This window comes from Nonomuraea sp. NPDC048892, from assembly GCF_040649735.1.
Classification (GTDB): domain Bacteria; phylum Actinomycetota; class Actinomycetes; order Streptosporangiales; family Streptosporangiaceae; genus Nonomuraea; species Nonomuraea maheshkhaliensis.
Genome location: NZ_JBEZFZ010000011.1, coordinates 113773 through 169983, shown reverse-complemented (window position 1 = coordinate 169983; position 56211 = coordinate 113773). Strand labels below are relative to the sequence as shown.

52 protein-coding genes (2 of these 52 cut by a window edge) are annotated in these 56211 nt (G+C 72.9%); 21 read left to right on the top strand and 31 right to left on the bottom strand.

Features of this window, described 5'->3' with window-relative positions; all coding sequences use genetic code 11:
• Positions 1-551, bottom strand: partial view of an ABC transporter substrate-binding protein gene (locus AB0C28_RS32170; protein WP_358079758.1) — the 5' portion only. It extends 469 nt beyond the left edge of the window; 551 of the gene's 1020 nt are visible here — the first part of the coding sequence; it begins with the start codon at positions 549-551; its stop codon lies off the left edge, out of view.
• 164 nt (positions 552-715) lie between these two features.
• On the opposite strand from AB0C28_RS32170, the gene AB0C28_RS32165 reads away from it, so the two are divergent.
• The 4 genes from AB0C28_RS32165 (at position 716) to AB0C28_RS32150 (ending at position 6225) form a co-directional block, all read left to right on the top strand.
• Positions 716-1474, top strand: coding sequence for an ABC transporter ATP-binding protein (locus AB0C28_RS32165; RefSeq protein WP_358079756.1), 759 nt, complete (start codon positions 716-718; stop codon positions 1472-1474).
• Between the two features lie 52 nt (positions 1475-1526).
• Positions 1527-4577 carry a hypothetical protein gene (locus tag AB0C28_RS32160; RefSeq protein ID WP_358079754.1) on the top strand — a complete coding sequence of 1017 codons (3051 nt, stop codon included), beginning with the start codon at positions 1527-1529 and terminating at the stop codon, positions 4575-4577.
• Between the two features lie 85 nt (positions 4578-4662).
• Positions 4663-5676: an aminotransferase class V-fold PLP-dependent enzyme gene (locus AB0C28_RS32155; RefSeq protein WP_358079752.1), complete on the top strand. Its 1014-nt coding sequence runs from the start codon at positions 4663-4665 to the stop codon at positions 5674-5676.
• 330 nt (positions 5677-6006) lie between these two features.
• Positions 6007-6225 carry a hypothetical protein gene (locus tag AB0C28_RS32150; RefSeq protein WP_357859875.1) on the top strand — a complete coding sequence of 73 codons (219 nt, stop codon included), beginning with the start codon at positions 6007-6009 and terminating at the stop codon, positions 6223-6225.
• Positions 6226-6376: 151 nt separating this feature from the next.
• Here the strand turns inward: AB0C28_RS32150 and AB0C28_RS32145 are convergent, their stop codons facing one another.
• The 4 genes from AB0C28_RS32145 to AB0C28_RS32130 all read right to left on the bottom strand — a co-directional run bounded on the left by AB0C28_RS32145 (position 6377) and on the right by AB0C28_RS32130 (position 9775).
• Positions 6377-7279, bottom strand: coding sequence for a hypothetical protein (locus AB0C28_RS32145; RefSeq protein WP_358079750.1), 903 nt, complete (start codon positions 7277-7279; stop codon positions 6377-6379).
• 120 nt (positions 7280-7399) lie between these two features.
• Positions 7400-7984, bottom strand: coding sequence for a TetR family transcriptional regulator (locus tag AB0C28_RS32140; protein ID WP_357859881.1), 585 nt, complete (start codon positions 7982-7984; stop codon positions 7400-7402).
• 43 nt (positions 7985-8027) lie between these two features.
• The gene (locus AB0C28_RS32135) at positions 8028-8933 is read right to left on the bottom strand and encodes a haloalkane dehalogenase (RefSeq protein ID WP_358079748.1); all 906 of its coding nucleotides are present in this window, start codon (positions 8931-8933) and stop codon (positions 8028-8030) included.
• A gap of 23 nt (positions 8934-8956) precedes the next feature.
• Positions 8957-9775 (bottom strand): NAD(P)H-binding protein, encoded by an 819-nt coding sequence (locus AB0C28_RS32130; RefSeq protein WP_357859887.1) that lies wholly within the window; start codon positions 9773-9775, stop codon positions 8957-8959.
• A gap of 84 nt (positions 9776-9859) precedes the next feature.
• Between AB0C28_RS32130 and AB0C28_RS32125 the strand changes: the two genes are divergently transcribed.
• Complete coding sequence (locus AB0C28_RS32125; RefSeq protein ID WP_357859890.1) at positions 9860-10426, top strand: TetR/AcrR family transcriptional regulator; 567 nt, start codon at positions 9860-9862, stop codon at positions 10424-10426.
• Positions 10427-10496: 70 nt separating this feature from the next.
• Here the strand turns inward: AB0C28_RS32125 and AB0C28_RS32120 are convergent, their stop codons facing one another.
• Positions 10497-11810 carry an FAD-binding oxidoreductase gene (locus tag AB0C28_RS32120; protein ID WP_358079746.1) on the bottom strand — a complete coding sequence of 438 codons (1314 nt, stop codon included), beginning with the start codon at positions 11808-11810 and terminating at the stop codon, positions 10497-10499.
• Between the two features lie 143 nt (positions 11811-11953).
• On the opposite strand from AB0C28_RS32120, the gene AB0C28_RS32115 reads away from it, so the two are divergent.
• Positions 11954-12709 carry a class I SAM-dependent methyltransferase gene (locus AB0C28_RS32115; protein ID WP_358079744.1) on the top strand — a complete coding sequence of 252 codons (756 nt, stop codon included), beginning with the start codon at positions 11954-11956 and terminating at the stop codon, positions 12707-12709.
• Between the two features lie 205 nt (positions 12710-12914).
• Positions 12915-13727, top strand: coding sequence for an aminoglycoside 3'-phosphotransferase (locus AB0C28_RS32110; RefSeq protein WP_357859899.1), 813 nt, complete (start codon positions 12915-12917; stop codon positions 13725-13727).
• On the opposite strand, the gene AB0C28_RS32105 is transcribed toward AB0C28_RS32110, so the two are convergent.
• From AB0C28_RS32105 to AB0C28_RS32095, 3 genes are all read right to left on the bottom strand, one after another.
• Positions 13700-15880 (bottom strand): LLM class flavin-dependent oxidoreductase, encoded by a 2181-nt coding sequence (locus AB0C28_RS32105; protein WP_358079742.1) that lies wholly within the window; start codon positions 15878-15880, stop codon positions 13700-13702. The two genes, AB0C28_RS32110 and AB0C28_RS32105, sit on opposite strands and share 28 nt — an antisense overlap.
• Positions 15877-16803, bottom strand: coding sequence for an LLM class flavin-dependent oxidoreductase (locus AB0C28_RS32100; RefSeq protein WP_357859905.1), 927 nt, complete (start codon positions 16801-16803; stop codon positions 15877-15879). The genes AB0C28_RS32105 and AB0C28_RS32100 overlap by 4 nt, the downstream gene beginning before the upstream one ends.
• Positions 16804-16945: 142 nt before the next feature.
• Positions 16946-17437 (bottom strand): MarR family winged helix-turn-helix transcriptional regulator, encoded by a 492-nt coding sequence (locus AB0C28_RS32095; RefSeq protein ID WP_346112990.1) that lies wholly within the window; start codon positions 17435-17437, stop codon positions 16946-16948.
• A gap of 108 nt (positions 17438-17545) precedes the next feature.
• Between AB0C28_RS32095 and AB0C28_RS32090 the strand changes: the two genes are divergently transcribed.
• Positions 17546-18205 (top strand): hypothetical protein, encoded by a 660-nt coding sequence (locus tag AB0C28_RS32090; protein ID WP_357859908.1) that lies wholly within the window; start codon positions 17546-17548, stop codon positions 18203-18205.
• 48 nt (positions 18206-18253) lie between these two features.
• Here the strand turns inward: AB0C28_RS32090 and AB0C28_RS32085 are convergent, their stop codons facing one another.
• Complete coding sequence (locus AB0C28_RS32085; RefSeq protein ID WP_358079740.1) at positions 18254-18841, bottom strand: TetR family transcriptional regulator; 588 nt, start codon at positions 18839-18841, stop codon at positions 18254-18256.
• A gap of 76 nt (positions 18842-18917) precedes the next feature.
• On the opposite strand from AB0C28_RS32085, the gene AB0C28_RS32080 reads away from it, so the two are divergent.
• Positions 18918-19703 carry an SDR family oxidoreductase gene (locus AB0C28_RS32080; protein ID WP_358079902.1) on the top strand — a complete coding sequence of 262 codons (786 nt, stop codon included), beginning with the start codon at positions 18918-18920 and terminating at the stop codon, positions 19701-19703.
• Positions 19704-19708: 5 nt separating this feature from the next.
• On the opposite strand, the gene AB0C28_RS32075 is transcribed toward AB0C28_RS32080, so the two are convergent.
• Together AB0C28_RS32075 and AB0C28_RS32070 are read right to left on the bottom strand one after the other, a co-directional pair.
• On the bottom strand, positions 19709-22516 hold the full coding sequence (locus AB0C28_RS32075; protein WP_358079738.1) for a WD40 repeat domain-containing protein: 2808 nt from the start codon (positions 22514-22516) through the stop codon (positions 19709-19711).
• Between the two features lie 106 nt (positions 22517-22622).
• On the bottom strand, positions 22623-24257 hold the full coding sequence (locus AB0C28_RS32070; RefSeq protein ID WP_358079736.1) for an alpha-L-arabinofuranosidase C-terminal domain-containing protein: 1635 nt from the start codon (positions 24255-24257) through the stop codon (positions 22623-22625).
• A gap of 297 nt (positions 24258-24554) precedes the next feature.
• On the opposite strand from AB0C28_RS32070, the gene AB0C28_RS32065 reads away from it, so the two are divergent.
• Both AB0C28_RS32065 and AB0C28_RS32060 read left to right on the top strand, forming a co-directional pair.
• Positions 24555-25544 (top strand): endonuclease/exonuclease/phosphatase family protein, encoded by a 990-nt coding sequence (locus AB0C28_RS32065; RefSeq protein WP_358079734.1) that lies wholly within the window; start codon positions 24555-24557, stop codon positions 25542-25544.
• Between the two features lie 173 nt (positions 25545-25717).
• A complete protein-coding gene (locus tag AB0C28_RS32060) occupies positions 25718-27718 on the top strand; it encodes an MMPL family transporter (RefSeq protein ID WP_358079732.1) in 2001 nt (666 codons plus the stop codon).
• Here AB0C28_RS32060 and AB0C28_RS32055 read toward each other — a convergent pair.
• On the bottom strand, positions 27687-29165 hold the full coding sequence (locus AB0C28_RS32055; protein WP_358079730.1) for a wax ester/triacylglycerol synthase domain-containing protein: 1479 nt from the start codon (positions 29163-29165) through the stop codon (positions 27687-27689). The genes AB0C28_RS32060 and AB0C28_RS32055 overlap by 32 nt on opposite strands.
• A 184-nt stretch (positions 29166-29349) precedes the next feature.
• On the opposite strand from AB0C28_RS32055, the gene AB0C28_RS32050 reads away from it, so the two are divergent.
• Entirely contained in the window at positions 29350-30195 is an 846-nt protein-coding gene (locus AB0C28_RS32050) for a phosphatase PAP2 family protein (protein ID WP_357859047.1), read from the top strand.
• A gap of 5 nt (positions 30196-30200) precedes the next feature.
• Here AB0C28_RS32050 and AB0C28_RS32045 read toward each other — a convergent pair whose 3' ends face one another.
• Positions 30201-30587, bottom strand: coding sequence for a RidA family protein (locus tag AB0C28_RS32045; RefSeq protein WP_357859044.1), 387 nt, complete (start codon positions 30585-30587; stop codon positions 30201-30203).
• Positions 30588-30660: 73 nt separating this feature from the next.
• On the opposite strand from AB0C28_RS32045, the gene AB0C28_RS32040 reads away from it, so the two are divergent.
• Positions 30661-31560 carry a LysR family transcriptional regulator gene (locus AB0C28_RS32040; protein ID WP_358079728.1) on the top strand — a complete coding sequence of 300 codons (900 nt, stop codon included), beginning with the start codon at positions 30661-30663 and terminating at the stop codon, positions 31558-31560.
• A gap of 85 nt (positions 31561-31645) precedes the next feature.
• On the opposite strand, the gene AB0C28_RS32035 is transcribed toward AB0C28_RS32040, so the two are convergent.
• From AB0C28_RS32035 to AB0C28_RS32010, 6 genes are all read right to left on the bottom strand, one after another.
• Positions 31646-32032, bottom strand: coding sequence for a hypothetical protein (locus AB0C28_RS32035; protein ID WP_358079726.1), 387 nt, complete (start codon positions 32030-32032; stop codon positions 31646-31648).
• A 6-nt stretch (positions 32033-32038) separates the two neighbouring features.
• Positions 32039-32374 carry a hypothetical protein gene (locus AB0C28_RS32030; RefSeq protein ID WP_358079724.1) on the bottom strand — a complete coding sequence of 112 codons (336 nt, stop codon included), beginning with the start codon at positions 32372-32374 and terminating at the stop codon, positions 32039-32041.
• Between the two features lie 108 nt (positions 32375-32482).
• Complete coding sequence (locus tag AB0C28_RS32025) at positions 32483-33334, bottom strand: GNAT family N-acetyltransferase (RefSeq protein ID WP_358079722.1); 852 nt, start codon at positions 33332-33334, stop codon at positions 32483-32485.
• 82 nt (positions 33335-33416) lie between these two features.
• Entirely contained in the window at positions 33417-34529 is a 1113-nt protein-coding gene (locus tag AB0C28_RS32020; protein ID WP_358079720.1) for a hypothetical protein, read from the bottom strand.
• Between the two features lie 25 nt (positions 34530-34554).
• Positions 34555-35889 (bottom strand): beta-ketoacyl-[acyl-carrier-protein] synthase family protein, encoded by a 1335-nt coding sequence (locus AB0C28_RS32015; RefSeq protein WP_358079718.1) that lies wholly within the window; start codon positions 35887-35889, stop codon positions 34555-34557.
• On the bottom strand, positions 35889-36137 hold the full coding sequence (locus AB0C28_RS32010) for a phosphopantetheine-binding protein (RefSeq protein ID WP_346112972.1): 249 nt from the start codon (positions 36135-36137) through the stop codon (positions 35889-35891). The genes AB0C28_RS32015 and AB0C28_RS32010 overlap by 1 nt, the downstream gene beginning before the upstream one ends.
• Before the next feature lie 280 nt (positions 36138-36417).
• Here AB0C28_RS32010 and AB0C28_RS32005 point away from each other — a divergent pair, with 280 nt between their 5' ends.
• Positions 36418-37608, top strand: coding sequence for a pyridoxal phosphate-dependent aminotransferase family protein (locus tag AB0C28_RS32005; protein WP_357859024.1), 1191 nt, complete (start codon positions 36418-36420; stop codon positions 37606-37608).
• A gap of 41 nt (positions 37609-37649) precedes the next feature.
• On the opposite strand, the gene AB0C28_RS32000 is transcribed toward AB0C28_RS32005, so the two are convergent.
• A complete protein-coding gene (locus AB0C28_RS32000; RefSeq protein WP_358079716.1) occupies positions 37650-37805 on the bottom strand; it encodes a hypothetical protein in 156 nt (51 codons plus the stop codon).
• A gap of 65 nt (positions 37806-37870) precedes the next feature.
• On the opposite strand from AB0C28_RS32000, the gene AB0C28_RS31995 reads away from it, so the two are divergent.
• A complete protein-coding gene (locus tag AB0C28_RS31995) occupies positions 37871-38884 on the top strand; it encodes a nitronate monooxygenase (RefSeq protein WP_358079714.1) in 1014 nt (337 codons plus the stop codon).
• Here AB0C28_RS31995 and AB0C28_RS31990 read toward each other — a convergent pair.
• Together AB0C28_RS31990 and AB0C28_RS31985 are read right to left on the bottom strand one after the other, a co-directional pair.
• Positions 38859-39191, bottom strand: coding sequence for a hypothetical protein (locus tag AB0C28_RS31990; RefSeq protein WP_358079712.1), 333 nt, complete (start codon positions 39189-39191; stop codon positions 38859-38861). The genes AB0C28_RS31995 and AB0C28_RS31990 overlap by 26 nt on opposite strands.
• A complete protein-coding gene (locus AB0C28_RS31985; RefSeq protein WP_358079710.1) occupies positions 39170-39403 on the bottom strand; it encodes a DUF1275 family protein in 234 nt (77 codons plus the stop codon). The genes AB0C28_RS31990 and AB0C28_RS31985 overlap by 22 nt, the downstream gene beginning before the upstream one ends.
• 203 nt (positions 39404-39606) lie before the next feature.
• Between AB0C28_RS31985 and AB0C28_RS31980 the strand changes: the two genes are divergently transcribed.
• Positions 39607-40518, top strand: coding sequence for an aldo/keto reductase (locus AB0C28_RS31980; protein ID WP_358079708.1), 912 nt, complete (start codon positions 39607-39609; stop codon positions 40516-40518).
• Between the two features lie 106 nt (positions 40519-40624).
• Here AB0C28_RS31980 and AB0C28_RS31975 read toward each other — a convergent pair whose 3' ends face one another.
• The 4 genes from AB0C28_RS31975 to AB0C28_RS31960 form a co-directional block, all read right to left on the bottom strand.
• A complete protein-coding gene (locus AB0C28_RS31975; protein WP_358079706.1) occupies positions 40625-42676 on the bottom strand; it encodes a hypothetical protein in 2052 nt (683 codons plus the stop codon).
• A complete protein-coding gene (locus AB0C28_RS31970; protein WP_357859003.1) occupies positions 42673-43962 on the bottom strand; it encodes an extracellular solute-binding protein in 1290 nt (429 codons plus the stop codon). Before AB0C28_RS31970 ends, AB0C28_RS31975 begins: the two co-directional genes overlap by 4 nt.
• A 65-nt stretch (positions 43963-44027) precedes the next feature.
• Positions 44028-44879, bottom strand: a complete 852-nt coding sequence (locus tag AB0C28_RS31965; RefSeq protein WP_358079704.1) for a carbohydrate ABC transporter permease — start codon at positions 44877-44879, stop codon at positions 44028-44030.
• Positions 44869-45687 (bottom strand): sugar ABC transporter permease, encoded by an 819-nt coding sequence (locus tag AB0C28_RS31960; protein WP_357859076.1) that lies wholly within the window; start codon positions 45685-45687, stop codon positions 44869-44871. Before AB0C28_RS31960 ends, AB0C28_RS31965 begins: the two co-directional genes overlap by 11 nt.
• Positions 45688-46144: 457 nt before the next feature.
• Here AB0C28_RS31960 and AB0C28_RS31955 point away from each other — a divergent pair, with 457 nt between their 5' ends.
• Entirely contained in the window at positions 46145-47239 is a 1095-nt protein-coding gene (locus AB0C28_RS31955) for a LacI family DNA-binding transcriptional regulator (protein WP_357858999.1), read from the top strand.
• A gap of 138 nt (positions 47240-47377) precedes the next feature.
• Complete coding sequence (locus AB0C28_RS31950) at positions 47378-48343, top strand: NlpC/P60 family protein (protein WP_357858996.1); 966 nt, start codon at positions 47378-47380, stop codon at positions 48341-48343.
• 44 nt (positions 48344-48387) lie between these two features.
• Here the strand turns inward: AB0C28_RS31950 and AB0C28_RS31945 are convergent, their stop codons facing one another.
• Together AB0C28_RS31945 and AB0C28_RS31940 are read right to left on the bottom strand one after the other, a co-directional pair.
• Positions 48388-49443 carry a ferritin-like protein gene (locus AB0C28_RS31945; RefSeq protein ID WP_358079702.1) on the bottom strand — a complete coding sequence of 352 codons (1056 nt, stop codon included), beginning with the start codon at positions 49441-49443 and terminating at the stop codon, positions 48388-48390.
• Between the two features lie 3 nt (positions 49444-49446).
• Positions 49447-51252, bottom strand: coding sequence for a hypothetical protein (locus AB0C28_RS31940; protein ID WP_358079700.1), 1806 nt, complete (start codon positions 51250-51252; stop codon positions 49447-49449).
• 354 nt (positions 51253-51606) lie between these two features.
• Here AB0C28_RS31940 and AB0C28_RS31935 point away from each other — a divergent pair, with 354 nt between their 5' ends.
• The 3 genes from AB0C28_RS31935 (at position 51607) to AB0C28_RS31925 (ending at position 54601) form a co-directional block, all read left to right on the top strand.
• Entirely contained in the window at positions 51607-52440 is an 834-nt protein-coding gene (locus tag AB0C28_RS31935) for an N-acetylmuramoyl-L-alanine amidase (RefSeq protein ID WP_357858989.1), read from the top strand.
• A 74-nt stretch (positions 52441-52514) separates the two neighbouring features.
• A complete protein-coding gene (locus AB0C28_RS31930) occupies positions 52515-53813 on the top strand; it encodes an alpha-glucosidase/alpha-galactosidase (protein ID WP_357858986.1) in 1299 nt (432 codons plus the stop codon).
• A complete protein-coding gene (locus AB0C28_RS31925; RefSeq protein ID WP_357858983.1) occupies positions 53810-54601 on the top strand; it encodes a DeoR/GlpR family DNA-binding transcription regulator in 792 nt (263 codons plus the stop codon). The genes AB0C28_RS31930 and AB0C28_RS31925 overlap by 4 nt, the downstream gene beginning before the upstream one ends.
• 9 nt (positions 54602-54610) lie before the next feature.
• On the opposite strand, the gene AB0C28_RS31920 is transcribed toward AB0C28_RS31925, so the two are convergent.
• Both AB0C28_RS31920 and AB0C28_RS31915 read right to left on the bottom strand, forming a co-directional pair.
• Positions 54611-55879 carry an alpha-glucosidase/alpha-galactosidase gene (locus tag AB0C28_RS31920; protein ID WP_357858980.1) on the bottom strand — a complete coding sequence of 423 codons (1269 nt, stop codon included), beginning with the start codon at positions 55877-55879 and terminating at the stop codon, positions 54611-54613.
• Positions 55876-56211 carry the 3' portion of a carbohydrate kinase family protein gene (locus tag AB0C28_RS31915; protein WP_358079698.1) on the bottom strand. It continues 645 nt past the right edge of the window, so 336 of the gene's 981 nt are visible here — the last part of the coding sequence; its start codon lies beyond the right edge, outside the window; its stop codon occupies positions 55876-55878. Before AB0C28_RS31915 ends, AB0C28_RS31920 begins: the two co-directional genes overlap by 4 nt.

Genomic DNA, 56211 nt, shown 5'->3' with positions numbered 1-56211 from the left:
GCGGCCAGCTGCGCGGGCTGCAGGCTGACCCATTTGACCTTGGTCCTGTCCACTCCGGTGAGCTTGGCGTAGGTGGGGAACATCATGGCGATCACCGACGTGGCCGTGTCGCCGACGGTCTTGCCCTCCAGGTCCTTGGGCTCGCTGATACCGCTGTCGACGAGCGCCATGAGCGCCGCCAGCGTGCGCTGGTGGACGGCGGCGACCGCGACCGTCCCGGTCGGCTTGCCGCCGCCGGCGGTGAGCAGCATCGCGGTGAAGTCGATGGGCGAGAAGTGGGCCCGGCCGCCGGCGAGCGCGGCCATGTTCTCGCCGCTGCCCGTGCCCGGCTGCACGCTGACCTCGATGCCGGCCTCGCGGAAGTAGCCCTTGTCCATGGCGACGTAGACGTACGCCTCACGGCCGAAGGTGCCGAAACCGGTCACGTAGGTGACCCGGTCGGCCGCGGGCCGGGCGGGCGACGGCTCCTCGCCTCCCGAGCCGCAGCCGGCGGGGAGGGAGAGCGTCGCGACGATGGCGGTGATCATGATGACACGCGGCAGTCGCCTCATGACACCGATCATGACGGCCTGACGGCTCCGGTCAATATCGCGGGGGGATTCCGTCAGGTGAAAGCGGTATTCGTCGTTTACGATCGAGATCGATCCGGCTTGATCGATGCGCGAGATCTGTCCGTGCGCGAGATCTGTCCGGCTCGGGCCGAGGAGGTCGCCAGGTGATCCGGCTGAGCAAGGTGTCCCAGGTGTTCGGCGGGCGCCGGGGTGCGGTGGAGGCGCTGCGCGAGGTCGATCTCGACGTGGCCGGCGGGGAGTTCGTGGCGGTCGTGGGCCGGTCGGGCTGCGGCAAGTCCACCCTGCTGCGGCTGATCGCGGGCCTGCTGACGGCCAGCTCGGGCGAGGTGCTGGTGGACGGCGACCCGGTGGTCAGGCCGCGCCGTGACGTGGCCATCATGTTCCAGCGTCCCGCGCTGCTGCCGTGGCGTTCCGTGCTGGGCAACGTGCTGCTGCCGGTCGAGGTGTTCGGGTGGCGCGGCGACGAGCACCGGCGGCGGGCGGGCGAGCTGCTGGACATGGTGGGGCTGGAGGCGTTCCACCGGCGGCTGCCGCACGAGCTGTCGGGCGGGATGCAGCAGCGGGTGGCGCTGTGCCGGGCGCTCATCCAGCGGCCGCGCGTGCTGCTGATGGATGAGCCGTTCTCCGCCCTCGACGCGCTGACCAGGGAGGAGCTGTCGATCGAGCTGCAGCAGATCCACATGGAGCACGCGGCCACGGTCGTTCTGGTGACGCACTCGATCGAGGAGGCGGTGCTGCTCGCCGACCGGGTCGTGGTGCTGACGCCGCGTCCGGGGCGCGTCCACACGGTCGTGGAGGTGAACGTGCCCCGTCCGCGCACGCTGGGCCGGGGCACGCACGCCGAGGAGCTGGCCCGCTGCTCGGCCGAGTTGCACGAGGTGCTCGGCGCCCGGCGGGCCTGACTCCTCGGGAATGCGGTTGCCGGTTGGGCGTTCTTGCCCGAATGATGTGGGTGTGGTGCGGCTGGCATTCGGGGTGGTGACGGGACGCGATCAGCACGTCTGGGACGCGCGGGGGCGGCCGGTGGCGGCGGACGGCGCTGGGGGCGGCACGGAGGGCGGCACGGAGGGCGCACCGGTCGTGGTGGGTCCCGCCGGGGCCGATCCGGCACCCGCGGTCGCCGAGCTCGGCCGGCTCCTCGCCGCCGATCCCACGGCGGCCGGGGCGGGGGTGGAGCTGTGCCCGGGTTTCGTCTCGGCCCGGCTGGACGGCGCGCGCGGCGACCGCCGGGACGCGGTGCTGGCGGCCGTACGGGTGCTGGGATTGGACGGCCTGCACCGGCTGGGGGAGCGGGCGGGGCTGCTGGTGGCGCTGTTCGGGACGGAGGCGACCAAACCGGTGGCCGCCGCCGCGAGCCAGGCCATCGCCGACGGCCGCTGGGCCGCCCTCCAGCTCGCCTCGGCCGCCAGCGGGGTGCTCGGCGCCGAGCAACTCGAACGCGTCCTGCGCCTCGGCCTGCCCGCTCCGGAGGCCGCCGTCGTGGAGCCGGCTTTGGAGGCCGCCGCGTCCACCATGGCCGGTCATCTGGAGCGCGTTCTCACCCCGTTCCCCCGCAGGCGCCGTCTCGATCTGCTGCTCGACCTGTGGGGACGGGTGGCGGCCGAGCAGGAGCGGGTCAGGCGTAAGCAGCGGCTGCGGGCCACTCAGGGCAGGCAGACCAGGCTGGAGGAGCTGACCGCCCGCTACGAGGCCCACGAGGAAGAGCTGCTGATCGCACACATCACCCAGCAGCTGGGCCACGAGCCGTCGCTGGCGGACGCGGCCCGCTGGTTCCCGGAGCCGTGGGAGCGGGCGGCGCTGATGCGGCGCGTCCTGGCCGACGCCCTGGCCGCCACGGTGCTGGTGCGCACCGCCGTGGCGGTGGCCGATCACGGCGTACGCGAGGGCATCGCCCGGTGCGCGGACCAGCTCGTCGCCGCCGCCGCGCTCATGAAGCCGGACGAGGCGGGGCGGGCCGCCCGCCGGGTGCCCGGGCTCGCCGGCCTGCCCGCCAGGCCCGGCTGCTACGTCAGGGACCTGGCCGCCAAACGGCACGACCCGCGCGAACCGTACGTCAGGCAGCGCCTGGCCAGGGCGACCGAGTACGCGGAGGTCGTCATCGAGGCCGTCACCGACCGCGTCCTTGAGGCCCGCCCGCAGGCGGGCGCCTGGGCGGGCGCGGGGATGCGCGAGTGGCGGGCCGTCGCCGGCTACACCCCGCAGCGCGACCCCGCCTCGTGGTCGCAGCCGCACCAGGAGGAGTCGCGGGCGTCGCTGAGCGAACGGCTGGCGGCCCGGCCGCCCGGCACGGCGGCCGAAGAGGAGGAGACGGCCGGGGACCTCCTCTGGTACGCCGAGCTCGCCGACGCGCTCGCCCAGCTCAACGGCCACGAACGGGCGGAGGTCGACGCCGGCCCCAACTACCCCTACCTCCACTGGGACCCCTTCCCCCGCCCCGACGAGCAGCTCACGCCGCCGGTCGAGTCGATCCCGGCGGCGCTGGCCGGGGCGGCGCAGCTGATCTCGTTCGGCGGCCGGCCGCCCCGGCACTGCCGTACGTGGGAGGAGCTGGTGACGGGGCTGGTCGCCGATCTCCGGTTCACGGAGGCGTTCACGCGCGACTTCGCGCTGCCCGAGCCGCTGGCGGCGCGCGACGGCACGATCCTGCCCGGTACACGGTTGCGGGTGGAGTGCGCGCGCAACGCCCGGATGCTCACGCAGTGGTCGGCGTACATGGGGAATTGCATCGGCTCCCCGCACTACGCCGAAGCGGCGGCGCAGGGCAAGTGTGTGCTGCTGGCGCTGCGCCACGAGAACGGCTCGATCGCCGCGAACATCGAACTCGTCCAGCACACGCGCGGGTGGCGGATCGACGAGTTCCGGGCCAGGTTCAACGCCGACCCGGAGCTTGCGCTGCGGCAGCGCGTGCTGGCCTGGGTGGCCGGCCTGCCGGTGCCCGCGCCCGCCGCACCCGAACCGCCCGACCGGCTCCCGGGGCCGCGCCCGGCGTCCCGGCGACGGCCGGAGCGGGCGTCTCTTGAGGTGAGCGGCCCACTGGCGGCGCTCGTCGCGGACGTCATGACGGCCCCTGACGTGGTGGCGGCCCTGAACACCCTCGACCGCCTGTACGCCGCCCGCGACGGCACGCCCACGAACGCCGCCCCTGGATCCCGAGCGTCCACAAGCACCGCCCACGGATCCCAGGCACCCGCAAGCACCACCTACGGTTCCCGGGCACCGGCCGACGCCGCCCCGAGAGCCCAGGCACCCGCAAGCGCCGCACACGGGTCCCAGGCGCCCACGAACGCCGCTACCGGACGTCAGGCAGCCACGGGCGCCGCCACTGGACCCCGGGAACTCGCCGTCGCCGTCCCCGAGGCCCAGACGTCGGCAGGGCTGGCGGCGCTGCGGCGGCTGTCCTCCGATCGGATCGAGCGGACCTGCCGGCACGGCCTCCCCGCGACCGGTCTGGTCGCGCTGTGGCGGGCCACCGGTGTGCGTCCTCTGGAGCGCGCCCTGGCCGCCGCCCTCGATCCGCGCCTGCGCGACCAGTACGACCGGCTCCCCCTGCTGCTCGCCGACGCCCCGCTCCCCGGCTCGCTGCGCCGGCTGGCCAGGCACGAGGCGATCGCCCCCGCCCGCTCGATGGAGCTGGTGGCCCGCCGGATCCGCGCCGCGCTCGGCCGCCTGGTGCGGGCCGGGGACCCGGTGCTCGCCGACCATGTGGCCCGCCGCGCCGACACGGCGCTGCTGTGCGCGCTTGTCATCGCGGTCACCTCCTGGCCGGACGCCGGGCCGCCGACTGTCGCGGTGACGCGGCCGGGCGAGACGGCCGTGCCGGGCTTTCCCCGTACGGACCTGGACGACCCGGACGGGCCGTGGCGGCGGGCGTTCCCCGCGGCCGTCGAACTGGGCGCCGACCTCGCCGTCTTCAACGAACGGATCGCCACGGACGGCCTCCGGGTCCCGTCCGCCTGGCTGGGCCGCGGCGGCTGGCCCGCACTATGGCAACGCGCCGCACGCTGACCCCACCAGCGCGCCTCGCTTTGCGCTGATCCCGAACGACACCGCAACCAGAGGCCGCCGAGTCTGCCCGATTTAGGCTGATCTCATGGACATCGCCTCTGCCGCCAAGCTCTGGGACGCTCACCCGGGCTGGCTGAACACCGCCTCCTACGGCCTGCCTCCCCGCCGGGCCTTCGACGATCTGCAGGCCGTGCTGACCGAGTGGCGGCACGGCACCGACTGGCAGCCGTGGGACGCCTCCGTCGGCCGATCGCGTGAGGCCTTCGCGCGTCTCGTCGGTGCCCCCGCCGCCGATGTGAGCGTCGGGTCGAACGTGTCGCAGATCATGTCGATCGTGGCCACGGCGCTGCCGCCCCGGGCCAAGGTGGTCGTGCCCGAGGTCGAGTTCACCAGCAACCTGTTCCCGTGGGCGGTGGCCGCCGACATCGTGACAGTCCCGGCCGACCGGGTGGCCGACGCGATCACGCGTGACACCGCGGCCGTGGCGTTCAGCGTGGTGCAGTCGGCGAGCGGCTATGTCGCGCCGATGGCCGACATCGTGGCGGCCGCGCGGGCCCATGACGCGCTCGTCATCGCCGACGCCTCGCAGGCGTGCGGCTGGCTGCCGGTGGAGGTGGCGGGCGTGGACGCGCTGGTGTGCACGGCGTACAAGTGGCTGATGGCGCCGCGCGGGGCCGCGTTCGCCTATCTGTCGCCGCAACTGCGGGAGCGCATGCGCCCGCTGGCCGCCAACTGGTACGCCGGCGCCGACGACGGCGGCTCCTACTACGGACCTCCTCTGCGCCTGGCCGGCGACGCGCGGGCGTTCGATCTGTCGCCCGCGTGGTTCAGCTTCGTCGGCGCCGCCCCGGCCATCGAGCTGCTGAACGAGCTGGGCGTCGAGCGGGTGCACGAGCACGACGTGGCCCTGGCCAACCGTTTCCGCGCGGGCCTCGGCCTGGAGCCGTCCGACACGGCCATCGTCTCGGTGGACGCCCCGGGCGAGCGGCTGGAGGCGGCGGGGATCAGGGCTGCGGTACGGGCCGGCCGGGTGCGTGCCAGCTTCCACGTCTACACGACCGAGGCCGACGTGGACCGCGCGCTCGACGTCCTGACCTGATGCGACTGGCTTGACCTGGCCCGACCCCGACCTGACGCGACTGGCCTGAGCCGACCCGGCCCGACCCGACCTGCCCTGACCGACCTGGCCCGGCCTGACCCGACCTGGCCTCCGAGGACGCTCACGTCAGAGGCTATATTTCACGAAATTTCGAAGCATTCGGGCGCAGGCCGCCCCCGACGGATCCCGGGCGAGCCGTCAAGGGGATCTGCGCTTGGCGTGTCCGGAAGCGGAACGTAACCAACAGTCACGTTCCGTAGTCGCCCCGAGCGGCAAAAAGAACCCTTGGAAATCATCGGCCCCCTCCGTCACACAGAAGGGCACGTCAGAATGCGCCAGTCAACCCGTATCGGCACCGTAACCCTCGCCGCCGCCCTAGCGCTGTCCGCGCTCGCGGCTCCGGCGGCCGCGTTCGGCCCCGTCTCCGTCGACGGCACCGTCAACGCGCTGAACGACACCAAGGTCTGCGCACCGGGGCTCAAGGCCGCGGGCGTGGGCGTGGAGATACCCATCGCCTCCCCGCAGACCTCGGCCTGTTCACAGAGCTGACGGTCTGAGGGGGCCTGAGGCGCGCGGCCCGCTCCCCCGGGGCGACGCGCCTCAGGCCCCCCTTTTCGACCGGCGTCGAGGTTGGACAGGTAGTACTCGCTGCCGATCCGCTGCCCCCAGTCGCCGCCCGCGCCGCCGCCAAAGCCGGCGGTCAGCCAGAGTGACATGTCGTAGTGGTGCGACGGGCCGCCCGGGCAGTTGGGATAGTTGCCGCTCTGGTTGAAGAAGCGGCCACAACGTTCGGCGCACTGCGGGGCGTTCTCATCGGGTCCATCCACTTCTTGACCTGGCGGGCCAGCGTGGCGTGGATCTGGTCACGCTGCGCGGCCGTCACCGTGGCGCCGGTGTCCCACCGTACGCAGTAGTTGAGCGAGCCGCCGTTGGCCATGATCTGGCCCCAGCCGTAGTTCCGGAAGCCGTACAGGTTGGGGTAGGTACTCTCGACGTGCTGCCAGACCTCGTTCAGCGGGCTGACCAGGCCGGCCGGCGGGTTCCAGCCGGTGCCGCCGCCGGGCGGGTCGGCGGCCCACGCCTTGATCTCCAGCAGGCCGACCGACCCCTGCCCGCTCTGCAGGACGACGCGCAGCCGGGTGGTGCTCACCGCCGTGGCGAAGGTGATCGTGTTGTAGGCGTCCGCGGCGATCGGGTACGTGCCGGGAACGTCGGCGTACGCGCTGCCCGTCCAGCGCTGCAGCTTCCACGAGGCCGGGACGCGCACGCCGCCGCCGTCGTCGAAGAAGTACACCTCGGCCGACTTGATCGTCTGCGCGGAGGCCCAGGCGAACTCGGCCCACTGGCTGCCGGTGTTCGGCCAGGTGCCCCAGCGGCGGTTGACGGTGTCGTTCGAGCTCGGCGGGTCGATGCCGTCGCTGACGGCGGCGACACCCTCCCAGGGGGAGGTGTACGAGGCCGTCGGCGTCGCGTTCCCGACCACGTTGGTGTCGGCCAGGGCGGGGCGGGTAACAGGAACCCGCAGATGAGCAGGACGGGCAGGATGGCCAGGCGTCCCGTACGTGTCTTCACGCCGCTCCTCCGATCCTGGTAGCGCTAACATCCGTGGGTCCCGGCGAAGTCCCCCCGGGGCGTCCCCGTGCGAGCTTTGATCGCACGGGGACGGGCGTCAAACCGCGCGCCCAGCGACGCCCCGCTCACCTGCGGAACTTCGGTGAAACTTTCAGGACGGCGCGCGGGCCGGCACAGGGTCGCCCACGAGGTAGTGCTGCACCACCGGCCCGACGTCGCGTACCAGGGTCTCGACGTCGGCGTCGGCCATCGGGGGGAAGCGCAGCACGTACCGGGTCAGGGCCAGGCCGAGCACCTGGCTGCTGACGAGCCCCGCCCGGTGCGCGGCGTCGTCGGCCCCGGTGGCGGCGGCCACGAACGCGGCGATCTGCGTCTCGAACACCTCGCGCATGCGTTCGGCGGCCATGGGGTTCGTGCTGGCCGAGCGCAGCAGCATGATGAGCAGGTCGTCGGCCAGATCGCCTTCCCACCGGGCCAGGAAGTGCCGGACGAGCAGCTCGCCGAGCCGTTCCCTCGGCGGCCGCTCGACCATGCCGAGCCGCAGGTCCACGTCCACGGCGGCGCTGAAGAGCCCGGCCTTGCTGCCGTAGTAGCGCATGACCATGGACGGGTCCACGCCGACCATGGTGGCGACCGCCCGGATCGTCATGGCCTCGTAGCCGCGTTCGATAAGCAGTTTCCTGGCGGCGGCCAGGATGGCGGTCCTGGTCGCCGCCGAGCGTTCGGTGAAGGCCATGACAACAAGTGTAGGCCAACAACTGTTGGGTTTTGTCCGCCGCTCACCATCCCCGCTTGGACATCCACTCGCCGACGACCGCCGCGATGACCTCCGGACGGTCCTCGGGGGTGTGGTGACCGGCGGCCTCCTCGCGCCGCACGATCTCCAGCGCGGCGATGTTCTCCGCGCACCAGGCGAGGGTTTCCTCCGTCCACATCGTGCCAGGTCCCGGACGGAAGCCGATCAGCAGTTTCGGCACCTCCGGGCTGGCGGCCAGCCACCGGTCGAACGCCTCCACCCTGGCCACCACGTCGGCCGGCTCGCCGCCCAGCGGCATCGAGCGGGCCCACCGCAGCAGCGGCAGCCGGCTCTCCCTGGTCGGGTACGGCCGCAGGTAGGCGGCCCGGTCCTGCTCCGACAGCGTGGGCACGGTGACGGGCAGGCCCTGGCGGAGGAAGGCGTTGTCGTCCAGCATCATGGTCTCCCCGACGCCGTCGGTCTTGATCGCCCGGAACAGCTCGCGCCCGCCTTCCGGGAACTCCTCCCAGGTCATCGGCTTGACGATGGCCTCGGTGAAGGCGATCCCGCGGACCCGTCCCGGATGGCGGGCGGCCCAGTCGAACGCCAGGGCGCCGCCCCAGTCGTGCCCGACGAGCACGACACCGTCGAGGCCGAGGGCATCGAACCAGGCGTCCAGGTAGCGGGCGTGATCGGCGAAGGTGTAGCCGATCGCGGGCTTGCCCGACTCCCCCATGCCGATCAGGTCGGGCGCCAGCCGCCGTCCGCGGCCGACGGCGGGCATGACGTGCCGCCACAGGTGCGAGGAGGTGGGATTGCCGTGCAGGAAGACGATCGGGTCGCCTTCGCCGAGCTCCCGATAGGCGATCGTGGAGTCCAGGACCGGCAGGCTGCGCATGGCGGGGCCGGCCCCATATGCAGGGACGCCCGCGGTACTTGTGGTGCTCATGGTGCTCCCGGCGTTGTCGGTGGTCATGGGCGGAAGGCGGCGGCGTTGCGGACGGCCCAGTCGGCGAAGGAGCGCGGGGCGCGGCCCAGGAGGCGCTCCACGTCGAGGCTGACCCGCTGCTCGGCGGCGAGCGGCGTGCCGAGGATGGCCAGGGTGCCCTCGACGACCGGCTCCGGCATGAACCGCAGCATCTCCGCGCGGGCCTGCTCCGGCGTCTGCTCGACGAAGCTCACCGGCGCGCCGATGGCCTGCCCGATCGCGGCGGCCCTGTCGCGCGGGGTGACGGGCGCGGGTCCGGTCAGCTCGTACGTACGCCCGCCGTGCCCGTCCTGCCGCAGCACCACGGCCGCGACCTCGGCGATGTCGGCCGGATCGACGACCGGCAGCCCCACCCCGGCGAACGGCGCGGCGGCGGTGCGGTGCGCCCGGATCGGCTCGGCCCAGGCCAGGGCGTTGGAGGCGAAGCCGCCCGGCCGCAGGATCGTCCACTCCAGCCCGGACTCGCGCACCGCCCGCTCGAAGGCGGCCGGATGCTCGTACGCCTGCGGCCTCGTCCCCGCCCCCTGGGAGGAGAGCAGGACGACGCGCCTGATGCCGCCCGCCTTGGCGGCGTCCAGGACGGCGCGCGGGTCGGGGCCGGCGACGAGCAGGAACAGCGCGTCGGCGCCGTCGAAGGCGTCCTTCAGCGTCGCCGGGTCCTCCAGGTCGCCGGCGCTGCGCCGGACACCCTCGGGGAACGTCGCGGGCCGGCGGGAGAGCGCGGTCACCCGCTCGCCGGCCGCGACGAGCTGACGGACGAGCTCGCCGCCGACGTTGCCGGTGGCACCTGTCACTACGATCATGAACTGCTCCTGCGAGTTAGTTAGTTGACTGACTTAGATCGAGACCATAGCGAGTCACGGGGGCGCTTGTCTATAGTGAGTCAGGTGACTAACTCAACCCGGGCGGGGAAGCGGGAACGGCTCGCGGGCGCCGCCGTGCGTGTGCTGCACGAGCAGGGGGTCGAGAAGACGACCCTGGCCGACATCGCGCGCGCGGCCGACGTCCCCGTGGGCAACGTCTACTACTACTTCAAGACGAAGGACCAGCTCATCGAGGCGGCCATCGAGGCGCACGGCCACCACCTGGAGACGATGCTCGGCGAGCTGGGCCGGCTCGCCGAGCCCCGGGATCGGCTCAAGGCCCTGCTGCGGGGCTGGATCGGCGAGCGCGACCTCACCGCCCAGTACGGCTGCCCGACCGGCACCCTCGCCTCCGAGCTGGACAAACGCGACGACGGCCTGGACCGGGCCATCGCCACGGTGATGGCCCGGCTGCTCGCGTGGGTGGAGGAGCAGTTCGCGGCCATGGGACGCGCGGACGCCAAGGAGCTGGCGGTGGCGCTGTTCGCCTCGTACCAGGGGGCGGCCCTGCTGACCAACACCTTCCGGGACCCGGACCTGATGGCCACGGAAGGGGCCCGCCTGGAGCGCTGGATCGACTCCCTGACCTGAGCCCGCCCGCGCCCGGACGGGCGGGGCGGGGGGCGGCCAGGCGAGGGGTCGGGTACCCGCCGTTCTTCGGTCAGCCCAGGACGGGGAAGTTGGCGCGGATCACGCCGTGCGGGTCGCGGGCCCGCTTGATCGCCCGCAGCCGTTCCAGGTCAGGCCCGGTGAAGGCCGCCGCGGCCCGTTCTCCGCCCGCCAGCATCGTGTACGGCTTGCGCCCGCTGACCCGCTCCCCCAGTTCCTCGGCGAAGCGCCGCTGCCTGGCCCCCACGGCCGCGCCCACCTCCGGATTGAACGCGAGGCCGAAGGTGGACAGCAGGTACGGCTCGGTCATGGGACCGCTCGGCCCTCCGTCCGGCCGGGCGGCGGCCAGCGCCCCGCCCAGGTGCCTGAGCTGGATCCCGACCACCGGTTCCGCGGGCGTGTCCAGCAGGATCTCCGCCACCGCGTCGTCCAGGCCGGTCAGCAGCTCGGCGCGGGAGCGCGCGGGCGCCGGCTCGGTCGGCTCGGCGGTGACGGCGCCGAGCTCGGCCACGGCGACCGGCCCCCGGCTGTCGGAGAGCGCGTCGCCGATCTTGTCGAGCCGGGCGAGCAGCGCCTTGCCGTCGCCCTCCTCACCGAGGTAGGTGACGTCCAGGGTGACGAGGGGCGGCGCCTGGGGCAGGCTTACCCGGTTGAACCAGACGCTCAGCTCGTCAGGCGCGTCGAAGGTGATCTCGCGGAAGACCTCGAACACCTCCCCGGCCCGATCGCCTGACCAGACGACCCTCCCCCCGTACAGGGCGGGAGCGGGGTGCAGGTCGAACTCGACCGCCGTGACCAGCGCGAAGTCGCCACCGCCGCCGCGCAGCGCCCAGAACAGGTCGGGGTCGGAGGAGGCGGTCACGGTGGCGGACTCCCCGCCGGCCCGCACCACCTCGAAGGCGCGTACGCTGTCGGCGGCGAACCCGTACCGGCGGCCGAACCAGCTGAGGCCGCCGCCCAGCGTGTAGCCGGTCACGCTCACGACGGGGTTGCTGCCCGCCAGCCCGGTCAGGCCGAGCGGCCCGGCCGCGGCCAGCGTCTCCCCCCACGTCACCCCGGCACCGACCCGGGCCACCCGCTCCTCCGCGCGCACCTCGACACCGCCGAGCCGCCGGGTGCGCAGCAGCACGACCCCGTCGGCGTCGCCGGAGGCGCCGTGCCCGCTGGGCTGCGCGCTCACCGCCAGCCCGGCCCCGGCCGCGTACCGGACGACGGCGGCGACGTCGTCGGCGTGCGCGGCCTCCACCACGGCGGCCACGCGCTGCTCAACCGACAGGTTCCACGCCCTGGCCGCCTGCTCGAAACCGTCGTCGCCGGGCAGCAGCACCCGCCCCGTCACCGTGCCGCGCAGGTCCGCGTTCGTCATGTTCTCCTCCAGTCGTCATCGGCCTCCGGTCGTCCGGAGGCATCGCTATGACGGAGGCCGCGCAGGAGATGTGACGGCGAACGCCGGAGTCCGGCGGAAAAGGCTTTGGGGCGTGGCGGCGCCGTCCGGCATATTGCCTGTCCATGGAACGCGAACTGATCAGCCACCTCGCCCACGGCGACCACCCCATCGCCGCGCCCGTCTCCGAGGGTGAGCTCGTCCGCCTGCTCACCAGGGCCGCCCTGCCGCCCCGGGCCCGCATCCTGGACCTGGGCTGCGGTGAGGGTGCGTGGCTGACGAGGGCGCTGACGCTCTACCCGGACGCGACGGCCGACGGGGTGGACCTCTCCGAGTCCGGCCTGGCCGCGGCGGCCGAGGAGGCGGGCCGGCGCGGCGTGTCCGACCGGCTGCGGCTGCACCGCACGTCCGCCGCCGACTATGCGAGCGCGGAGCCGTACGACCTGGTGCTGTCGGTGGGGGCCACGCACGCCTTCGGCGGGCTCGCGCCGACGCTGGCCGCCGTCCGCGACCACCTGCGGCCGTCGTCGGGGCTGGCGCTGGTCGGCGAGGGCTTCTGGGAGCGCCCGCCGACCGCTCCGCTGCTCACCGTGCTGGGGGCCGAGCCGGACGAGTACGCGGACCTGGCCGGCACGGTGGAGCGCATGGAGGCCGCCGGGTACGCCGTGATCCACGGCCACACGAGCACGCTCGACGAGTGGGACGAGTACGAATGGTCGTGGACCGGCACGCTCACCCGCTGGGCGCTCGCCCATCCGGGTCCCGACGGTGACGCGGCCCTGGCGGCGGCGCGGGAGCACCGCGAGATGTGGCTGCGCGGCTACCGCGGCATCCTGGGCTTCGTCACACTCCTCCTCCACCAGGCACCACCCACCGGCTGACCTCCACCAGGCCCTCCGCTTCGCCGGTTCGGCGGCCTGCTCGGCCGCCGGACCGGCGCATGGCCCGCGCCACCTCCGCCCACGTGCCGTCCACGCTTCCGCCCGCGTGCCACCCGCCGCCCGTGCCTCCGCCCGTGCCTCCGCGCCGCACCCCGGGGATAATGCGTTGTCAGCGGGTCCGTCCGGCTGGAAGGATCCCGTTCCTGTGAGTCGTTCCGCCGCCGCCGAGATCCCCACCGGCCCTGTCACCGTCCCCGCCGTCATCGCCGAGCTGGCCGGTGACGACGTCATCACCCCTGTGTGGCGCAACGAGCTGGGTGGGCTGACGTTCCGGCTCGACGGTGCGCGCGGCGACGTCCGCTACGCCAAGTGGGTCGCCGCCGGCACCCCTGAGATCGATCTCGGGGCCGAGGCCGAGCGGCTGGCCTGGGCGGGGCGGTGGGTGCGGGTGCCGCCGGTGCTCACCCACGGCGCGGACGCCGACGGGGCGTGGCTGGTGACCGCTGCCGTGCCCGGCGTGTCCGCGGTGGACGCGCGCTGGGCCGACGCCCCGGCCGTCGCGGCGACGGCCATCGGGCGGGGGCTGCGGATCCTGCACGACGCGCTGCCCATGGCGGAGTGCCCGTTCGACTGGAGTGTCGAACGGCGGCTGCCCCGGGTGGCCGAGCGGATCGCCGACGGCGAGGGGCCCGGCGACTGGGCTCCCGAGCACCGCGCGCTCACCCTGGCCGACGCGCGGGCGCGGCTCGAAGCGCCCCCGTCGATCGACCGGCTGGTGGTGTGCCACGGCGACGCGTGCGTGCCGAACACGCTGCTGCTCGACGACGGCACGGTCTCCGCGCACGTCGATCTCGGCTCGCTCGGGGTCGCGGACCGCTGGGCCGACCTCGCGGTCGCCGCATGGAGCGCCGAGGAGGACTACGGGCCCGGCCACGACGCCCACGTCTACGCGGGCTACGGGATCGAGCCGGATGCCGAGCGCATCGCGTACTACCGGCTGCTCTGGGACCTGGCCTGATCCGGTTCGGGTGAGACGTTGAAGTTGTCGCGGAAGACGTTGTCCGGGTCGTAGCGGCGTTTGAGCGCCCGCAGCCGGCGCAGATGGGCGTCCGGGTAGGCGTCGTGCAGGCGCTCGGGGCGCAGGTCGGTCTCGAAGTTGATGTAGAGGCCGGAGAAGTGGGACAGCATCGCGTCCCAGGCGCGGTCCAGGGCGCGGCGGTTCGCGCCGAACGCGACGAGCTGGAAGTTCGCCGAGCGCCCGGCGTAGGCGGTCGCGTCGGCGGGCACGTCGGCCACGGCGCCGCCGACCGCGCGGATCGAGAAGAAGTACGACAGCCCGCCCGCGATCAGCCGGCCCACGTCGCCGGCCAGCGCGGGCGTGAGGTGGTCGGCCAGCGCGGACCTGGTCACCGGCTCGCCCTGGCCGTCGTGGGGAGCCTGCGGGGCGTTCATGATCGCCTCGTACGGCAGCACCTGGATGGAGTAGTCGAGCACCGGGGCCACGTCGGCGAGGGGCTGCAGGCGGGCGACGATCGTCTCGGCGTCACGGGAGTCGACGACGGCCATGACCTGGGCCACGGTCGGCTGCCCCAGGCGTGGCCGGCCGATGATGAGGAAGCTGGTCAGGTCGCGCGGGGCGGCCTCCATGACGGCGCCCCACCGTTCGAGGAACCCGGCCGTATCGGAGGCGTCCATCACGAACTGCCCGAAACCCACCTCGCTCACCTCGTCGGCCTCGAACTCGAACGAGGTGACGATGCCGAAGTTCGCCCCGGCGCCGCGTACGCCCCAGAACAGCTCGGCGTCCTCCTCCTCGTCGGCGCGCACCCGGGTGCCGTCGGCCAGCACCATCTCCACGGCGCGCAGGTGATCGACGGTGAGGCCGTGCTCGCGGACGAGCCAGCCGATGCCGCCCGACGTGGCCAGGCCTCCGACGCCCACGCCGCCGTAATCGCCTGAGCTCAGCGCCCAGCCGTGCGGGGCGAGCGCGGCGGCGACGTCGCGCCAGCGCGCGCCCGGCTCGACGCGGACGCGCCTGGTGGCCTTGTCGAGGATCTCGACGGCGTGCAGGCGGGACAGGTCGATGACGATGCCGCCGTTGTTGGTCGAACGGCCGCTGATGCCGTGGCCGCCGCTGCGCACGGACAGCTTCACCGGCTGCGTACGAGCGAAGCGCACGGCCTCGGCGACCTCGCCCGGGGTGCCGGGGCGCAGGACCAGGCCGGGTGACCCGCCGCGCAGGTAGGTCGAGCGCACCCGGCCGTAACCGGCGTCCCCCGGCTCGATCGCGGTGCCGGCCAGCGACTCGGGGACGGCGTCGTAGGCGATGCCGTCGCGGCGGTGGCGGCGGACGTTCAGGCTGGGGACCCGCTCCGACCTGGGGATCTCGCCCCGGGCTTCGCGCAACGCCGGGGCGACGTCGGTGGCGAAGCGGTGGATGGTGGCGGGGTCGTCGGTGGCGAGGACGAGCGTGCTGACGCCCTGGTCGAGGATCAGGGGGAGCAGGGCGGAGATCCAGCGTTCCGGCGCGCCGGTGAAGCGGCCCGTGATGTGGGTCAGGCGGTGGATCTCGCGCGGGTCGCGCCCGGCCGCGACGGCGGCCTGATCGATGACGGCATTGACCCCCGCCCAGCCGTCGCCGGTGGTCTGGAGCCAGGCGTCCGCCTTGGTGCCGACCAGGTGCAGAAGGGCCGGATCCGGGGCGCCGGTGAGCAGGATCGGGATGTTGTGCGCGGGGGCGGGCCCGCGTTCGGCGCCCGCCAGCCGATGATGCTCGCCGTCGAAGCTGAAGGGTGAGCGGACGTGCGCCGTCCAGATGCCCCGTACGACGTCGATCGCCTCGTCCAGGCCGGGACCCGCGCCCAGGACCAGCTCGACGCGCCCGTCCGCGAGCAGGTCGAGGCTGGCCGCCGCCCGCGCCACGACGGCGGGGTTGAACCCTGTCCCGCCCGTGGCGCCGGCCTCGGCGGCGAGGTGGATGCGGGCGGTGCGGGCGGCGGTCCAGCCCAGCAGCGTCCACGGGTCGAGCCCCGAGGAGCCCGGCCGGAACGACACGAGGTCGTAGCCCAGCTCCTCCCCCAGCCGCGCACGCTCCACGGCCGCCTCAGGACCGTCATCCCCAGGGGTGAGCAGGAGGCCGAGGCGCAGCGGATGCCGGTAGTCCACGCTCATCGCCCCGCTCCGGCGACGCCGCTGCCGCGCGTCGCGCGTTCGGTGGCCACCAGGTCCCGCACGAGCGGCGCCACCTCCTCGCCGAACGTCCTGATGGTGGCGGCGTCGTCGCCCATGACGATGTAGCCGGACAGGCCGTACTCCAGGGTCAGCGCGGCGAGCTGTTCCGCCCACTGCTCGGGCGGCCCGGACAGGAGCCGGTCACTGCGCGGCCCGAAGCGCCCGCCGATGTTGAGCAGCCGGCGGACGGCGGCGGGCTCACGCCCCGCCTCCACGGCGGCCGCGTCGATGATCTCGTTGGCCTTGGCGATCTCGTCCAGGCTCTTCAAGAACTGCAGCGACGGCAGCCACCCGTCGGCCTTGGCCCCGGTCAGGCGGAGCATCTTCGGCTTGTACGCCCCCAGCCAGATGCCGATGTCGTGCGCCGGGGCGGGCCCGCGCTTGGCCCCGTCGACCTGGTAGTACGTCCCGTCCACGCGGAACAGGGACCGGTCGTCCACGTTCCAGACGCCGCGGATGACGTCGATGGCCTCGCTCAGCGCCTCGACGGCCTGCCCTGGGGTGAGCCGCCGCCCGCCCATGGCCTCGATCGCGTCCCAGAAGGCGCCCGAGCCGAGCCCCAGCTCGAACCGGCCTCCGCTGAGCAGGTCGAGGCTGGCCGCGGCCCTGGCGAGCACGGCCGGCGGGCGGAGCGGGAGGTTGATGACGTTGCCCGACAGGCGGATGCGCTCGGTCCGCGCGGCGGCGTACGACAGCAGCGTCCAGGTGTCGAGGAAGGCCGACTGGTAGGGGTGGTCCTGGAAGGTGGCCAGGTCCAGGCCCGCGGCCTCCGACTCCTGTACGAGCGAGACGACCTCCTGGGGCGAGGCGTTCGCGGGGGTGATGAAGGATCCGAACATGAGCTCGTGGCCGTAGTCAGGCATGTGCCCTCCCCTTGCGCCCTCCGACAGGGCAGATGTGTTGTCACAAAGAATATCTAGATGCCAGACGAGTGGCACAACAGCAAGTTGCACGCGGCAATTCCTCGCGCATACAACTACTTAGCCGACGGTGGGCCGGCGCGGCTCAGGCGCCGTCCGCGAGCACCTGTTCGGCCACCTCGCACGGGTCGGTGGCGGGCTCGATGTCGCGCACGTCACAGGCCACCCGCCGCAGCAGGCCCCTGAACGTCTCCCGTTCGGCCGCGTCGAGCGCGCCGAGCAGGCCGTCCTCGGCCTCGCGGACGCGCCGCTCCAGCTTCTCGAACGCGCGCACGCCGTCCGACGTGGCCACGATCCTGCGCTGGCGGCGGTCGGCCGGGTTGAGCCGCCGCTCGACCAGGCCCGCCCGGACGAGGTCGTCGACGAGGTACGTCATCACGGTCCTGTCGATGCCCAGATGCGCGGCCAGGGCGAGCTGGGTCGGATGATCCCCGGCCACCACGGCGGCGAGGGTCTGGTAGCCGCGCGGGCCGTGCGGCAGGTCGCCGATCACGGTGACGACCGAGCTCTGGTACGCCCGCAGCAGCACGCCGAGCGTCCAGCCGAGATTGTCCTCACCGGACCGCTGGCTGCTCATGCGGCCCAGCATAGCCAGTGGCCGATCCCCGGGAACGCTTCGGAAGACGTTTCAGAAAACCGTGAAGCGTGACGAAGGGGATTCCGGACGCCGCTAACGTGGCCTCCCATGACGTACGGCCCTCACCAGCCCCCTCATCCCGCGCCCTATCCCCCGCAGCAGCCCCCGAGGTCCTTCGGCCCGCCTCCCGTGGTGATCGACGTCGGCGGCGACGCCAAGGTGAAGGCGATGATCGGCGGCGCCGTCTCGGGCGTGATCGGGCTCTTCGTGATCGTCTCGACGCTGACCGGGCAGACCACGGGCGGGGCGGGCACGGCGGTCGTGGCCGGGCTGCTGGGGCTAATCTTCCTGGGCATCGGCCTGCTGCCGGTGTTCGCGTGGAAGAAGCTCAGCCGGCCACGCAAGCTGGTGTTCGACGGGTTCGGCGTGCGCTGGGACGATCCGAAGGGCACGCCGTGGGCGGTGGCGTGGGCGGAGCTGTCGGGGGTGGGCATCTCGCGTACGCGGCAGCGCCGGGTCAAGCTCGCCGACTACATCTTCCGCAAGACGATGGTCCGGATGGACCTGTTCCCCGCCGACCAGGGGTTCCGCTCGCGTCATCCGGAGATGGAGCACCTGTGGGAGTTCCACACGGTCAAGAACGGCTACCGGCTGCCGCTCGGGTCGAACCCCAAGTACATTCCGGTCATCGAGGGCGCCATGCGGCAGTACCGGCCGGGGGCGTACCTGGGGGTCAAGGACGAAGGGTTCATGATCGGGCTCGTCTGAGCGCCGCTCGATGAAGGCCGCGCGGCGCCGTCTCGCCCCGCGTGGCCTTCATCGAGCGGCGTCGCCGACCGGGACGGTCGGCGAGAGGGTGGCGCGCAGGTCGTCGAAGGTCTGCAGGAGGTGCGCGTCCAGGCTCTGCGCGGAGTCGTCGATCCAGGACTGGATCGCGTGGTGGAAGGCGGCCCACCCGGTCTGAGCGGCCAGGACGGCCGGTCGGTCGGCGACACCGCGCCGCCGCAGCGCCTCCGCCACGGCCTCGGCCATCGCCGCGGCCTTGGCCAGGTCACGCTCGCGCAGCGCCGGCGTCTCCGCGATGACCCGCAGCCGCGGCTCCGCGAAGGGCCGGTTGCCCTCAAGGATGTGCTCGACCTTCCTGAACGCGTGCAGCAGCAGGTCGAGCGGCTGGAGACCACCGGGCGCCGCTGCCACCGCCTGGGTCAGAGCCGCGCGCAGGTCGGACTCGCCGTCGAAGAGCACCTCGCGCTTGTCGGGGAAGTGCCGGAAGAACGTGCGTTCGTTGACACCGGCCCTGGCGGCGATCTCGGCCGTGGTGGTCCGGTCGAACCCGCGTTCCCGATACAGCTCCAGAGCCGCCTGCTGAAGGCGGCGGCGCGCTTCTGCTCCGCTCCGTGGCACGCTCCCCAGGATACGCATACGTCAGTCACTGGCACTACTTGACGCCAGTAACTGACGCTACGTACAGTCGGCGCGGCTGAAAGCCCTGGGTGCCACACCGCACCCCGGCTCGCTGGACGACCTCGGCAGTCTGCGCGACGGCGCCGAGGCCGCCGACGGCGTTCTCCACATGGCGTACGGCGGCGACTTCTCCGATCTCGACGACATGATGCGGCGCGACAGGACCGCGATCGAGACGCTCGACCGACCGCTGGAAGGCTCGGGCAGGCCACTCGTCGTCACGTCGGGCACGCTGGTCATGCCCGCCGGCCGGCTGAGCACCGAGGAGGACGAGCCCGACGCGGCCGGGATCGCCGCCTTCCGCATCGCCGGTGAGCGGGCGTGCCTGGACTTCGCCGCCCGGGGTGTGCGCGCGGGTGTGGTGCGCCTGGCTCCGACCGTACATGGTCCTTCGGACCACGGCTTCATCCCGATGCTCATCGCCACCGCACGCGAGACCGGTGTCTCGGCGTACGTGGGCGACGGCGCGAACCGGTGGCCCGCGGTGCATCGGCTCGACGCGGCGGTCCTGTTCCGGCTGACGCTGGAGCGGGCGCCCGCGGGCAGCGTGCTGCACGGGGTGGCCGAAAGCGGCATCACCTTCAGGAGCATCGCGGAGGTGATCGCCCGGGGCCTGGGCGTGCCGGCGGTCTCACTGACCCCGTCCGAGGCCGCCACGCACTTCGTCAGCCCGTTCATGGCTGTCGTCTACGGCTTCGACGGGCCCGTCTCCAGCTCTCTCACCCGGGAGGCGCTCGGCTGGTCACCCGTGCACCCGTCGCTGCTCGACGACCTGGAGCACGGCGAATACCTGGCCGCCTGATGTTCTCATGGGCAGACGTCGCGGTACGGCAGACCGGGCACGTAGGCCGCCCACTCCTCGCGGGTCAGCGAGCGCGCCGCCTGGGCACAGGCCGTGGCCGTCACGTCGCCGGTGAGCGCGGTGGTGTCCCATTTCCAGACGGTGTACGCGTCCCCGGTGACCTGCACGAGGTCGGCCACCGCCGCCACGAGTTCTTTGCCGTCACCGGTGAACGCCAGCGCCCGCACCTCCCCGCCATGCCCGGCCAGTGGCGGTCCCAGGGGGCGGCCGGTGGCGGTGTCCCACAGGCGTATGGTGCGGTCCTGGCCGCCTGTGGCGAGGAACGTGCCGTCGGGGGCGAAGGCCACGGCGCGGACCGAGCCGGTGTGTCCGATGAGCGGGGCTCCGTGGGGGCGGGCGGCGGGCGGGGCACCCTGAGGGTGAGCGGTGGGCGGGGAACTTTGGGGCTGGGCGGTGAGCGGGGCACCCTGGGGGCGGGCGGTGGCCACGTCCCAGAGGCGGGCCCGCTGGTCCTCGCCGCCCGACAGGAGCAGGCGTCCGTCCGGGGCGAAGGCGAGGGAGGTCACGGGCAGGGCGTGGGCGCGCAGCGTGCCGCGTGAGCGAGCGGCCGCCACGTCCCACAGCAGCACGGAGCCGTCCGAGGTCCCCACGGCCAGCAACGCGCCACGCGGATCGAAGGCCGCCGCCGTCACCCTCCCCGCGTATCCGGCGGGACCGACTCTCGCCTGCCCGCCAGGCATCGCCCAGATCCAGACCGCACCGCCCGCCTCCCGCCCCGCCGTCTCACCGACCGCCCCCTGCTCTGGCGCCCCACCATCCGACCCCTGGCCCGACGCCCCACCACTCGGCACCCGGCCCCCTGCTCCGGGGTCCTCGGACGGGACTTCGGTGGCCAGCAGGCGGCCGTCCGGGCTGTACGCGAGAGGGCGGCCGCGGATCGAGGCAGGGCCTTCGAGGATGGTGGTGTTCAGGCCGCGGGCGGCGTCGTCGGCACCGGAGGCGGCCAGGACGCGGCCGTCCGGGCTGAGGGCCATGCCGTCCACGAGGTCGTCGGGACGGATGCGCAGCCGTTCACCGAGCCGGCGGGCACTCTTCACGTCCCACGACCACACGGCCCCGTACCCGGGCGTCGTTCCGTCGTACGGCTGGACCACGAGCCTGGCCGCGTCGGCGCTCAGGACGGCCTGGGTGGTGTCCTGACGCTCGTACCAGCGGTCGGGCATCGGCCGGTCGGCCGGGACCTCGCCGCCCGCACCGCTCGTGCCCGGCAGGGTGAGCCGGTGCCGGACGCCACGCGGGACCCGCCACAGACGCACGGTGGCGTCGGCGCCCGCGCTGGCCAGCAGGTCACCGCCGGGGCTGAAGGCGACGGCGTTGACGGCGTGCGTGTGCCCGGTCAGCGGCTCACCGAGCGGGCGGCGGGCGCGTACGTCCCAGAGCCTGATCGTCGCGTCCTGGCCGGCCGTGGCGAGGACGCTCCCGTCGGGGTTGAAGGCCGCCGAGGTGATCAGGCCGGTGTGGCCGGTGAGCGGCCGTCCCATGGCGCGCCTGGTGGCGACGTTCCAGAGCTGGATGTGCTCGCTGCCCGTGGTGCCGGCCAGGATCCTGCCGCCCGGCCCGAACGCGAGCGCGCCCGCCTCCTCACGCGGCTCCGGCACGACGCTCCCCCGGGCGGGCCGCAGCGGGTCTCCCGTCAGCCTGCCCGAGGTCACGTCGAACGTCCTGATGAGCCCGCCCGGGTACGCGGCCGCGAGGAGCGAGCCGTCCGGGCTGAACGCGACCGGTCCCGGGGCGCCGTCGAGGGAGTGCAGGGCCGCCACCGGCCTGCCCGAGCCGACATCCCACAGGCGGGAGGCGCCGGTGGAGCCGCTCGTCGTGGCCAGCAGCTTCCCGTCGGGACTGAACGCGGTCCAGCGCCGGCTCCACGGTGCGCTCTCGCCGCCGCTCCAGCTCTCGCGGGTACGGGTGTCCCAGACGCGGACCTGCCCGGTCGCCGACGCGACGGCGAGGTGACGGCCGTCGCGACTGTACGCCACCGCCATCCCGTCCTCCATCCCCCTGTTCGCCATCCCACCGTCCGCAGTCCCACCGTCCGCAGTCCCACCGTCGGGCTGCCCGTTCCCGGTTTCCGCCTGCCCCGGCTCTCCCTGCCGTGGTTCGCCCTGCTCCGTCTCTGCCTCCCCCGACTCCCCCTGCGGCCACGGGACGGGGGTCAGGCCGTCCGTCTGCCACACGCGCAGCGGCGTGCCTCGGCCGGCGGCGGCCAGGGTGGCGCCGTCGGGGCCGAACGCGACCGCGTGCATCTCCCCGGGAAACCCGCCCAGCACGGCCAACTGCGGCGTGGCCGTGGCCGCACGGACGGCCGCCCTGGCCTTGACGGACGCGGGCACGATGCGGGCGGCGGCGACGGCGAGCAGCCTGGCGAGCTGCGGTGACTCGACGGCCATGGCCTGACTCTGGGCGCTGAGCTGCCGGCTGAGTGCCTGGTCACGCTCGACGCGGGCACGATCACGCTCGTCCAGGGTGGCGACGTTCACGACCACCAGGCCACCCACGACGACCAGCAACACCGCCACCAGCGCGGCCAGAACGGGGACCGGCTTGGCCAGACGCCACCCCCGCCGAGCGGCCACCGCATCCAAGAACCCACGTGGCACCCGGCCGACGGGCACCGGGCCCGGAGAGCCGCCCGACGCCCGACCGGCAGGCTCCACGTCCGGAAGGCCGCCCGACCCCCGGCCGGCGAGCGCCGGGTCCGGTGGGTCGTCCGCGGGCCGGTTGGTGGGTGGTGGGTCCGGGGAGTCGGCGGGCATCGCGGTCCTCCACGGGGCTGCGGACTGGCCACTCGTCACGCTAGTGAAACGGCGGCCTGCCCGCCCCTGACCGTGAACGCCTTGGTTCCGTTCCGGCCGACCGTGCTCACAGGGACAGTACGGTCACCGAGTGCGGCGGGATCGACCACGTGCCGTCGTCGGCCTCGACCCTCCCGAGGTCGCGTACGGCGACCGTGTCCGGCGCGCTCAGTGTGTTGACCGCGCCGAGGCCGGGCACGTCGGCGCCGAGGGTGTGGATCCGGGCGGCGGCGGGCGGGGCGCCGTCGTCGAGGACGAGCCGCAGCCGGACGGCAGTGTCGCGGTGCCGGTTGACCACGGCGACGCGCAGTGAGCCGTCGTCGGCGCGGGTGGCCGAGACGTCCAGGTAAGGGACGGTCATGGGTGCGGTGAGCAGGCTGCCGTCCGGCCCCCGGTTGTCCCCGAGGACGACCGAGGCGGTCCGCGACGGGCCCTCGACCTGGCTGGGCAGCACGGTGCGACCGGTGTGGTGCCGGTAGAGGTGCCAGATGTGGTAGATCGCCGAACGCACCGCGCCGCCGGGCCGGGCTACCACGAGGCCGTTCGCGTTCACCAGGTTGACGGGGTTGGCCATGGCGACGGGGGCGGGCAGGCCGGCGGTGCGGTGGATGGCGTGGAAGACGCCGGCGCAGAAGAGTGCGTCGGCGACCGTCCTGGGGCTCCACCGGTTCACCCGCACGGCCACGGGGTCGCCGGCCCCAGGGCCTCCGTCCCACGCGGTGGTTTCGCGCGGGGCGATGCCGCCGTCGGCGCCGGGCCGCGGTTCCGGCCAGCAGGCCGGTTCGAGGTGGCGCATCGTCCACTCGTCCAGCGCGAGCGCGGGCGGCCGGTCCAGTCCGGCGTCATGGGCGAGGGCGGTGACGAGCTGGGAGTAGGCGTGGATCTCACGCTCGAAGTAGAGCGACTGGGCCACCACCGCGTCGTAGTCGTCACCGGTCCACAGGTGAGTGCTGGCCCCGTACAAGTGCAGGGACAGGTAGTCGAGCAGGGAGCCGGCCCGCTTGAGCAGCGGGCGCGTCCACTCCTCCTGCCGCCACGGGATGCCGACCCCGACCAGCTTGACGCCCGGGTCGACCAGCCGCATGAACAGCGCGTGCTCACGCGCGGCGGCGGCGTACTGCCCGGCCGTGCGGTGGCCCATCTGCCACGGCCCGTAGACCTCGTTGCCGACGCCCCAGAAGCGCACCTTCCACGGCTCGGCCCGGCCGTTGCGGGCCCGGCGCGCGGTGAGCGTGGTGTCGCGGGCGGAGTTGGTGTACTCGATCCAGCGCACCGCCTCGTCCACGTCCCGCGCCGAGTGCACCAGGTACGGCTCCGCCCCCACCGCCTCGCACCAGGCCAGGAACTCGTCCGTGCCGAACCGGTTGGACTCCTGCCCGCCCCACGCCAGCTCCAGCCGGCTGGGCCGCTCGTCCCTGGGGCCGACGCCGTCCTCCCAGTGGTAGGCCGAGGTGAAGTTGCCACCCGGCCAGCGGATCGGACCTGGACCCAGCTCGCGGCAGAGCGCCAGCACGTCCGTACGCACACCGCGCAGCAGACCGGACCCGGTGACCGACAGGGGCGAGCCCTCGTCGAACACCCCGCCCTCGATGTTGCCGAAGAAGGCCGACTCCAGGAAGTGCCCGTAGACGTCGTCGTCGATGCGGCCCGACGGCCGGTGGGTGTCGACGGTGACGATGGCCTCGGGACCGTGGACTGGCATATCAGGAAGACTCCGTTCTCGTCGTGGCCGGCGTCGTTCCCAAGCCGCCGCCGGCGGTCTCCGCTTCGTGGCGGCCCCGGATCGGGCCACCCCGTGGATCGGCGGGATCGCGGCGGCCTGGCCCGGCCGCCGTCCCTCTTCCCGCCCGTCCACGGGAACCGTCATGCCCACCCCCGGCGCCCGCCGACCGGGCTCACGCGAACAGGCTCACCGGAAAAGTCATGCGGAACAGTCCTCATCCGGCGTGGAGAACGCTCCTCATCCGGCGTTAAGAATGGCCGCCTAGCGTGGGCGGCTGTGCTGGTGCGAGACGACGTGGAGACGGCGGGGGCGGCACGGCCCCGCCGGGTGTGGCGGGGCCGGGCGGTCATCGGGGTGAGCGTGCTGTTCGCGGCGGGGACGGCCGTGCGGGCCGGCGGGTGGGAGGCGGGCCCGCTGCTGGTGCCGCTGGTCTCCTTCACCCCCTACTTCGGGGTGGCGGCGCTGGTCGCGCTGGTGGTCGCGGTCGCCGTCAGGAGCCGGGCCGCGATCGCGATCCTGCTGGTGGTGTGCGGGTGCCTGGCCTGGTTCGTGGTGCCGCGGGCGATCCCGGGCGAGCCGGCTGCAGGAGGGCGCGTGCTGCGGGTGCTGACGGCCAACCTCAACGGCGGGCGCGGCGACGCGGCGGTGATCGTCGATCTCGTACGCAGGCTGGACGTCGACGTGCTGAGCATCCAGGAGCTCACGTTCGCGGTGCGCGACCGGCTGTCGGCCTCCGGGCTGGAGCGGCTGCTGCCGTACCAGGTCGGCCAGGCCGACTTCCGCGGCCCCGAGGGCAGCGGCGTGTACTCCCGCTACCCCCTGACCGAGCGGACCGGCCTGTTCCGGCCGGTCGGGCACCACATGCCGGTGGTCGAGGCGGCGCTGCCCGGCGGCTCGCCGGTGGAGATCGTGGTCGTGCATCCGGTCGCGCCGGTGCCCCGTACGGTGCCGGAATGGGAGGCCGGGGTCGCCACGCTGCCGCCCGCGCCGTCGTCGGGGCCGCCGCGCGTCCTGGCGGGCGACTTCAACGCGACCCTCGATCACGCGGTGCTCCGCCGGCTGCTGGACACCGGCTACACCGACGCGGCGGCCGCCACCGGGCAGGGGCTCGTTCCGACCTGGCCGTACGGACGCTCGCTGCCGCCGCTGGTGACCATCGACCACGTGCTGACGGACGCGCGGTCGGCGGCGGTGGGCGTGCGGGTGTTCGACGTGCCGGGGTCCGATCATCGTGCGCTCTTCGCCGACCTTCGAGTGAAGAGCTGACCATTTATCGGATATCTGCCGCTTATTTCGCTTCGGGCATGACGTAAAAATGAGTCTCCGCGTGCGGGCGTTTAGCTGCGACGGGGAATCATGGGTCCACGTGCCGGCCGGCACTTTTCAGCATCGAGGCCGGAGGTGGACGGGAATTGTCGTTTTTGTTTCGTATGGCGGTTGTGCGGAGAATTGCGGCCGGGGTGGTGCTCGGCTGGGTGGCCGTCGCCGTGGTGGCCGTCCTCGCCAGTGGGCCGCTGGACGACGTACGCGTCACCAGCGGCACCTCCATGCTGGCCAGGGGCGCCGAGTCGGCCCGCGTGCTCGACCTGCTGGCGAAACAGGACGGCAGGGTGGTGCCCGCGCTCGTGATCTACGAGCGTGACGGGCCGCTCCTGCCCGGCGACCTCAAGGCGGCCAGGCGAGACCTGCGCCGCTTCACCGCCGTCCCCAACGTGCTCGGCACCGCCTCCGACCCCGTCCCCAGCGCCGACGGCCGCGCCCTGCAGACGACGGTGCTGGTCTCCGGCAAACCGGGCGTGCTGGTCAGCCCGGTCGCCGAGGAGCTGCGCAGGATCGCCGCGGAGGGCGGCCCGCCAGGGCTCGTCACGTACGTGAGCGGCGCCGTCGGGGCCGCCGCCGACTACGTCGACTCCTTCGGTCACGTCGACGGCACCCTGCTGGCCCTGAGCGTGGGCGTCGTGCTGCTGGTCCTGCTGGCCGTCTACCGCAGCCCGGTGCTGTGGGTGATCCCGATGCTGGCCGTGGTGGTGGCCTACGTCTGCTCCGCGGCGGCCGTCTACGCGCTCGCGCGGGCCGGGGTGATGACGCTGCGCGCGGCCACGCCCGAGGTGTTCACCGTGCTGGTGTTCGGGGTGGCCACCGACTACGCGCTGCTGCTCGTGGCCCGCTACCGGGAGCGGCTGCGGGTGACGGCCGACGAGCGGGCCGCGCTGAAGGACGCGCTGTCGGGAGGTGTCCGCACGGTCGTCGCCTCGGCCCTCACGGTGGCGGGCGGCGTGGGCTGCCTGGTGGTGGCCGACACCAACGCGCTGCGCTCGATCGGCGCCGCCGCGGCCGTCGGCATCCTGATCACGATGGTGGTGATGGTGACGCTGCTGCCCGCGCTGATGCTGCTGGGCGGGCGGCGGGCGTTCTGGCCCAGCGTCCCGCGCCCCGGCGAGGCCGCCCGCGACGGATTGTGGCGGGGCGTCGCCGGTTTCGTCGGCCAGCGGCCCCGGCTGTCCTGGGCGGGCTCGGCGCTGCTGCTGACGCTGCTGTGCCTGGGGCTGACCACGCTGGACGCCTCGGGCATCCCGCCGTCGGCGCTGTTCACTATGCGTACCGACTCCGTGGCCGGCTACGACGCGCTGAAGCGCCACTATCCCGCCAGCGCGCCCGTGGTGGTCCTGGCCAGGCAGGACAGGAGCGCCGCCGTGACCGAGGCCGCGCGGTGGTCGGAGGGGGTCGTCTCCGTGCGTCCTGGGCCGCCCGCGCGGTGGCGGAGCATCGACGTGGTGCTCGCCGCCGAACCGAACACGCCGGAGGCTCAGCGCCTGGTGGAGCAGTTGCGCGCGTCCGTCCGCGGCGTCGCCGGCGGCGCGGCGCTGATCGGCGGGTTCACCAGCGAACTGCTCGACGTCAAGAACGCCGCCGTCGACGACGCCTACCTCGTCGTGCCGCTGATCCTGCTGGTCGTGGGGCTGATCCTGGTCGTCCTGCTGCGCTCGGTGGTGGCGCCGCTGCTGCTGATGGGCACGGTCGTGCTGTCGTTCGCCGCCACGCTGGGGCTCTGCTCGGCGCTGTTCACCCAGTTCCTCGGCTATCCCGTCATGGACGCCTCGTTCGCGCTGTACGCGTTCGTCTTCCTCATCGCCTTCGGCATCGACTACAACATCTTCCTGATGGCCCGCGTACGCGAGGAGTCCACCCGCCTCGACACCCGCGAGGCCACCCTGCACGCGCTGCGGGCGACCGGCGGGGTGATCACCGCGGCGGGCGTGGTGCTGGCGGCGGCGTTCTTCGTCCTGACCGTGCTGCCGCTGGTGCCGATCGTCCAGCTCGGGCTGCTGGTGGCGATCGGGGTCGTCATCGACACCGTGGTCGTGCGCTCGTTCCTGGTGCCCGCGCTCGCCCACCACATGGGGCGGGTCATCTGGTGGCCGGCGCGAGCGACTCCGTGAGCTCCCGCCGCAGCAGGCCGGGAAACTCGTCCGTACGGGCGACCCTGGGGTCGAACACCGCCGAGATCGCCACGTTCGCACCGGCGGGCATGATCACGACCATGCCGGCGAGGGCCGGCGGCAGGCCCGGGACCGCGAACACCTCGCCCTGACCGGCCAGCTCCCTGGGCACGGGCAGGGCGGTGGCGCCGAGCCGGCGGGGGGAGCTCTGGCCGAGCAGCGGCGACAGCAGCCGCAACATCGGCACGGCCACGGCGGCGGGCAGGCCGTACAGGCCGCGGGCGGAGCGGCGGGCGTGAGCGATCCGCCTGATCGTGGTCTGCTCGGCGATCCGTTCGAGCCTGGTCGCGGGGGACGGCTCGTCGCAGGGCAAGGTGATGGGGAGCAGCCCGGTGTGGTTGCCGAGCCCGGTGTGCGCCCGATGCCCGAGCAGCCCCACCGGCAACCCCACCGGCAGCCCCCTCCGCAATCCCGCAGGCCAGTCCCCTGGCGACCCCGCCCTCAGTCTCACGGCCAACTCGGCTGCCGGACCCGCCGTCGGCCCAGCGGGCATTCCGGCCGTCTGCCCAACCGGTGGTCCAGCCGTCTGCTCGGCTGAAGACTCGCCTCTCGGCCCGGCCGCCGGCTTCCCGGCTCCGTCCGGGGTCGGCCCGGCGTCCCAGGCCGGCTGGTTCCAGGCCGGCTGGTTCCAGGCGCGGATCGCGCCGGTGACGAGGGCGAGGCCGATCTGCGCGATGCTGGCGCCGGTGGCGCGGGAGACGTCGTCGAACGCCGCCCTGTCCAGATTCGCCACCTCCAGCCGGAGACCGCCGCCGGCGCTCTCGCCGTGATCCAGGTGCATGGCGAACCAAGGGGGCGAGGCCGCCGCCAGCCGGCACAGGTCGCCGAGAGCACTCCGGACCGGCCCCGGCGACCCCCGGTACACCGGCCCGCCGCCATCATCGCCCGCTTCCGTGGGTGGGGGCAGGGTGCCGGTGCTGAGCAGGGCGCGGGCGGCGGCCACGACGCCCATGCCGTCCTGGAACGCGTGGTGCGCCCGGTAGCAGACGACGTGCCCCTCCCCCGGCTCGCCGTACAGCACCATCAGACTCCACAGCGGCCGCTCCCAGGACAGCGGCCGCAACCGCATGGCGTCCACGACCGCCTGGTACGTCACGCGCGGCAGCCGATGGAACTCGACGTGGTGCGCGGCGTCGAACCCGGGGTCCGGCTCCCAGCACGCGTGCCGACCCCGCCCAGCCACCCGGTACGTCAGGGCGGGGGCCGCCACGCGCACCCGTTCGGCGACGAGTTCGCGCAGCGACTCCGGGTCGGGCGGCGGCCCCGGACGGCGGACGGCGAGGCCGCAGTGCATGCGGGAGTCGTGCACCGCCCCCGCGCCGAGGCGGATCGCGTAATAGTCGCCGAACGTCAGGGGCACCGCACCGGCGGCCGATTCGCCTTTCACGCTTGACCACGTTATCGCCGCCACTCACCCGGAAGAAGCAATTCGGAAAGGGCGAGCCGCGACTATATTGAGCCTCACTGAATGGCGCGCATTGGCGCGAAACGACGGCGGGACAGCGCGGGGGTCGCAGGTTATGGTCGAATTTCGACCGGTTGAAAAGCTAATGCTGGGCTATTTCGGAATTATGGCGGCAATTGTGGCCGTGGGCCGGAACCGCCTGGCCGACTGGCCGCTGCTACTCGCCGGATACGCACTCGCCGCGCTGCTCCTGCTCGCCCTGGCCACCAGCGCCCGCCGGCGGCCAGGCAACAGGCCGGTCGCCATCCTCCGGTTCGCCGCTCCGCTGCTGGTGCTCCCGTTCGTCTACTCCGCCGCCGCCGAGACGGTCCTCGTGCTGCACGGCCGCTTCGTCGACGACGTGGTGCTCGCCTGGGAGCGGGCGCTGTTCGGGGGCTCGCCGAACGTGGCCGCGGTCTCCGCCGGCAGCCCGCCGCTGACCGAGCTGCTGACGCTCTGCTACTTCTCCTACTACGGCTGCTTCCTGCTCCCGATCGTCCTCTACGTCCGCGGCCGGGAGCTCCTGGCCGAGCGTTACCTGTTCGCCGCGATGACGACGCTGCTGATCTGCTATCTCGGGTTCATCGCGGTCCCGCTGGCCGGCCCGGTGCTGGCCACGCCCGAGCTCGCCGCGGCGTACCGGCCGTCCGGCTACCTGATCACGTCGCTGCAGAACCAGATCATGGCCACGTTCGACCCGCCGGGCGCGTGCTTCCCCTCGCCGCACGTGGCGGGCGCGTGGATCACGCTGCTGTGCCTGCGGCGGCACATCTCCGCCCGCGCCCGCCTCGCGCTGGGAGCGCTGACCGCCGGTCTGACGGCGGCCGTCGTGTACGACTGGTACCACTACCTCTCCGACGTGGCCGCCGGGCTGGCGGTGGCGCTGACGGTCCACTTCGTCATCGAACGGTACGCGGCCCGGCGGCCGGCCCAGGCGGCACGGTCACGCGTCCTGCACGACGCGCACCGGTAGCCGCCTCACGCGGGCCGTCGTGCGTACACCTCGATCTCGAACTTCATCCGGGCGTCGGCCAGGCCGCACACGAGCATCGTCGCGGCCGGGCGGACGTCGCCGAAACGGCGGCGCAGGACCGGCCAGCACGGCGGGAAGTCCTCACGGTCGGGCAGCAGGTATCTGACCCGGACCACGTCGGCGAACGAGCAGCCCGCCTCGGCCAGCGCCGTCTCGACGTTGCGCAACGCCTGCTCGGCCTGCTCGACCACGTCGTCGGAGATCGTCATGGTCGCGTAGTCGAAGCCGGTCGTCCCGGACACGTGCGCCCAGTCACCGTCGATCACCGCCCGGGCGTAGCCGATCTCCTCTTCGAAGGTGGACCCACTCAAGATCGCGCGTCGTTCTGTCATGAAGCCACAAGGTAGACAACCAGCAGTGATATGTCCAAGACGCTTCCCCGAATCATCTGATATCTCTGAAGCTATGGACCGCCCTGAACTCAATCTCCAGCAGTTGCACGCTTTCGCGGTCCTCTCCGAGGAACTCCACTTCGGCCGCGCTGCCGAGCGGCTGGGCATCGCGCAACCGCCGCTCAGCCAGCAGATCCGCCGGCTGGAGGCGAAGGTCGGGCACCCGCTGTTCACCCGTGGACCCGGCGCGGTCGCCCTCACGGCGGCCGGTCAGCAGCTCCTGCCCGCCGCCCGGCGCGCGCTCGACGAGGTCGCCGCCGGTCTGGACACGGCCAGGCGGGCGGGCAGCGGCGAGGCCGGTCTCATCCGGATCGGCTTCGCCGCCTCGCTCGCGCTGACCGTCCTGCCGCGATTGTTGCGCGCCTACCGTGATCGGTATCCCCTGGTGCGGATGGAGATCCGCGAGATGACCACGGCGCCGCAGGTGACCGCGCTGCACGAGCACGCGATCGACGTCGGGCTGCTGCGCGAGCCGCCGGACGAGCCGGGCCTGGCCGCCGAGGCGATCCTGGCCGAGGAGTTCATCGCGGTCCTGCCGGCCGCCCATCCCCTCGCGGCCCGGCGCGTCGTCCCGGTCGAGGCCCTCGCCGACGAGCCGTTCGTGCTGCTGCCGCGCGGTGCCGGGCCGATGTTCCACGACCGGATCCTCGGCCTGTGCCACAGCGCGGGTTTCGAGCCCCGCCTCGGCCAGCAGGCCGTCGAGTGGCAGACGGTCTGCGCGCTCGTCGAGGCCGGCCTGGGCGTCTCGCTCGCCCCGGCGAGCATCCGCCGGATCCGCCTGAACGGCGTCGCGTACCGCCGGATCAGCCCGAACGACACCCGCACCACCGTCGCGGTCGCCTGGCGCCGCGACGACCCCAACCCCCTGGTCGCCCGCTTCCTGGAGGCCGCCCGCCGCGAACTTCCCCGCTGATCGTCCCGCTCAGTTCCGCTCGACCACGGAGCAGGATGGTGGCCGGAGGCCGACAGACCGCGGGAGGGAGCCGACGGCGCGGTGGTCAGTCCGATGGGTGCAGGCGTAGCCACAATTCGGCACGTTCGGCATGAAGCTCTCGTCCGAGCTGCCGATATGCCTCGCCCATCAGGCGTACGGCCGCGCGATCATAACTCGTGAGCGACTTGAGCACGCACAGTGCCGAACCTGGATAGCCGTCGGCGAGGAATCGCTGAGCCAGCGGCCCGTACTCATCGGGGTCCCACGGGCGGTCCGCCCGTACGGTGCCGGGCGCGAACGCCGCCGCGCCGGCGAGCACGCCGATGCCGTCGCCGGTCGGCTCGTACCGCCATCCCCGAGGGACCGCCGGACGGATCGCCCGCTCCGAGCGGGCCCCTGCCGTGATCTGCGAGGAGCCGAGGTCGGGGCGCAGGTCGAGGGCACGGCACACCGCCGCTCAGCGCGCGTCCTCGGCAGGAGACTTCCGCCCTCGCCCAGGCCCGCCCCAGTTCACCACACTCGGAGCGAGCACCGCCCACCCGTAGTGCAGCGCGTCATCACCGTTCCAGCAGAAGGGGAGGATTTCGAGCGGCTGAAAGTGGTAGGCCAGTTCGCCGCACAGAGCCTGCGGATCGTCGCTGCCGGGCGGCTGGCCGAGGAGACTCGGGTCGATGTCCCCGCAGAAAAGGTCGCCACCCCGGTCGATCCACTCCGCATAGCGCCACACGTCCGGATCTTTCGGGTCCAGCCCGTCCATGAGGAACTCGACCAGCGCGACGAACGTGGCGGGCAAGCGGAACGTTCGATGCAGAGGGTGGTGCAAGACGACCTCCAGCCAGATCGTGATCTTGCGCGAAGCGTAGTGCGGCGCGCCTGGGCCGGCGAACCCCTGGTGGTCGTCTCAGTTCCGCTCGACCACGTAGCAGGTCCTGCGGTGGAAGCCGGTCACCGTGGCGCCCTCCGCCATCAGGCCGCCCAGCACGTCCCGTACGGCGTGCCGCCACGCCTTGGCGGCGCCGGCGTCCAGCCCGCGCAGCCGCGCGATGTCCTCAGGGATCGCGACCAGCACCACCCGCCCGTCGGTACGGCCCACGACCGGGCGGTCACCGTCGGCGGCCAGCCCGAGCACCGCGTCCTCGGGCACTTCCGGCAGGTGCGGCGCCCGCCGGACCGCCGCCTCGACCCGGGGATCGGTCAGCGGCCACGTGGCCAGGACCCGGTCGGACTCGTCGCCGTGGTTGACGGCGTCGGCCAGCGCGCCGTAGAAGTCCGGCAGGTACTCCGCCGGCCGCGCGCCCAGCTTGGCCAGGTTGAAGTGGGCGTTGCGGCGGACCAGCGGGTCGTAGGTCCAGGTGATCCGGGAGATCCCGCGCTCCAGTGCCCACAGCCGCTGGTGCCGCTTCAGCTCGAAGCCGACGCCCCGGCGGCCCGCCTCGACGCCCGTGTTCTGCGAGTGCAGGGTCGAGTCCTGCCCGAAGAAGGCCACCGACGCCCCGACCATGCGGTCGCCGTCGAAGGCGCCGGAGACGTAGTTGCCCGCGTGGGTCAGCGCCCGCATCAACCCGGCGGTGATCGGCCTGCTGTCCGGCTCGAACCCCCAGACCCGCCCGAACAGCGCGTCGGCCTGCCCGAACTCCTCGTTCGTATGGAGGGTTCTGACCAGAAGGTCCGTGGTCGCCGACATGTTGGCACCGGCGTGCCCGATCTGTTCCCCGATGGTCGATCCGCTGCAGATCGTACGTCGCTCCGTCACCCGACGAACGCTAGGAGCTTCGGTAGTGATATGTCTAATAGGCCCCCCTATAGGAACTCATATCTCTGGAGATATGAGCTGCTCACAGGTCGCAGCCGTAGATGCGGTACGTCCTCGAGCGGGCACATCCGAGCCTGCGCAGGTAACCGTTGACAGCCTGGTTGTCCTCCAGCGTCCACCCGTACTCCGTGCCGCCGGTGTAACCGCGCGCCGCGATGGCCTCCTGGCCCCTGGCGAACAGCACGGTCTCGACGCCGCGCCCGCGCGCGTGCGGCAGGACGCCGAACAGCACGCCCCTGACCCGGTCGATCCGGCGCACCGCCCGGACCAGGCGCACCATCCCGATCGGCAGGCCGAAGCGGGTCAGCCGGCCCCGCGCGGCGGTCAGCGCCTGGTTGAGGTCGGGCAGGGCGAGGGCGACCCCGGCGGGTTCGCCGGCCACCTCGGCGAGCTGGACGATCGCGGGATCGAGGTGCGCCTTCAGCCGCCGGGTAACGTCGGCGAACTCGGCGCCGGTCATCGGCGTGAAGCCCCAGTTGCCCTGCCAGGCCCGCTCGAAGACCTCCTGCACCACCCTCATGTCGGCGTCGTAGCGGGCGCCCAGGTCGAGGGGCCGCACGGTGACCTGGTGGCGCCGCTCGGCCAGCCGCGCGACCCGCAGCAGCCGCTCCATCGGCAGCCCGCCGGCCGTCTCCTCCCACGTCCACAGGTCCTTGGCCTTGGTCAGCCCGCAGGACTCCAGCAGCGGCGGGTAGTACTCCGGGTTGTACGGCATCATCACGCTCGGCGGCCGGCCGAACCCGTCGACCAACACCCCGCACTCGTCGTTGGTGGTGAACCCGACGGGCCCCAGCATGGTGCGCAGCCCGCGCGCCCGCAGCCACGACGCCGCCGCGTCCAGCAGCTCGCGCGCCACCGACGGGTCGTCGGCGCAGGCGAACTGCCCGAAGAAGCCGTCGCGGGCGGCGCGGATCTCGTTGTGGCGCGGGTTGTGCACGGCGGCCACGCGCCCGGCCACCCGCCCGCCCCTGCGCACGGTGAACAGCTCGACGTCGCCGTACTCGAAGAACGGGTTGCGCCGGCGGTCGAGCAGGCGCCGGCAGTCTTCGCGCAGCGGCGGCACGAAGGACGGGTCGCGGCCGTGCAGCCGGTACGGGAGCTCGATGAACTCCCGCAGCTCGCGGCGGCCCCGCACGGGCTCGGCCGCCGTGGCCGGCCCGCTAGGGGCGTGCGGAGGTGAAGACGAGGCTCGCATTGTGGCCCCCGAAGGCGAACGAGTTGGACACGACGGCTCCCGGACCGAGCGGGCGCGGCCGGCGTACCACGTCGATCTCGCACTCGGGGTCCTGGACGTCGAGGTTGATCGTGGGATGGATGAGGCGTTCGTGCAGCGTGAGCACGCTGACCACGGCCTCGATCGCCCCGGCCGCGCCGATCGCGTGGCCGAGGATGCTCTTGGTGGAGGTGACGGGCACCTGACCCGGCCCGCACAGCCGGGCGATGACCTGGGCCTCGGTGATGTCGTTGAGCGGGGTGCCGCTGCCGTGGGCGTTGACGTGGGCGACGTCGCCGGTGCTCAAGCCCGCGTCGGCCAGCGCCTGCCGGACGCACCGCTCGGCGCCCTCCCCCTTGGGGTCGGGCGTGGTCAGGTGGTGGGCGTCGGAGGTGCGGCCGTACCCGGACAGTTCTGCATAGACGCGGGCACCTCGCCGCACGGCGTCCTCCAGCCGTTCGAGTACGACGAACGCCGCGCCCTCGGCCAGCACGAACCCGTCGCGGGCGATGTCGAACGGCCGCGAGGCGCACTCCGGCTCGTTCACCCGCTGCGAGAGCGCGCCGCAGCGGTGGAAGGCGAGCAGGATCGTGGGCGACACGCACGCCTCCGTGCCCCCGGCCACGACCAGGTCGGCCGAGCCGTCGCGGAGCAGGCGCAGGCCCTCCCCGATCGTGTGGCCGCCTGAGGCGCAGGCGGTGGAGACGGTCAGGCTGGGGCCGAGGATCTGGTGACGCATGCTGACGAACGCGGCGGAGGCGTTCGGCATGATCCTCGGGACGTAGAGCGCGCTCGGCTGCGCCCCGGACGGCCCGCTCGGTGGCCCAGCAGGTGGTACGGCGGGCTGCGAGCTGGGCGGCGCGGCGTACTCGGCGGCGGCGCCGAGCAGGGTGGTCTCGGCGGTCTCGTTACCGCCGAGGGCGGTGCCTGTCACGACCGCCCGGCGCTCGGGCGGCACCGACGCGCCGTCCAGGCCGGCCAGGCCGCTCATGCCGCCAGGGCCGAGCAGCCCGGCGTCGGCGAGCGCGTCGTCGGCCGCGCACACGGCCAGCAGCGTCGCCCGGTCCATGCGGCGCGCCTGCTTGCCCGTCACGTAGGGGGCGGTGTCGAAGCCGGGGACCTGGCAGGCGAAGCCGACCGGCAGGGACGAGGCGTCGAAGGAGGTGATGGTGCGCGCGGTGGAGCGCCCGGCGATCAGGGTGTCCCAGAACGTCCGCAGATCGTTGCCGCCCGGTGTGCGCACGCCCAGGCCGGTGACGGCGACGCGGACCCGTTCCGCCATCAGCCGGCCTGGGCCCCGGCGCGGACCAGGGAGGTCACGTCGGCCAGGGTGCGGGCCTGCTTGGCGGTGTCGAGGTCCACGACGAGCTTGAAGCGGTCCTCGCTCGCCGCGGCCAGCTCGGCCATGTCGAGGCTGTCGGCGTCCAGTTCCTCACGCAGGTCGGTGTCGGGGGCGATGCGCGCCGGATCCACCGAGAGGATCCTGGCGCAGATGGCGCGCAGCTGGTGGAAGATCTCTTCCTCGGTCATGCTCACGTCCTTGTTGACTCTCGGCTTGTCGGCTATCGGCTTGTCGGCTCTCGACGGTGGCCGCTCGGGTGCTGGTCGGGCATCGGATTGGTCGGGGCGGCGGCGGGCCTGGGCACCGTACGGTACGGAGCGCTCCCCCGGACCTGGGCACCGCGAAGCACGAGGCGCTTCCCCCGGACCTGGCCGGTTACTCTACTCTTACGCTTCGACACTGTCAGCTACGATCGCTGATGCGGAGCGAGTCGCCGGACCGCTCCGGACAAGGCGGAAAGTGAGTGCCGTGACGGACCCGTTCAGCAAGTGCCGGCTGCCCGACGAGATCGAGGCGCTCATCGCGCCGGGCGTCTACCCCTTCTACGTGCCGGTGGAGGAACGGCCGGGCGGCGGGGAGGCCGTGGTGGGCGGCCGTCGCGTGCTGATGGCCGGCTCCAACGACTACCTGGCGCTGTCCGGCGACCCCCGGTTGAAGGAGGCGGGCGTGCGGGCGCTGCGCCTGCTGGGCGCGGGCAACTCGGGCTCGCGCGCGCTCAACGGCACGCTGGCCCTGCACCAGCGGCTGGAGGCTGAGCTGGCCGCGTTCCTCGGTCATGAGGCGGCGATGGTGGTCTCCACCGGCTATCAGGCCAACCTCGCGCTCAGCGCGTTGTTCGGGCCGCGTGACCTCCTGCTCGCCGATCGCGACATCCACGCCTCGCTCATCGACGCCGCCCGGCTGGGCCTGGCCCCGCTGCGCCGCTTCCGGCACAACGACCTGGACCAGTTGGAGAAGCTGCTGGAGGAGGCCGATCCGGCGGCCGGGGTGCTCGTGCTCACCGAGGGCATGTTCTCGGTCGGGGGCGATCTGTGCGATCTGCCCGGCATCGTGAAGCTCGCCGAGCGCCACGGGGCGCGGGTGGTGCTCGACAGCGCGCACGACCTCGGGCTGCTGGGGCCGGGCGGGCGAGGGGTCGCCGAGCACTTCGGGCTGCAGTCGGCGGTGGACGTGCAGACGCTGACGTTCTCCAAGTGTTTCGGCACGCTCGGCGGGGCGGTCGCCGGGCCCGGGCACGTCATCGGCTACCTGCGGCACAGCGCGCGGGCCGCGCTGTTCTCGGCCTCCCTGCCGCCGGCCTGCACGGCGTCGGCGCTGGCCGCGCTCGACGTGGTCCGCACGGAGCCGGAGCGCCGCCTGGCCGTGCTGGCCTCGGCCGAACGGCTGCGTTCCGGGCTGGCCGCGCTCGGTTTCGCCATCCCGCCGGGCGGCACCCCGACCGTGTCGCTGCGGGTGGGCGACGCCATGACGTGCTGCCGGTTCTGGTCGGGGCTGCTGGAGGAGGGGGTGCTGGCCAACGCCATGCTGCCGCCGGGGGTGCCCGAGGGCAGGGCGCTGATCCGGCTGAGCGTCACGGCCGCCCACACCGGCGCGCAGGTGGACCGGATCCTGGACGCGGTCTCCACGGTCGCCACCCGCCTCGCCATCCCCACCACCTGACCGTCCCCGTTTGGGACTCAGTCCGGGGATCAAGCGAGGGCTCAGGCCGGAAGGGCGCGGGCGGTGACGATGCCGCCGAGCGACACGCCGGACGCTCCCGCCCGCTGCTCGGCTACGTGCACGAGGGCAGCGCGGCGCTCGATCTCCGGCCCCAGCCCGCGCTCGGGAGCGCCGGATCGATACGTGGACGAGGGCATCGCATGGCTCGGCTCCTCTGATCCCGGCCCGCGCTCGGGGCCTCCGAACGGGATACGCTGGCGCGATGCCGGCGGGCGAGGGGGAGGGGCCGATGTTGCGTACCTGGCTGACCGAGCGGTTCGGGCTGGAGGTGCCGCTGGTCGGGGCGCCGATGGCGGGAGTGGCTGACGGGCGGCTGGCCGCTGCCGTGTCGGCGGCGGGCGGGCTGGGCATGTTCGGGGCGCCGGCGACCGCGACGGCCTCTTGGATCGCCGAGCAGGCCGCCGTCGCCGCCGCGAGCGGCCGGCCGTACGGGATCGGGCTGATGGCCTGGGCGCTGGAGGACCAGCCCGGGCAGTTGGACGCGGTGCTGGAGGCGCGTCCCGCCTTGGTGTCGGTGAGTTACGGGGACTTCGCGCGTTATGTGGAGCCGCTGCGCGCGGCCGGGATCGCCGTGGCCACCCAGGCGGGCACTACCTGGGAGGCGCTGGCGGCCGAACGGGCCGGGGTGGACGTGGTCGTGGCGCGTGGCGGGGAGGGCGGCGGCCACGGCAGGGACGAGGTGGCCACGCTGCCGCTGCTGCAGAGCGTGCTGGACGCGGTGAGCGTCCCGGTGCTGGCCGCGGGTGGGATCGCGACGGCCCGCGGGCTGGCCGCCGTGCTGGCCGCGGGCGCGGAGGGCGGCTGGGTGGGCACGGCGTTCCTGGGCTGCGCCGAGACGACGCTGTCCGGGGCGGCGAGAGAGCGGGTCCTGGCCACGGAGGAGACGGGCACGGCCTACGGCCGGGTCTTCGACGTCGCGCAGCGGCTGGCCTGGCCGCCGGAGTTCGGGGGGCGGGCGCTGCGGAACGCGTTCTTCGACCGGTGGGAGGGGCGGGAGGAGGAGCTCGCCGTGGACGAGGCCGCTCGGGCCGAGCTGGAGACCGCGCGGGCGAAGGGCGACTTCGACGGCGCGTACGTCTACGCGGGCCAGGCGGTGGGCCTGGTGCGGCAGGAGCGCACGGCCGCGGACGTGGTGACCGGCTTCAAGAACGCACAGGCACTGCTCACCCGCCGCTTCGACGACCCGCCGTCTACTGCCGGGCTGGGCCCGGGATGACGTCGCGGACCACGTAGGCGATGAGGGCGAGCAGGACGAGGTCCGCCATCAGTGGTGCGGCCATGCCGGCGACCAGGTAGAGCGCGGCGCCCACGAGCCCGCAGGCGAACATGGTGGCGAACATGGCGGCGAACATGGCGGCGAACATGGCGGCGAACATGGCGGCGAACATGGCGGCGAACATGGCGGCGAACATGGCGGCGACCGCGCACGCCCGGCGCCGCCACGCCTGTGCGGGCGCCTGTGAGACCAGCCGGGTGACGATGCTCGTGACGACCGTGATGTTCACCAGGCCGGGCACCGCCATGCGGAGCGGGGCTCGCCGGCGATCGCGAAGCCGGAGAAGACCACGTTGCCGGTCATGTTGGCGACGAAGACGCGGTTCAGGCCGAGGAAGGTGATGGCGTCGACGAGGCCGGACGAGACCATCAGCATGATGAGCGGCGCCGGCAGTGGGCCGTGCTCGTTCGTGCCCTGCGGGAACAGCGCATTGGAGAACCAGTGCGCCGGCCTGTTCACGGACGACCTCCCAGACGTACTCCCCCGATGCCGAGTACACGTACCCGGGCGGGCGGGCGATCGTCCCGCGAGGGAGCCGGGCCCCCGGTTGGCGCCGGTCAGGAGGACGGCGCATGAGAGAGCAGCTCCGCCTCTGAGCCGGCCGGCACGGGATGCCATGGGATGATCGTGACGAAGAGGCGAAAAAGGAGAGGCAGGCCACGGTGCCAGAGCAGCAGGAGCGACGCGTACCCGGAATGTCAGGCCCCCTGGAGGCGGTGACCGTCGGCCTGTCGGCGCTCGGCCGCGAGCCGGGCGGCGAGAAGCTGGCGGACGCGCTCATTTCCGGCCGCTTCCGCCAGCTCGACACCTCCAACGAGTACGCGGGCGGCCGCAGCGAGACGCTGATCGGGCAGGCGCTCGCGGGCGCCAAGGACGCCGGGGTGACGATCTTCACGAAGGCGGACCGCGACCCGGAGACGGGGGTGTTCGACGGTGACCGGGTGATGCGCTCGTTCGAGGAGACGATCACCCGGCTGGGCGTCGAGCGGCTGCCGGTCTACCACCTGCACGACCCGTTCACGATCACGCTGGCGGAGGCGATGGCGCCCGGCGGGGCCGTGCCGGCTCTGGTGTCGCTGCGCGAGCAGGGGCTGGTCGGCGAGATCGGCATCGCGGCGGCGGGCGGCACGCTGGTGCAGGACTACATCCGTACGGACGCGTTCGACGCGGTCCTCACCCACAACCGCTACACGCTGGTGGACCGGCGCGGGGAGGACATCCTCGACCTGGCTACCGAGCGGAACATGACGGTCTTCAACGCCGCGCCGTTCGGCGGCGGCATCCTGGCCGGCTCCCCGCGCCGCGCCGGCCGGTACGGCTACCGGCCGATCTCGCCGGAGTTCGGGCAGTACGTGGAGCGGCTGCGGGAGCTGGCGGAGCGGTGGGGCATCGCGCTGGCCGCCGCCGCGCTGCATTTCTCGATGGCCGAGCCGCGGGTCCATTCAACGGTGGTGGGAGTGACGTCGGTGACGCGGCTGGAGGAGTTGGCGGCGCTGGTCGACACGGAGGTGCCGGGCGGGTTCTGGGACGAGGTGGCGGCCCTGGGCTCCCCACCGCCCTCGCCGGTGGACTGAGCCACAGCACCGCACCGGGTCCCGGCGTCGCACGACAGCCGCGCGGGGGCCCGGCGCGGCCTGACACCCACGCTGGGACCGCGCGCGGCCGGGCGGCCCGGCCGGTTCAGGGCAGAGGGGAAAGGCCCTCGTGGTGGACCGTCCACGAGCCGGGGAAGCCGGGCGTGGGCGGGCCGCCGTCCCACCCCCTGGCCATGAGCGCGACCGCCGCCAGCAGCCCGCCGTTGCCCGGCAGGTAGACGGGCAGCGTGGCGCTCTGCCGGTTGTGCCCGTTGGGCAGGTACGTGTTCTTCGTCTCCGGCCGCAGCAGCGCCGCCACGGCCAGGTCCGGCTCGCCCAGCCGGGTGGCGGTCATGGCGATGGCGGGGTAGTCCCAGCCCCACGTGCTCTCCCAGTTCCAGCGGTCGAGCACGTCGTCCAGGGTGCGGCGCATGGTGGCGGCGTCGATGACGGGCGTCGGGGGGACGACGCCGAGCGCGTACAGCATGGAGGGGTGGTCGTCGCGCACCGTGTACGGCGGCGCGTCCATGGCCGCGTACACCCCGTCGCGCACGAGGGGCCGGGCCATCCCGTCCGCCACCTCGGCCCAGCGCGGCTCGGGCGGCAGGCCCAGCAGCAGCCGCCAGCGCTGCGCCACGCGCAGCGCCCACGACCAGTAGGCCAGCTCGAACGTGGGATTCGCCGCCTCGGCCCGCACGTCCGCGTACGACTCCTGGGCCGGCACCAGCGGCGGCCCCAGCCCGTACCCCCTGGGCTCCTTGACGGCGAAGGCGGCCATGAAGGCGGCGGTGTCGAGCACGAGGTCGCCGTAGAGGGACAGGGCCCGGCGGGTGCCGGCGGCGCGGCGCACCAGCTCGGCCAGGTAGATCGGGTGGGGCTGCTGCCACACCAGGAACGGCCCGATCGGGCTCGGACTCTCCCGCCCGTCGGGGCCGGTCTGCTTGGGCCAGCGGGCTCCGGGGCAGCCCTGCGCGCGGGCGGTCTCGCGGGCGAGCGGCTGGATGGCGGCGTACCAGGACAGGCTGCGTTCCAGCAGCTCAGGGCGTCCCCACAGCGGGAAGTGCGCCGCGTGCCACCAGTGCATCTCCAGGTGGAAGCGGCCGCGCCAGCTGTTGGCGATCAGCCCGGTCTCGGCGGGTGGGGTGGAGCCGGCGCAGTGGATCGCCGTGAGGTACTGCGACAGGACGATCCGCCGCTCCAGCTCGGGGGCGCGCTCGTCGCGGCTGCCGGACAGGTCCACCGCCCCGCCCGTGCTCCAGAACCGGGACCAGTGCCGTGCCGAGGCTCCGGCGACCTCCTCATGACAGGGCGGTTCCGTCTCCGCGTGGCCCGGCAGGAAGGCGAACGTCAGCTCGGCGACCGGCTCGCGGAAGGTGATCAGGAACTCGTGGAAGCCGACCGCGATCAGCTCGCCTCCGGCAGCCCGCACGCTCACCTGGTACGCGGTGCCGTCGAGCCGCCGCTCGACCGTGCCGCCGCCGGCGCGTGCGAGCAGGCGGGAGGTGTGCTCCCCCGGCCTGGTCCAGTCGGCCGCGTTCCCCCACGCCTCTGACCCGTACGGGAACGCCAGCCGCACCCCCGTCTCCACCAGCGCGGGCGACTCCAGCCGCACGCTGATCACGTCCCGATCGGGATGGCAGGCGGTGACGACATGGAACGGCGCGCCGCGCAGCAGGTAGCTGCTGGTCAGCGTGCCGGTCCACAGGTCGAGGCGCTGGCGGGCGCCGCTCACGTCCTCGGGGGCGAGGGGCGCTCCGGCGGCCGTGGCCAGCCCGATCCGGCCGAGGTCGAGCCGGTGCGGGTTGGCGCGCAGCCACGACTCGGCGGCCGAGGCGGGGTTCTCGCCGTCGCCGCTCAGGTCGCCGCGCATGTCCACGTACGGGACAGGCCCCCGGGCCGTCTCGTACGTGCGTGTCGTGTCGGCCAGCCGGTACGAGCCGGGCATGCTGTGCCAGCCCCACGACGCCATGGTGGCCAGCAGCGTCCCCGGCGCCGTACCCGTGCGGTCCTCGACCGGGTAGGAGCCGGGGAACGTCTGCAGCCCGGTGAGGTCCGCCGTGAAGCAGAGCTCCCCGTTGCCCACCGACAGAGGTGACTCGGGCAGGATCCGGGTCACCTCGACGGCGTGCCGTGCGGCCAGCGCGCGGCGGTCGATCACTGCTTGATCGCCGTCGCGACCTGCGAGACGAAGTCCGTCGCCGCGGCGGCGGGCTGCTGGCGGCCGAACAGCACCTCGGCGTTGACCCGGTCGAGGATCTTCGGCGTGTCGGTGGATCCGGCGGGCCCGATCACCAGCGGAGGCCCGGCCTTCGGCGTGAGCGCGTCGATGAAGGTGGCCTGCGCCTTCTCCGGTTCGCCGAGCACGTCCTGGATGGCCGTGCGGACGTCGGAGTTGGCCGGGATGCCCCGGTCAGCCAAGATGATCTTGCCCGCGTCGGGGCTGTTGACCAGGAAGTCGAGGAACTTGGCGGCCTCCTTGGGATGTTCGGTCTTGGCGTTGATGCTGTAGATCTGCGAGGCCTGCAGCCACATGCCGGGCTGGGTGGCGCCGCTCTCGCCCGGCACCCGCATCAGCCGCAGCGGCTGCCCGGCGGCCTTGCTGAGCGCGCTGAGCTGGTTGCTCCAGTCGAACTGCATCGCCGCCTGGCCGCGGCCCATCAGCGACTGCTCGGGCGCGGGCTGGGTGATCAGTTCGGCCGTCTGCGAGGCCGGCGGGGTCGCCCCGGAGTTCATCAGCTCCAGCGTCATCGTCCACCAGTCCACCAGCGTCTTCTCGCCGATGCCGACCTTGCCGTCGGCGGTGTAGAGGGCCTCGCCGCGCTGGCGGGAGTAGACGTCCAGCATGTCGGTCCTGGTCGGGTCGGCCAGCGCGAACGTGCCCTTCGGCAGCTTCGGGACCAGCTCCTTGGTGATGCGCTTGAAGTCGTCCCAGGTCCAGGTGTCCTCCTCGGGCAGGGCCACGCCCGCCTTCTCGAACACGGACTCGTTGACGATCAGGGAGATGGCGTTGACGCCGGTCGGCACGCCGTACTGGACGCCGCCGAACTTGCCGTTGTCCAGCGCGGCGGCGCCGATCTTGTCGGTCTTCAGATCGGTCTTGGCGAGGTCGAGCAGGGCGCCGCGGTCGCCGTACTCGCGGGGGTAGGCGCCGCCGAGCGTGATGACGTCGGGCGCGCGCCCGCCCGCCACCTCGGTGGCCAGGCGGTCGAAGTAGGAGTTGAAGTCGGTGTAGCTGCCCTTGACCTTGATGCCGGGGTTCTTGGCCTGGAAGGCCTCGATGACCTTCTGGGTGGCGGCCGCCCTGTCGTTGTTGCCCCACCAGCCGAAGCGCAGCTCGACCGCGCCTCCGTCCGAGCCGCCGGACGAGCCGCCGCCGCACGCGGAGACCGCGAGCAGGACGCCGGTGAGACAGAGCGCCGCCAAGCCACTGGTTCTTCTCGGCATGGCCTTCTCCTTTAGTTGGTACGTGGTGACACTGGGGGGGGTGACGCGGGGCGGGTGAGCCCGGATCAGCGGAAGCCGGTCGTGGAGATGCCCTGCGTCAGGTAGCGCTGCCCGGCCAGGAAGAACCCGAAGATCGGCGCCAGGCCCACGATGGACATGGCGAACAGCTGCCCCCAGGCCGTCTCGCCCTGCCCGTCCATGAACGAGCGCAGCGCCACGGGCATGGTCCACAGCTCGGGGTCGGTCAGGAAGATGAGCTGGCTGAAGAAGTCGTTCCAGGTCCAGATGAAGGTGAACAGCGCCGAGGTGGCCAGCGCCGGCACCGACAGCGGCATGATGATCCGCCAGTAGATCCTGAAGTGCCCGCAGCCGTCGATGCGGGCCGCCTCGTCCAGCTCCCTGGGCAGGCCGCGGATGAACTGCACCATCAGGAAGATGAAGAACGCGTCGTGCGCCAGGAACTTCGGCACGACCAGCGGCAGGTTCGTGTTGATCCAGTCGAGCTGGGAGAACAAGACGTACTGGGGGACGATCAGTACGTGGATGGGCAGCATCAGCGTCGCCAGCATCATGGCGAAGAAGACGTTCCTGCCCCGGAAGTTCAGCCGCGCGAAGGCGTAGGCGGCCAGCGAGCACGACATCAGGTTGCCGACCACGGCCAGCAGCGCGATCACGGCCGAGTTCAGCAGGTAGAAGTGGAACGGGTGCTCCAGCGCCGTCCAGCCGGCGGTGTAGTTGCTCAGGTCGAAGCTGGTCGGCCAGATGGAGGGGTCGCGGAAGATGGTCTCGGTCGGCTTGACCGAGCTGGACACCATCCACAGCAGCGGATAGAGCATCACCAGGCCGAAGCCGATGAGCAGCACGTGCTTCGACAGCCGGCGCGAGCGTCCGCCGGAGGCCTTGAGTTCAGCCACCATAGAACACCCACCGCCTGGCGAAGAGGAAGTTGATTCCGGTCAGCACGGCGATGATGGCCAGCAGGAACCACGCCATCGCGGAGGCGTAGCCCATGTCGAAGGAGCCGAAGCCGCGTTCGTACAGGTAGAGCGTGTAGAGCAGGGTGGAGTCCGACGGCCCGCCGCGCCCGCCGCTGATCACGAACGCCTGCGTGAAGCTCTGGAAGGCGCCGATGAGCTGCAGGACGAGGTTGAAGAAGATGATCGGGGTGAGCATCGGCAGCGTGATGTGGAAGAACCTCGTCACCGTGCCCGCGCCGTCCACCTGGGCCGCCTCGTAGTACGAGGTGGGGATCTGGCGCAGCCCGGCCAGGAAGATGACCATGGGCGCGCCGAAGGTCCAGGCGTTGAGCAGCACGAGTGTGCCGAGGGCGAAGTCGGGGTGTGACACCCAGCTGACGCCCTCCGTGCCGAATAAGGCCAGCACCTGGTTGACCAGGCCGTCCTTGCCGAAGATCTGCCGCCACAGGATGGCGATCGACACACTGCCCGCGAGCAGCGAGGGCAGGTAGTAGACGGACCGGTAGAAGCTCAGCCCGCGCACGCCGCGGTTGAGCAGGAGTGCCAGGGCCAGCGCCAGCACGAGCTGGATGGGCACCGACACGAACACGTAGATGAACGTGACCAGCAGCGACTTGTGCAGCCGCGGGTCGGCGAGCATCTCGCGGTAGTTGTCCAGTCCGAGCCATTCCGGCGGCTTGAGCAGGGTGTATTCGGTGAAGGACAGGTAGAGCGAGGCCAGGATCGGCCCCACGGTGAACAGCGCCATGCCGATGAACCACGGCGTGAGGAACAGGTAGCCGATCCGGTCGCGTGGCGGGCCGCTGATCTTTCTGTGACCGGCCCGGCGCCGGGTCAGAGACCGCGTCCGGGCTGGTGAGGCAGGGGTCGGCGAGACGGTCGTCTCGGGGCTGTCAGGGGGATGCAAACGTTCGCTCATCTATTACCCTTCGCGGTCGCGCTGAGCCGCACGCAACCGGGGACAATCAGGGACGCAAGCCGTGAGGCGCCTGTGAGTAACCAGTTTCTAACATTGCCCACATCGGGTGTCAACGCTTGGTTGGCCGAGCGATGACCTGCATCGACGGCGAAGCCGCCGGGACTTGCGCGTTTTCCAGCAAACGGTTGTAATACCCGAAGAAACCGGTATCTCAGCGTCGGCGCCCGGCCGGGGGTCAGTGTGATGTCATGCATGCGAGACGACGGCCGAGCGTGCGGGAGAGCGGATGAAGGCCAGCGCCCAGGACAGAGACGGAGACGATGAGCGGAAAGAGGCCGGCTCAGGCCGGGCACCAGGCCAGGCAGCGGGGCGGATAGCGGGGCGGCGGGGGCCGCGACCGGCCGGGCCGGCCACGATCAGCAGTGTCGCCGCGGCCGCCGGGGTCTCGCGAGCCACGGTCTCGCGGGTCATGAACGGCTCGCCGAGCGTGCACCCCGAGCTGGCCGCCCGGGTCAGGGCCGCGGCCGAGGCGCTCGACTACGAGCCGAGCGCGGCCGCGCGCAGGCTCGCGCTCGGCCGCACGGGCACCGTCGCGCTGGTGGTCCCCGACCTGTCCAACCCGCTGTTCCAGAACGTGCTGCGCGGGCTCAGCCAGGCCGCGGGCAAGGCGGGCTGCCAGCTGCTGGTGGTCGAGTCGGACGAGGACCCGGAGGAGGAGGTGGTCCTGGCGCTGGAGGCGCGGCGCAACTGCGACGGGCTCGTGCTGGCCTCGCCCAGGGCGCCGGACGGGCGGCTGCGTGAGCTGAGCGAGCGGCTGGCGCCGTTCGTGCTGGTCTACCGGGAGGTCGCCGGGCTGGGCGCGCCGTCGCTGTCGATCGACAACCGCGCCGGCATCGGCGAGATCGTGGCCCACCTCACCGCGCTGGGCCATCGCCGCCTGGCCTACCTGGCCGGCCCGCCCGCCAGCGCGGGCAACGCCGAGCGGCTGGCCGCGCTGCGCGCCGCCCCCGGGCTGGAGCTGACCGTGCTGCCGTGCGGGTCGATGTTCGACCACGGCCACGCCGCCGCCGCGGCGGTGGTGGAGTGCGGGGCGAGCGCGGTCGTGGGGTTCAACGACATGGTGGCCTCGGGCGTGCTGACCGGCCTGCGCGAGCTGAACGTACGGGTGCCCGGCGAGGTGTCGGTCACCGGGTTCGACGACATCGCGTTCGCCCGCTACACCTCACCGCCGCTGACCACGGTGTCCATCCCGGCGAACGAGCTGGGCAGGCAGGCGTGGGAGCGGCTCTGGGCGCTGATGAACGGCGAGAGCGGCGGCTACAACGTGCGCTACCAGCCCCGTTTGCTCGTCCGCGACAGCACCGGCCCCGCGCCGTCCTAGACACCGCTCCCCCAGCGGCTGAACATCGGCGGAGCATCCTGCGTACCTCCTGCCGAAGCGACCACAAGGCGACAGATGAGGCGACGCTGAGGAGGCGGGACGGTGACGATGGCCGGGCTCGGACGGATGGCGGGCGCCATGACCGTGACTCTGACGGTGGCCGTCGCGGTGGCGGTGACGGGCACAATAGCCGTGCCCGTCACCGCGCTGGCCGACCCCACCCCCGCCCAGGCCAGGGCCAAGCTGATCAAGCTGAACGAGCGGGCCGACCGGCTCGTCGAGCGCTTCAACCAGGCCACGGAGACCTACCGCAAGGCCAGGAAGAAGTACGAGACGCTGGACACCGAGTTGCGCGCCAAGCAGGCGCAGGCCGAGGCGCTGCGCGGCGAGGTGGCCGAGCTGGCGCTCAACGACTACCAGATGGGCGGCCCGCTCGGCTGGCAGCGGTACGTGGTCCAGGGCGACCCCACGGCGATGCTCGGCGGCATGGCCTCGCTGGAGCAGATCATGCTGGACCGGGCGGCCAAGGTGCGCGCCTTCCACAGCGCGACCGAGGACCTGCGCCGGCGGCGCGACGCGGCCAAGGGCGTGCTGGCCGAGGCGGAGAGCGCGCGCGACGACGTGCGCGAGGAGAAGTCGAAGGTGGAGAAGCTCGTCGGCGAGCAGACGAAGCTGCTGCGCAGGCTGGGCGCCTTCAAGACCGGCAATCCGCGCAGCACCGGCATCACCTACACCGGCCCCGCCTCAGGCAACGCCCGTGAGGCGCTGCAGTTCGCGTTCGGGCAGGTCGGCAAGCCGTACCGGTTCGGCGGCACGGGGCCGGACTCGTGGGACTGCTCGGGCCTGGCCCAGGCGGCCTGGCGCGCGGCCGGGGTGCAACTGCCCCGCACCACGTACACGCAGTGGAGCTGGGGCGCCGCCCGGCGCGTGCCGGTGAGCCAGGCGCAGCCCGGCGACCTGCTGTTCAGCAGAGGGCTCGGGCACATGGGCCTGTACGTGGGCGACGGCAAGATGGTGCACGCGCCGCAGACCGGGGACGTCGTCAAGGTGGTCGTGCTGGACGACTACTGGCGCAACCGCCTCCTCGGCGCGGTCCGCCCCTGAGGCCGCCGAGGTGCCCGGCCCCTGCCGCCTTGAGGACGTCCCCGCTACAGGTTGACGGGCGCGCGGGTGAACACCGGCCCGGCGTGCCGCCCGGTCGGGACGCCGGCGGCCAGCAGGGGCATGGTGGCCAGCAGCTGCCCGGCCAGCTTCAGCTCGAACATGACGCCCATCGCCGCGTCGAGATGCCCGGGATCGCCGTCCACGCAGCGTTGCAGCGCGTCCAGCAACCGGGTGAACGTCACCCTGAACTGGTGCACGCGCCGCCACGCCTCGCTCTCCGGATCGAGGTCGGCGGGCCGCTGGTTCGGCGTGAGCGGCCACACGCCGTCGGCGTCGAAGGGGTACGGGTCGCCGCTGTAGGAGAACCCGTCCGGGGCCGAGGGGTCGCGCACCAGGCGGCGGCCCTTGGCGATGGCGGCGAAACGGTAGTAGTGGGCGATGTCACCGTCGGGATCGACCGGCGAGTCGGGCGTGCCCTCGCCCTCCTCCACGATGAGCCCGATGGCGCGGGCGGCGTCCTTGGTGGTCCTGATCGGGAAGAGCCGGTCGGCGCCGAACCACGCGGGCGCGACCACCTGCCGCCGCACGTCGCCGGGCAGAACCTCCTGAGGCAGGGCGAGCAGCGCGTCGGACAGCGTGCGGTAGAACTCGCCGATCGTGGCGAACTCCGGCGGCTCGGCCACCCCGTCCGCCTGCCGGAACACGAGCGGGTTCTCCGGCTCCTCGATCCGCATGAACACCGACTCCATGAGCCCGAGGGAGAACGGTTCGAGCCCGACGACGAGGTCATCGCCGATGCCGAGCGGCAGCGGCCCCGGATAATCGGCCACGAAGTCAGGGGCGTCGAGCGCGGGCCTGGCGCCGAGGGCGTTGAGCAGGTTGCACCCGATGAGCAGGTGCAGCATCTCGTCCACGACGACGTCGTGCACGGCCCACCAGATGTCGCGGTTACGGCCCGGCTTGAGCGACAGCATGGCGGTGAGGTACGGCGGGATGGTGGCGAACTCCAGCCGGATGGCGTCCTGGACCCGCGGGACGAGGTCGGCGGGCTGCTGCGCCCTGGCCAGCTCGTCGACGGCGGCGCGATCGATCCTCAGCATAGGTCAGTCACTCCCCTCTGCGGCGCGGTCGGTCCTCGGCATCGGTCGGTCGCTGCCTTCGGCGGCCCGGTCGAACCGTCTTCTGACCCGCTCGGCACTCTCGTGCGCGGCGGCCGTCTTGGCGACGGACTCCTGCGCCGCCCGCCCCGGCACGGCGCGCCGCATCGCCCTGGGCCCGGTGGGCAGGCCGCGCAGCCAGCGCAGGATCGTGGCCCGCTTCGGCTCGGACAGGTCGCGGGTGACGGGCATGTGGTTGGGGTCGGTGATGTCACGCGACAGCGCCAGCAGCATGGCGGCCCGCCATGGCTTGAGCGCCTCCAGGTCGCCGAGGTTCACCAGGTGCTCGCCCATGATCGGATAGTGCAGGGCGTAGGGGGCCAAGAGGCGCTGCACCTCGCGTTCGAGGTCCTCGTCCGCGGGCGGGACGTGGGCGTCGCGCACGTGGGCCACGATCACGTCGAAGCTCGGGTCGAGGCCGGAGCCGTCGAGGTCGAGCTCACCGTCCTCGGTGACGCGCGGGCTGTAGCCGGCCCGCTCGACGACGCCGTCGAGCGCGCCGCGCGGGTTGCCCGGGTCACCGGCGGAGAACGTCACGGTGGCGGTGCCGCCGGGTCCGGTCTCGACGGTGGCGGGTCCCGTGAGCACGGCGCCGGGGCCCTGGGCGGAGGCGAGGTGAATGGTCAGGCCGGCGGCGGGCGCGCCGCGGCGCCGCGCGTGCAGGGTGGCCGTCGCCGAGGCGCCGGCCTCGACGCGGTGCACGAAGTCGTCGGCCCTGACGTACAGGCCGTCCGCGACCTCCCTGGAGACGACGAGCAGGCCGCCATCCGGTCTGGGTATGACCAGCGCGAGGGGACGCCGGGCGAGCGCTTGGGCGGCTTCGGGAGTGAGCGGGAGCGAGACGACGCCCGCGGGCGGGAGGTCCGGGAGCAGCGAGACCGTACCGAGGCCGAGCCCGGCGCCCGGAGGGAGGACGTCGCCCGCCGCCACGTCCTCGCCGGGCAGGACGGCGACGCCGATCGCGGCCGCCTCGGGGTGCACGGTCCCGGTCGCGTCGGCGAGCGGGTAGGCGTTGCCGAGGTCGAGCACGAGCCGGTCGCCGGTCACGACGGCCACGGCCGCGCCGATCGGGACCTCCTCGGTCAGCAGGCCCCCGTCGAGGCGGCGGCCGGCGACGAACGACATCGGCTCCCCCGCCCGCCACGGCCCGATGCAGCCGGTGAGCCTGCCGGTCGCGAAGGTGACGCCACCGCGCCTGGCGTCGATCGCGAACACGTTGAGACCGATCGACAGCCGCTGCGGCGACGCCGCGCGCAGGGCGGCCAGCACGGGGACGGAGCCGGCGCCCGGGCCGTACTCGACATCCTCCAGGACGGAGATCCACGAGGCGCCCAGCCCGCCGAAGCCGTCGCCGGGGACGCGCTGCCACAGGTCACGGAAGGCCGCCGGCCGGTAGCGGCCGGACAGCAGCGTCTCGCCGCCGTGGCCGGTGAGGCGGACGGTCAGCCCCCAGATCTCGGTGGAGAACTGCCACTCGGGATCGAGGTCGGCGAGCTTGGCGGCGGCCCGGTCGCGGGTGGCGGCCACGACCAGCCCGAAAGCCGGGTCGTCCGCCGTCAGCGGCGCGCCTGGCGCGCTCTCCCCGCCGTCGACCACGCAGCCGAGCAGGTCGAACGTGCCGCCGCCGTACGGGTTCCAGCCCGGATCCGGCACGCCGCCCGAGCCGAAGGAGGACGGGTCGTTGTTCATGGTCGGCACGTCGCTGAGGAACCGGCCCGCGAAGGTGACGCGCGGGCTGTCGAGATGGCTCATCGTGGCGCTCCCCCTGTCCGTTCAGTATCGGATCGTGCGAAGGACGCTGAGATCGGGATCGGCCCCGTCAACCCCCACCACACACTGATGCCGCACCGCCGGGCCGGGCACTGCCCTCAGGGATAGACCTCAGGGACCGCTTCCGGAGGCAGCGCTCCGCCGGAATCTTCACGACTTTTCCGGCTGCGCTCGGGTACGGCATGCTAATGATCTGTAAGCACCCGCCCGCGATCGCCGCGGGCCGAGGTCACGATCACGCGCACATCCAGCAGTGATCACATACCGCGATCGAGCGGCTGCCAATCGTCAATCGAAGGTTGTGAGACTCATCGAGACACATGACGGAGGTACCTGATGCCCTTCCTGACCCAGCTCGCCGACGTCGCCCGCCGCACCGGGCACCCCGTGACCGAGGTGGGCGGCTGGAGGACCCGCGGCCACGGGCCGCAGCCGGAGGTGCAGGGCATCGTCTGCCATCACACCGCCGGACCGGCCGGAGGCGGCGACTACCCCTCGCTCGCGGTGGTGCGCGACGGCCGCCCCGGGCTCGACGGGCCGCTGTCGCACTTCGGCCTGGGCAGGTCGGGGCACATCTACGTCATCGCGGCCGGGCGCTGCTGGCACAACGCCCCCTCGACCTCGCCGCGGCACGACAACTCCAGCTCGATCGGCATCGAGGCGGAGAACGACGGCTCCCAGCCGTGGCCGGAGGTCCAGCTGGACGCCTACCGGAAGCTCTGCGCCGAACTGTGCCGCGCGTTCGCGCTGCCCGCCTCGCGGGTCAAGGCGCACCGTGAGGTCAACACCTCCAAGCCCGACCCCCACTCCATCGACATGAACGCCTTCAGGGCGGCCGTCGCCGCCCTGATCAACGGCGGGCCCGTGCCCGCGCCCGGACCATCCACCCCCACCCCATCCTGGACGGAGGAGATCTTGAGAGAGCTCCCGCTGATCAAGCCCGGTGACGACAACTTCGACGTCAAGACCGTCAGAGGCTGCCTGTTCGCGCGGGGGCACGTGCCGCCGGCCGCGTACGCCGGCATCCAGGACGGCCTGGAGGGGTGGCTGAAGACCACGCAGTGCGACAACGGGCTGGTGGAGCTGGTCCGCGGCTTCCAGCGGGCCGAGGGCATCGACGAGGACGGCTTCGTCGGGCCCGCGACGTGGGGGCCGCTGCTGCGCGTGTAGCCGGCCCCGGAGCCTGAGCCCTGCCGGAAATGGGCGGGACGGGCCCGCGGCGGGGGGCGTGCCATACTTCGGGGATGGCGCGGATCGTCTTCATCGGGGTCGGTGACGTGGAGCTGACGCGCCGCGTCGCCTCCGCCCTGATGCTCACCCCCTCGCTGCACGGCGAGCTGGAAATCGTGCTGCACGACGACGACCCCGGCCGGCTGGCGACCACCGAGCGGTTGGTGCGCGCGCTCGACGCCGAGGCGCGGGCGGACGCGAAGATCCGCAGTGTGTTCGACCGCCGGCAGGCCCTCAAGGGCGCCGGGTTCGTCGTCGCCCACCTCGACGTCGGAGGGTTCGAGGCGACGCTGCGCGACTTCGAGATCCCCCACCGCTACGGCCTGCGCCAGACCATCGGCGACACGATCGGCATCGGCGGCGTCTTCCGCGGGCTGCGCACGATCCCCGTGCTGGTCGAGCTGGCCGCGCAGATGGCCGAGGAGTGCCCCGACGCGTGGCTGCTGAGCTGCAGCGACCCGATGGCGATGACCGGGTGGGCGGTGCACGAGGCGACGGGGTTCGAGCGGTTCGCCGGGCTCTGCCACTCGGTGTGCGACACGCACGCGTACCTGGCCGATCTGGTGGGCCGCGACGAGGACGAGGTGAGCTTCCTCAGCGCGGGCCTCAACCACCAGTCGTTCGTGCTGCGTTTCGAGGCCGGCGGGCGCTCGCTCTACCCGGAGCTCGACGCGGTGCTCGACGCCGACCCGCAGCTCAAGCGGCACGTCCGCGCCGAGCTCTACCGCACCTTCGGCTACTTCCCCACGCAGTCGAGCGAGCACGCCGCCGAATACGTGCCCTGGATCATGCGTCACCCCGACGAGACCGCCCGGCTCGGCGTGCCGGTCGAGGAATACCTGCGCCGGGTCGGCAAGAGCCTGCACCTGTACGAGGAGACACGGCGGGCCCTGTCCGCCGGCCACCCGCTGCTGATCCGCTGGCAGCACCAGGAGCCCGCCGCGGCGGCGATCCTGGCCATGCTGACCGGCGAGGAGAAGGAGATCTACGTCAACGTGGCCAACCGGGGGCTGATCGGCAACCTGCCCGAGGGCAGTTGTGTGGAGGTGCCGGCCGTCTTCGGCGCGGGCGGGGTGCGCCCCCGGGCCGTGGGCGAGCTGCCCGTGCAGCTGGCCGCGCTCAACCGGACCTTCCTCAACGTGGTCGAGCTGACCGTGCGTGCCGCCCTCGACGGCGAGCGCGCGCACGTCTACCACGCCGCGATGCTCGACCCGAACACGGCGGCCACGCTGCCGCTGCCCGCGATCGAGCGGCTGTGCGACGAGCTGATCGAGGCGCACGGCGACCTGCTGCCGCCGGCGGTCCGTGCATGAGTGAGTCGATGCCGACCGAGGTGCGGCGCGAGCGCATGCTGGCGCTGCTCACCGAGCAGGAGTTCGCCCGGGTCGCCGAGCTGGCCGAGGCGTTCGGGGTCTCCAGCGTGACCGTCCGCGCGGACCTCGACGCGCTGGAGGAGCAGGGCCGGGTGCGCCGGGTGCGCGGCGGCGCCGTGTCGGCCGGGCCCGCGCCGCACGTCGAGCCGTCGTTCGAGCTGTCGCTGGGCACGGCGGCGGTGGAGAAGTCGCTCATCGGGAAGATCGCCGCCCGGCTGGTCGGCTCGGGCGAGAGCGTGCTGATGGGGGCCGGCACCACGACCTCCTACGTGGCCAGGGAGCTGGTCGCGCGCTCCGACCTGACCGAGGTGACGGTGTTCACCAACGGGCTGCGCACGGCGCTGGAGCTGGAGCCCGCGCTGCCCAGGATCTCGGTCGTGGTGACCGGCGGCAGCCTGCGCCGCCAGCAGCACTCGCTGGTCGACCCGCTGGGCGGCAAGCTGCTGGAGGGCATCAGGGCCCACACCGTCATCCTGGGCTGCGGCGGCGTGGACGCCGCGGGCGGGGTGACCAACGTGAGCCTGCCCGACGCGGAGATGAAGCAGCGCATGTTGCGCGCCGCGGCCAGGAAGATCCTGGTCGCCGACGCGTCCAAGCTGGGCGTGGTGGAGATGGCGCCGATCTGCGCGATCGGCGACATCGACCTGCTGATCACCGGCGAGTCGGCCGACCCGGAGTGCGTGGCGGCGCTCAGGGACAAGGGCCTGGAGGTCGAGATCGCCCGCTGAGCGCCGAGCTCACCCGCGCAGGGCCTCGGGGAGGAGGTCGCCGTGGGCGCGGGTCAGTTCGTCCGCCATGTGCCAGATGTCCTCCAGCGGAAGTGACGCGGCGGTGTTGGGGTCGATCATCAGCGCGTGCCTGACGTGGCGGGGCTCTCCTTCCAGCGCGGCACGTACAGTGAGCTCATTGACGCTGACATAAGTCCTGTTCAGAGCGGCGAGTTGCGGGGGCAGAGCACCGACCGCGGTCGGCCTGACGCCGGTCGCGTCGACCGCGCAGGGCACCTCCACCACGCAGCCGTGCGGCAGGTTCGAGATGAGCCCGTCGTTGACGACGTTGCCGTAGACGACGCGGGGGGTGCCGGTGACGACGCTGTGGATGATCTGGGGGGCGTACTCGTCGGTGCCGGCGATGTCCAGCTCGCCGCCGTGCCGGACGAGGTCGCGGGTGCGCTTGTACTCGGCCAGGTTCTCCTCGCTGACCCGCAGGTACTCCCCCACCGGGATGCGCAGCCGGTCGATCTCGGAGTCGTGGTGCATCAGCCAGGGCACGTACTCGGCGGAGTGCTCGCTGGTCTCCGTCGGGTAGTAGCCGAGCCGCCGGTACATGTCCACCCGCACCCTGCGGCGCAGCTGCGGGTCGTCCACGTCGAGGAGCGGGTAGAGGTCCTGCCCGTCGCGCTCGAAGCGCAGCACCCACGCCTGGTGGTTGACTCCGGCCGCGAGGTAGGTGATCTCCTCGTACGGCACGTTCACCAGCTCAGCCAGGTCCCGCATGGTCCAGTAGACCGAGTGGCACAGGCCGACGACGTTCTTCACCTTGCCCGACAGGTACCAGACGTTCATGGCCATCGGGTTGGTGTAGTTGAGCAGGAGCGCGTCGGGGCAGACCGCGTTGATGTCCGCCGCCAGCGCGTCGAGCAGCGGGAACGTGCGCAGCGCGCGGAAGATGCCGCCCGCGCCGATGGTGTCGGCGATGGTCTGGCGCAGCCCGTACCTGGCGGGGATCTCGAAGTCGACGACAGTGGCGTCATAGCCGCCGACCTGGACCATGTTGATCACGAAGTCGGCGCCGTCGAGCGCCTCGCGCCGGTCGAGGTGGGCGGTGACGGTGGCGGCGTCGCCGGTGATGCGGCGGGCCACGGCCTCGGCCACCTGGAGGCGCTCGGGGTCGATGTCGTGCAGGGCGATCCGCATGCCACGCAGCTCGGGGAACTTGACCAGATCGGCGAGCAGCCCGTGGGTGAAGACCACGCTTCCCGCGCCGACGAACACGATCTTCTTCATGCTGTTGCTTCCTCCCAGGTGGGCTGGGCCGCGGTGCCCCCGGCGGCGCGGGTGGAAAGGGTGCCGCAGGCCACGGCCACCGTCATGGCCTGGCGCAGCGGGCGGCCGCGCAGGAGCGCGGCGAGCAGGCCGGCGTCGAAGCTGTCTCCCGCGCCGACGGCGTCCACGACGGTGGCGGGCGGGGCCGGAATCTCGACGAGCTCACCGTCGGCGAAGGCGATCGCGCCTCGCTCGCCCCGCTTGACCACGGGCAGCGTGCCTCGGGCGGCCAGCTCCCTGACGGCCTGCTCCAGCGTGGTGATCCGCGGGCTGCCGGATCCGGCGCCCGTCGT

Coding starts and splice junctions, on each gene's coding strand:
- AB0C28_RS32155 (WP_358079752.1), top strand. CDS start 4,663: ATGGACATCGCCTCTGCCGCCAAGCTCTGGGACGCTCACCCGGGCTGG.
- AB0C28_RS32150 (WP_357859875.1), top strand. CDS start 6,007: ATGCGCCAGTCAACCCGTATCGGCACCGTAACCCTCGCCGCCGCCCTA.
- AB0C28_RS32145 (WP_358079750.1), bottom strand. CDS start 7,279: ATGTTAGCGCTACCAGGATCGGAGGAGCGGCGTGAAGACACGTACGGG.
- AB0C28_RS32140 (WP_357859881.1), bottom strand. CDS start 7,984: ATGGCCTTCACCGAACGCTCGGCGGCGACCAGGACCGCCATCCTGGCC.
- AB0C28_RS32135 (WP_358079748.1), bottom strand. CDS start 8,933: ATGAGCACCACAAGTACCGCGGGCGTCCCTGCATATGGGGCCGGCCCC.
- AB0C28_RS32130 (WP_357859887.1), bottom strand. CDS start 9,775: ATGATCGTAGTGACAGGTGCCACCGGCAACGTCGGCGGCGAGCTCGTC.
- AB0C28_RS32120 (WP_358079746.1), bottom strand. CDS start 11,810: ATGACGAACGCGGACCTGCGCGGCACGGTGACGGGGCGGGTGCTGCTG.
- AB0C28_RS32115 (WP_358079744.1), top strand. CDS start 11,954: ATGGAACGCGAACTGATCAGCCACCTCGCCCACGGCGACCACCCCATC.
- AB0C28_RS32105 (WP_358079742.1), bottom strand. CDS start 15,880: ATGAGCGTGGACTACCGGCATCCGCTGCGCCTCGGCCTCCTGCTCACC.
- AB0C28_RS32100 (WP_357859905.1), bottom strand. CDS start 16,803: ATGCCTGACTACGGCCACGAGCTCATGTTCGGATCCTTCATCACCCCC.
- AB0C28_RS32095 (WP_346112990.1), bottom strand. CDS start 17,437: ATGAGCAGCCAGCGGTCCGGTGAGGACAATCTCGGCTGGACGCTCGGC.
- AB0C28_RS32090 (WP_357859908.1), top strand. CDS start 17,546: ATGACGTACGGCCCTCACCAGCCCCCTCATCCCGCGCCCTATCCCCCG.
- AB0C28_RS32075 (WP_358079738.1), bottom strand. CDS start 22,516: ATGCCCGCCGACTCCCCGGACCCACCACCCACCAACCGGCCCGCGGAC.
- AB0C28_RS32070 (WP_358079736.1), bottom strand. CDS start 24,257: ATGCCAGTCCACGGTCCCGAGGCCATCGTCACCGTCGACACCCACCGG.
- AB0C28_RS32050 (WP_357859047.1), top strand. CDS start 29,350: ATGGCGGCAATTGTGGCCGTGGGCCGGAACCGCCTGGCCGACTGGCCG.
- AB0C28_RS32045 (WP_357859044.1), bottom strand. CDS start 30,587: ATGACAGAACGACGCGCGATCTTGAGTGGGTCCACCTTCGAAGAGGAG.
- AB0C28_RS32040 (WP_358079728.1), top strand. CDS start 30,661: ATGGACCGCCCTGAACTCAATCTCCAGCAGTTGCACGCTTTCGCGGTC.
- AB0C28_RS32015 (WP_358079718.1), bottom strand. CDS start 35,889: ATGGCGGAACGGGTCCGCGTCGCCGTCACCGGCCTGGGCGTGCGCACA.
- AB0C28_RS32010 (WP_346112972.1), bottom strand. CDS start 36,137: ATGACCGAGGAAGAGATCTTCCACCAGCTGCGCGCCATCTGCGCCAGG.
- AB0C28_RS32000 (WP_358079716.1), bottom strand. CDS start 37,805: ATGCCCTCGTCCACGTATCGATCCGGCGCTCCCGAGCGCGGGCTGGGG.
- AB0C28_RS31995 (WP_358079714.1), top strand. CDS start 37,871: ATGCCGGCGGGCGAGGGGGAGGGGCCGATGTTGCGTACCTGGCTGACC.
- AB0C28_RS31990 (WP_358079712.1), bottom strand. CDS start 39,191: ATGGCGGTGCCCGGCCTGGTGAACATCACGGTCGTCACGAGCATCGTC.
- AB0C28_RS31970 (WP_357859003.1), bottom strand. CDS start 43,962: ATGCCGAGAAGAACCAGTGGCTTGGCGGCGCTCTGTCTCACCGGCGTC.
- AB0C28_RS31965 (WP_358079704.1), bottom strand. CDS start 44,879: ATGGTGGCTGAACTCAAGGCCTCCGGCGGACGCTCGCGCCGGCTGTCG.
- AB0C28_RS31960 (WP_357859076.1), bottom strand. CDS start 45,687: ATGGCGCTGTTCACCGTGGGGCCGATCCTGGCCTCGCTCTACCTGTCC.
- AB0C28_RS31955 (WP_357858999.1), top strand. CDS start 46,145: ATGAAGGCCAGCGCCCAGGACAGAGACGGAGACGATGAGCGGAAAGAG.
- AB0C28_RS31950 (WP_357858996.1), top strand. CDS start 47,378: ATGACCGTGACTCTGACGGTGGCCGTCGCGGTGGCGGTGACGGGCACA.
- AB0C28_RS31945 (WP_358079702.1), bottom strand. CDS start 49,443: ATGCTGAGGATCGATCGCGCCGCCGTCGACGAGCTGGCCAGGGCGCAG.
- AB0C28_RS31940 (WP_358079700.1), bottom strand. CDS start 51,252: ATGAGCCATCTCGACAGCCCGCGCGTCACCTTCGCGGGCCGGTTCCTC.
- AB0C28_RS31935 (WP_357858989.1), top strand. CDS start 51,607: ATGCCCTTCCTGACCCAGCTCGCCGACGTCGCCCGCCGCACCGGGCAC.
- AB0C28_RS31930 (WP_357858986.1), top strand. CDS start 52,515: ATGGCGCGGATCGTCTTCATCGGGGTCGGTGACGTGGAGCTGACGCGC.
- AB0C28_RS31925 (WP_357858983.1), top strand. CDS start 53,810: ATGAGTGAGTCGATGCCGACCGAGGTGCGGCGCGAGCGCATGCTGGCG.
- AB0C28_RS31920 (WP_357858980.1), bottom strand. CDS start 55,879: ATGAAGAAGATCGTGTTCGTCGGCGCGGGAAGCGTGGTCTTCACCCAC.